This is a genomic window from Thermithiobacillus plumbiphilus (assembly GCF_038070005.1).
In the GTDB taxonomy this organism is placed as follows: domain Bacteria; phylum Pseudomonadota; class Gammaproteobacteria; order Acidithiobacillales; family Thermithiobacillaceae; genus JBBPCO01.
In genome coordinates this window covers 1-55,360 of record NZ_JBBPCO010000005.1, presented here as the reverse complement: position 1 = coordinate 55,360, position 55,360 = coordinate 1, and the positions used below count along the sequence as shown (strand labels likewise).

Genomic DNA, 55,360 nt, shown 5'->3' with positions numbered 1-55,360 from the left:
TCAACCAAAATTTCCATGTAGTTGACGTCTGCCGTCTCACCCTTTTCCGCGCGCCCGATCATGGCAATCGCTGATTTGGTCTGCGGAAACTGCTTCAGCGTATTCTCTATGCGCTCGGAAATGCGGATGGATTCATCCAGACTGGTGGACGGAATGCTGGTCACCCGGAACATGATGCTGCCTTCCTGCAGGGTCGGCATGAACTCCTTGCCAAGGAAGGGAAAGATCCCGATCGACATGACGAGCAGCACCAGGGCACCCCCGATCATGGATTTTTTATGATCCAGGGCCCAATCGAGCAGGGGCAGGTAGGCCTTTTTCGCCCATCGCACCACAAAGGTATCCTTCTCCTCCTTGGGCTTGAGAATCAGGGCCGCCAGCACCGGGATCAGGGTCATGGTCAGAAAAAGCGAGCCGAGCATGGCGAAACTGATGGTGAAGGCCATTGGCTTGAAAAGCTTGCCTTCCAGTCCCGTGAGCGAAAACAGCGGCAGGAAGACCACGATGATGATCATGATGGCGAAAGCGATCGGATTCATCACCTCGCGTGCCGCTTCCAGGATCACGTGGGTCTTGTTGACCGTCTTGCCCACCTGATGCCCCAGCAGGCGAAAACTGTTTTCCACCATCACCACCGCGCCATCCACCATCATGCCGATCCCAATGGCAAGACCCGCCAACGACATCAGGTTGGCCGAGAGCCCGGTCTGCTGCATGAGAATGAAAGCGATCAGCATGGCCAGCGGCAGGGCAATGATCACCACAATGGCGGAGCGGATCTCCCCGAGGAACAGGAAGAGCACGATAGCGACCAGAATCGAGCCTTCGATCAAGGCCCGCTCGGCGGTGCCGACCGCCTTTTCCACCAAGGCGGTGCGGTCGTACACCGGGTTCACGGTAACCCCTGCTGGCAGGGCCTGCTTGACCTGGTCCAGCTTGGCCTTGACCGCATCCACCACGTTCTTGGCGTTTTCGCCCATGCGGGCGAGCGCCATGCCGAGCACGACTTCCTTGCCGTCCTTGGTGACAGCGCCAAAGCGCAGGGCCGGTGCCTCCGTCACCATTGCCACATCACGCACATAGACGGGCGTGCCCTCGCGCTCAGTGACCACGATGTTGCCGATGTCCTGTGAGTTGCTTACCAGACCCAGCCCACGCACCAGGTATTGTTCCTGCCCCAGGTTCACGTACTGGCCCCCGACCTGGCGGTTGTTGGCCATGATGGCTTCCATGACCCCCTTGTAGGTCAGGCCGTACTTGATGAGCTGCTGGGGATTGATCAGCACCTGAAACTGCTTTTCCTGGCCGCCCCAGGACATCACATCGTCCACACCCGGAGCGGTACGCAGCACCATGCGCACACTCCAGTCCTGCAGGGTGCGCAGATCCATCTGGGTAAGCTTCTTGTCAGCCGCTTCCACGGTATACCAGAACACCTGGCCCAGCCCCGAGGTGTTTGGGCCAAGTTCCGGCTCACCATAACCCTGCGGGATCCGGCCGCGCACTTCCTGCAATTTCTCGGACACCCGCTGGCGGGCGAAATAGATGTCCATGTTGTCCTTGAAATATACCGCCACATAGGACAGGCCGAAGAGCGAGACCGAGCGGATTTCCGCCACGCCCGGCAGACCGGCCATGGCGGACTCTACCGGGAAGGTCAGCAGCTTTTCCACATCCTCGGCGGCAAGCCCAGGGGATTCGGTGTAAATGTTGACCTGCACCGGCGTGACATCGGGGAAGGCGTCCACCGGTACTTCCCGCCAGGCCTTCACGCCCAGGCCGATAATGACCAGAAATCCCACCAGCACCAGCACCTTGTAGCGCAGGGAGAGATCGACAATTTTATTTAACATGTCATTTTTCCCTTCAATGCTCGTCGCCGATCTGTGACTTCAGCATGCGTGCTTTCAGTGCGTAGGCACCGCTGACGACCACCTGCTCACCTGCTTTGAGCCCGGACTGAATGGTGGTCTGGCCCCCGAACTTATCGCCGGTTTGTACCGCACGCGCCTCGAAGCCCTTGCCCTCGGCCACAAACACGCTTGGCTGGCCTTGCAGCAGCACCACGGCATCGTCGGGTACCTGGAGCACCTGCTTGCGGGCTGGCGTCTCGATGGCGACGCTGGCGAACATGTTCGGCCGCAGGCGGCCATCCGGATTCGCTACCTCCACCCGGGCCTTGACAGTGCGGGTTTCCGGATCCATGGCGGGGCTGAGGTAGCTGATCCGGCCTTTGAATGTCTCACCGGGATAGGCCGCGACCGTAACACTGGCGGGAGAGCCGGGCTCGAGTTTGCCGAGATCCTTTTCATATATATCCGTTTCTATCCACAGTGTGGACAGATCCGCCACGGTGAAGAGGGGCTGATCCGGTCCGGCGAGCTCGCCGATCACGGCCTTCTTCTCGATCACGGTGCCGGCGATGGGCGCTGTCACGGGTACCACCGAGGGCTCGCCATTGCTATTGGCGGTCACCCCATAGGTGTGCAGCCGTTCGCGCGCGGCGCGCAGGTTGGCCTGGGCCTGCTGCAGGTCGGCGCGGGCTTTGAGGTAATCCTTTTGCGCCACGATTTGTTGTTTGTAGAGCCGTTCGGCACGCTCGAAATTTGCCTGGGCAAGCGAGAGTTCACTTTGTGCCTGCTGGTAGGTCGCACGGGCCTGACCGGCCTCGACACTGTTGACGGTGGCGAGAACCTGCCCCTTTTTGACGCGATCACCGAGATTGGCAGTGACGCGCGTCAAGCGGCCAGGGATGAGCGGCGCTACATGCGCCAGCCGGTTCTGGTTGGGCTGGATGGTGGCTGTGGCGGTGATGTGTTCACTGACATCACGTTCTTGCACCAAGGCCGTGCGCAGGCCCGCCGTTTGAGCTTCATCCGCGCCGAGCTGGATGAGGTTTTCGGCCGGGTGGCCGGCCTGGTCGAGCGCTTTTTTCTCGGTTGGCTGCTCGGCCGAGGCCTTCTCGGGGCTTTCCTGTTTTTTCCCGCAAGCACTCAGGGTCAGGACCCCAAGCATGATCACCATGGCAAGGCGGCGGGAGACCGGTTTTGCGGTGGTTGAGGATGCTGAATTTCTGTTCATGGAATGATCCTGTTAGCTTATTTGGCTTGTACTGTTGCCGCGCCTGGGGCGGGCATGGATGACTGTTGAGCCTCGGGCCAGCCGGAGGCTCCCTGCAGCGCCATCTGGGTCAGGCGCAGATCAGTCTGGGCATCCAGAAGATCCCGCCGGCTGTCCAGTACCTGCCGGTTTACCAGCAGAAGCTGCAGGAGGCCGATCTCGCCCTCGCGATAAGCGATACGTGACAGGCGCTGGTTTTCTTCCAGTTTGGGCAGCACAGTGCTATTGAGCCGTTCCACGCGGGCCACCAGATTCTCCCATTGTTGCCACAGTGCCTGGATCTGGGCGCGGGCGTCACGATCCAGCGCCCGCGCGCTGATCTCGCGTTGGGTCAGCTCGGCCTGGGCGCGACCGATGCCGGTGGCATTGCGGCGGAACAGAGGAATGGGCACGCTGACATTGACGCCAAGCAGCGTGTCGTCTTGAAAGGCAGAGCCCTCCCGGCCATAGCGGAGACCTACCGTGACATCCGGTATCACGGCAGCGCGTTCCAGCCGCAGTAGCCCGCGTGCTTCTTCGAGCCGATGGGCGGCTGCCTGCAAGTCAGCGCGACTATTCAGGGAGCTCAGCACTTGGTTCAGGGAGTAGCGGGGCAAGGGAGCATCCAGCGTGCCCGTCACTTCCGGCAATGCTGCGGGTGGTAATTGCAGCAGAGCGGCCAGATCAGCCCGGGCCTGGACCAGCTGTCCCTGCAACAGGAGAACCTGATTGCGCGCCCGTTCTGCTTCGACCTGGGCGAGATTGGTGTCGAGCCGGGTATCCGCGCCGGCGGCGAAACGTTTCTGGACCGCATTCGCTGCGCCTTCAATGAGCTCCAGAGTCTGGCGCTCCATGCTGATGCGTGACTGGAGACTCAAGACCCGGAAGAAACGTTGCGCTACAGCCAGTCGCAACTGGCGTTGTGCGTTGCGGATATCTTCCTGGGTGGCCGTAAGATTCTCGCTGGCAATCCCGCGGCGCAGCCCCTGCTGACCGGCAGTCTCGAAAGTCTGCGCGATACCCACGCTCCAGTCGCGGGTAGTAACGCTCTGGGTGGGGTCCGGGATCTGGCGTCTGAAGACATCTCCAGAAATGGCGGGGTTATTCCAGAATAGCGCGCGGGCATCCCGTAACTGGCCCTGGGCTCCCAGCAGATTGGCCTGTGCAGCCTGGAGGTCGGGGTTGGCTGTTTCCGCCCGCTGCCAGGCCTGTTCCAGGGTCAGGGGCTCTGCGCGTGCAAAAACGGAAAAAAGGACAAGAGGGATCATCATGGCCAGGCGATAGACCCAGCCGGACGCCAAAGATATGGCGCCGCTACAAGCAATGCGGAATTTCACGTTGACTCCTTCGCCAAGGCGTACGGAATCGGCCTAAACAGGCCTACGTACGCCGGATTCAATCCACAGGGTGGGACTTAAATCCGGGCGAGGAGTCGGGGAGGGCGAAGCTGCGTGCCGGGAGCTGGCAGGGGGAAGGTGGACAGCGGTTCAGTAAAGGCTTCGCTGGGGTGGGGCGCCAGGACAAGGGAAAACCCCTGACTGACTTCACCCTGGAAATGGGTCAGAAGGTGGCAACCATGATTGCAGGGTGTCGCATGGGCCTGGGCGGCTGCTTCCGCTCCCAGATCAATGGAATCCGGGATGTTTATCGATGCGGTGATGCGCTGTGATTCGTGCATCATGTCTTCAAGGATCGCGCGGTCAAAAGCCCAGCCGCTCGTGCTGATCAGGAAAGCGATCAGCAGGAAGACAACATGAGTCCGGGCGGGTATGCGCATTTTTTTATTTTAACTCGAAGTCTTCTGGCTTGTACAGACGCCGATCTGGGCAGCCTGGGACTGCGGGCTGGTGGCCAACGCTTTCTTGAGTCATGCCTTCAAGGCCAGAATACGCCGGGCGCCGTTGAGCACGATCAGGCCGATCAGGGCGCCGATGATGAGATCCGGATAGCGCGAGCCGGTCCAGGCCACCAGAATGCCGGCGATGATGACGCCGATATTGGCCAGCACGTCATTGGCGGTGAAGATCCAGCTCGCCTTCATGTGCACCTCGCCCTTGCGGTGACGCGCGATCAGCATCAGCACGCCGATGTTGGCGATCAGCGCCAGGGAGGCCATGCCGATCATCAGCAGTGATTCGGGTTCGCTGCCTAAGACAAAGCGGCGCGCCACTTCAACCAGCACCCCAAGAGCCAGAACGAGCTGGATCAGGCCCGACAGATGCGCGGCCCGCAATTTCAGTTGCTTGCTGCGCCCCACGGCGTACAGCGAGAGGCCATAGACGGAGGCATCGGCAAAGTTATCGAGGGAATCGGAAATCAGGCCGGCGGAATGCGCGAAAAGCCCCACAGTGATTTCAATCGCGAACATGAGCGCATTGATGCCCAGCAGCACGCGCAGGGTGCGGGCTTCCTGCGCCGCTCCTGCACCCGCGCCCAGGTCTTCCATGATCATTTCCACGCCGGGTGCGGCGGCTTCTGTGTGCTGCAGGGATGCGCCCAGATTGAGGGTCGCGAGTTTCGCGGCAATCGGCTCGGCCGCACCCTCGTGGATGACCTGCAACTGCCGCTTCGACAGGTCAAAGGACAGCCCCTGAACCCCGGGGGTTCCGTCCAGCGCCAGGCGGATCATGCGCTCTTCGGAGGGGCAGTCCATTTTGGGGATGGCAAAGGTGCTGATCGACAGGTCCTGCGCATGGGGAGGATTCGAGCTGCCCGAGCTGTCTTGCATGGCGGAACCTCCTGTCCAGATAATGATGGATTCCGAGCTATTGAAAGCCCTATAGTGACTATAGGGTCAAGACCCATGGCCTGATACCAAAGCCGGAGAGAATGGATGCGCATTGGTGAATTGGCACAAATGACGGGCGTCGGTGTCCCCACCCTTCGCTTTTACGAACAGCAGGATCTGCTGGCATCGCCGGGCCGGCAGGAAAACGGCTACCGCACTTACACCAAGCGGCATGTCGAACAGATCCTTTTTATCCGCCGCTGCCGGACGCTGGGCCTGTCGCTCGAAGAGATCCGCAGGCTGCAAAGCTATCAGGATGAGCCATATCGCTCCTGTGCGGCCATCAATGCCATGCTTGATGCACACATCCAGCAGGTTCGCTCGCAGATGTTGGCCTTGCAGGTCCTTGAAGCGCAGCTCGTTGGACTGCGAGCCCGTTGCGACGACAAGCGTCAGGCTGCGGATTGCGGAATCCTTTCAGGAATCAATGACGGAATGGCTGGCAGGGCGGGCTCGTGAATATTCAGAATATCAGGGATATATTGGAGAACCACCAGGTCGGGATCTACTTCGGCGCGATCGTGGGGGCAATCCTCATTGCGCTGCTCCTGCCCGGCACGACTGCGCTTTTGAGCGGCATCAATCCCGCGCTGGCCTTGATGCTGTTCGTGACCTTCCTGCAGGTCCCCATCGCAGAGCTCGGTCGGGCTTTCACGCGGGTCCGCTTTTTCGCCGCGCTGTTCACGGTGAATTTCATCATCCTGCCGCTTCTGGTGGCGAGTCTGGTGCAGTTCCTGCCGGCGGATCCCATGATCCGCTTCGGCGTGTTGCTCGTTCTGCTCGCGCCGTGCATCGACTATGTGGTGACCTTCTCCCATCTGGGACGCGCCGATGCCCGCCTGCTGCTGGCGGCGACACCTGTCCTGCTGATCCTGCAGCTCCTCCTTCTGCCGGTCTATCTTGGCTTGTTCCTGGGGGATGCGGCCGCCCAGATCATACAGATTGGGCCCTTTGTGCATGCATTCTTGTGGTTGATTGCTGTTCCGCTCGTGCTCGCCGCCCTGATCCAGCTCTGGGCGGCAGGGAGCCGGATCGGGAAGCGGATGTCCACGGCGCTCGGCCTGCTGCCAGTGCCGGCGACGGCCCTGGTGCTGTTCCTGGTCATCGCTTCGGTGCTGCCACAACTGGGGACCGCCGTTGATGCGGTCCTGAAAGTGGCGCCCATCTACATTGCATTTGCGGTGCTCGCGCCCTTGGCCGGCTGGTTTGTCGCCCGCATTTTCCGGCTGGATGCGCCGGCTGGTCGATCGATTGCGTTCAGCGCCGCGACCCGGAACTCGCTCGTGGTCCTGCCGCTTGCCTTTGCTGTACCGGGGGCGATCCCGGTTCTGCCCGCCATCATCGTCACCCAGACCCTGGTGGAGCTGACCAGCGAGCTGGTTTATATACGGCTGCTCGCCAAGCTTGGCGGCGCCGAGCCGGCCTTGCAGGTTCCCTGAGATGAGCATCGCCTGCTGGCTGATCACCCCGTCAGTGACCTGCCCCAGTCTCTCCAGCTCTTGATCTCATGCTGATTCATCTCCATCCGTTCCGATCCCAAGCCGCCGCTCACAACACCAGCGGTCATTGCTAACTTGTTCTTAAACATATGAAATACAAGTCTGGACAATGCCCGTTTCACCTTGTAAGATCCGCTCCGTCATTGGGGAGTAGCCGCCCTTCCTCGGAAGGGGCCTGCATCAACACACTTGACCTCTGGTCATGGTGCGGGCAGCTCCTGGCCTGGCAAGACCTTTGACCACACAGCCTCCGCTTGGGCCGGAGAGGCCGTGTGGTCATTGGTGCGTCGTCCGGCCCGGAGAATCTCATGTCTGCACTTCTCGTTTCCACCGGAATCGTCGCGCTCGCTGAAATGGGCGACAAAACCCAGCTCCTGTCCCTGCTGCTCGCGGCACGCTTCCGCCGCCCCATTCCCATCATTCTCGGCATTCTCGTTGCCACCCTGGCCAATCACTTCCTGGCTGGCGCCCTTGGTGCCTGGCTTACCTCTCTGGTCGGCAAGGACGCGCTGCGCTGGATACTTGGCCTGTCGTTCATTGCCATGGCCATCTGGACCCTGATTCCGGACAAGCTCGATGGCATCGAGGATCCCGCCAAGCTGCGCTTTGGTGTATTCGGCACGACCTTGATGGTCTTTTTCCTGGCTGAAATGGGCGACAAGACGCAGATCGCCACGGTCGCCCTGGCCGCGCAATATCCGTCCCTGATTGCCGTGGTGGCCGGGACCACCCTGGGCATGATGCTTGCCAACGTGCCAGCGGTATTTCTCGGCGACAGGATGGCCAAAAAGGCGCCCCTGCGTCTGATCCGCACCATCACCGCCATTATCTTCGCCACGCTGGGCGTCCTCGCGCTCCTGAATCTTGGCGGCAGATTCTAGTGATAAGCCGAGCGCCGAGATCATTGTAACGGCGGGCTGACTTCAGCTGCCACGAGGACAAGCGCCTGATCCGTTAGATACAGGGCTCGGCGAGCCGAGCAAGCGGCGTTCCGGGCTATACTAAAGCGATCGCTCTAGCCAGGTACAGGAAAACCTTCACCCATGCCCAGACTGAAACTGCACTGGCAGATCCTGATCGCCATGCTGCTCGCCTTTGCCGCCGGCGGGCTGGGCGGCCCCGACGCCGGGCTCCTGGGCATCCGCTTCCTGGATGTCTATGACTTTGTCGGCATGCTGTTTCTGAATGCGCTGAAAATGCTCATCGTGCCGCTGATCGTGGCCTCGCTCATCACCGGGGTGGCGAGCATCGGCTCGGGCGAGGCGCTTGGGCGCCTGGGTATCAAAACCATCATCTATTATCTGAGCACCACCATGCTGGCCGTGCTGCTGGGTCTGGCGCTGGCCAGGTTGATCGAGCCGGGTCTGGCCAATGGTCAGCCGGTCGGGACCCTGCTGGGTCTGGGCGCCAACACGGGCGGGCTGTCCGAGCAATTGCGGGACCAGGATACGGGAGATCTCGCCGATATCTTTCTGCGCATGATCCCGACCAATGTGGTCAGTGCCGCGGCCGAGGGCGAGATGCTCGGCCTGATCTTCTTCAGTCTGCTGTTTGGCTACTTCACCACCTGCGTGCCGGAGCCCTCGCGCCAGAGCCTGCTGACCTTCTGGCAGGCGGTGTTCGAGGTGATGATGCGCATGACCGACTGGGTGCTGCGCTTTGCCCCGATCGGGGTCTTTGCCCTGGTGGCCAAAGTCGCGGCGAGCACCGGCCTGGCCGCCATCCAGCCACTGCTGTGGTTTTTTCTGACCGTGCTGCTGGGGCTTGCGCTGCATATGTTTGTGGTGCTGCCGATGCTGTTGTTGCTCATCGGTCGCGTCAGCCCGCGCCGCCACTTCCGGGCCGTGCTGCCGGCCCTGCTCACCGCCTTTTCCACCGCCTCATCCTCGGCCACTTTGCCGCTGACCATGGAATGCGTCGAGAAGAACGCCGGTGTGTCGAATCGCACCAGCAGCTTCGTGCTGCCCTTGGGGGCCACGGTCAACATGGATGGCACCGCGCTCTATGAATGCGTGGCGGTACTCTTCATCGCCCAGGCTTATGGCATCAGTCTGGACTGGGCCAGTCAGCTCACCGTCGTGGTGCTGGCCCTGGCTACCTCCATTGGTGTTGCCGGCATTCCGGCCGCGAGCCTGGTGGCCATCGTCATCATTCTCGGCGCGGTGGGACTGCCGGCCGAGGGCATCGGGCTCATCCTCGCGGTGGATCGCATCCTGGACATGGCGCGCACCAGCGTCAACGTGTTTAGCGATACCACGGGTGCGGTGATCATCGGGCGGCTACAGGGCGAGACCGGCATTCTTGAGGACCGGCCAGCGGCGCGGTCTGCCTGAGCCCTGAGGGCAGATCCTGGGACTTTGGTCTCTGGCCCGGTTTCGCACTCTTGCTGACTTTTCCACTCTATTCCAGATAGGGCTTACATAACGCTTCATGCTCAAGGAGGTCTCATGCAAGCGATCTCGGTGTGGGAGGGGACGGGCAAGCGCAGTGATTTTCCGGTCCTGCAGGGAGAACTGCAGGTGGATGTGGCGATTGTTGGCGGCGGCATCACCGGCGTCAGTGCAGCCATGCTGCTGGCGCAGGCCGGCAAGCGCGTGGCGCTGCTGGAGGCGGGGCGCATCGGTTCGGGCACGACCGGCCATTCCACCGGCAACCTCTATGGCGTCGTGGGGCAGGGGCTTTCAAAGATTGCCAGCAAGTGGGATGAGGACACCATGCGGACCGTGGCCCGCTCGCGCATGGCGGCCGTCGAGCTCATCGAGAAAACTGTCCAGACCCATGGGATAGATTGTGGCTTTGCCCGGCGGCCCTGGCATCTGTACACCACGCCCGAGACGACGCAGGAAAACCCGATGCTCGAGGCCGAATACGAGGCCGCGCGAAAGGCGGGGCTTACGGCCACGCTGGTTTCGGATCTGCCCCTGCCGGTCCCGGTGGACCGGGTGTTAAGGGTGGATGATCAGGCGCAGTTTCACCCGCTGAATTATGTGCGGGGGCTGGCGGCGAGCATTGCTTCGGCGGACTGTCGGATCCTTGAAAACAGCCGGGTACTGGAAATCGACCACGGCAGCGGGAGCTTGCGGACTGCGAACGGCCAGGTGAAGGCGGAGCAGATCGTGCTCGCTACCCATAGCCCCTTGGGCATCGATGTGACTCAGGCAGAAATGAAGGTCTACCGCGAATACGGCGTGGCCGTGAAGTTGCAGGATGACAAATATCCGGAAGGGATTTTCTGGGCGGCCGGTTCGGGTTATTCCACCCGTTCCTGGCAGGATGGCGAGGATAAATATCTGATTCTGGTAGGTGGCAAGCATGTCACCGGCCATGAGACCGAGACCGAACACTACTACGACGAACTCACGAACTACCTGCACGCCCACTATGGCGTTAGCGAGATGGCCTACCGCTGGTCGGCCCAGCAGTATCGCCCGGCGGACCTGCTGCCCTATATCGGGCCCAGCCTCGGGGCAGGCAATGTCTATGTCGCCACCGGATTTGCCGCTGATGGCCTCACCTTCGGTACGCTCGCCGCGGTGTTGATCAGTGAGGAGATCATGGGTCGCAAGACGCCCTGGGCGGAGCTCTACAAGGCCCGGCGCTTCACACCGGTCAAGTCGGCGCGCGAGTTTTTATCTGAAAACCTCAGTGTCTCCAGACATCTGATTCAGGATCGCCTGAAACAGGGCGAGCCGGGCGGACTCGCGGCGCTGGCAGTGGACGAGGGCGCGTTGCTGGAGCTGGATGGGGAGAATGTGGCGGCCTACCGGGACCAGCAGGGGACGCTCCATGCCCTGTCGCCGGTCTGCCCGCACATGAAGTGCCTGGTCCACTGGAATGCCGCGGAACGGAGCTGGGATTGCCCCTGCCATGGCAGCCGCTTCAATTTCCGTGGGGAAGTGCTGGAGGGACCGGCGCTGTCACCGCTGGCGCCCAAGTCGGTCTGAAGACTGCCAAACGGACTCTAAACTGCTCTGATACCCATAATGGGGGAACATCGGGATGATCCTTCAGGATCAGCGCCGCGCGGAATTGCCGGTGATACCCGCCAGTTGCATCGCCAGTTTCCCCAGGCTTGGCCAGACCGGCAGATGATCCTGACCCTTGATGCTGGCGTCGAGCCTGGCGCAAAGCTTCAGGTCGGCCACGAGACTGTCTGATGGCAGCTTGCGCGCGGCGCGCAGCAGCAATTCCTGCTGCTTGCCAAACACCTTGTGCTCCCGCCAGAGCTGGCCGGGATTGGTGTTGCGGTCCTGCAGGGCAATGATCACGCGCAAGTCGCGGGCGAGGGCCCAGAGCACCAGGATGGGTTCCACCCCTTCCTGCTCCAGATGCGCGAGAATCCGCAGGGCCTGATGCGCCTTGCCGGCCAGAGCGGCCTCGCTCAGATCAAAGACGCTGAAACGGGCATTGTCTCCGACCACCGCCAGCACGTCATCCTCGCTGATCCTGCCTTCCTGTGCGAGCAGGCTGAGCTGGTTGATGGCCTGCATGCAGGCCAGCGGATTGCCTTCGCTGCGTTCGATCAACCAGGTCTGGCCCGCGGGGCTGAGATCAAGCCCCTTCTCCCGCAGGCGCGCGCGCACCCATTGCGGCCACTCGCTGGCTTCCGGGGGGTAAAACAGCACCAGGGTGCCGGCCGTTTCCAGGGCCTTGAACCAGGCACTCTTCTGAGCACTGGCATCGGGACGCTCGCCACTGACGAGCAGCAACACATCCGCAGGTGGCTCGGCGGCCCAGGCCTGCAGCGCCCGGCTGCCGGCATCACCAGGCTTTTGAGCGCCCATGCGCAGCAGCAGCAAGCGGCGCTCGGCAAAGAGCGACAGGCTCTGGCGCGCGTCCTGTAGCTGGCCCCAGTCAAAGCTGGGTTCCACCGTCCAGGTCTCGGTCTGGTCAAAGCCTGCACGGCTGGCCGTAGCGCGAAGTTGCTGCTCCGCTTCGATCAGAAAGAAGGGTTCGTCGCTGAAGAAGGCATAGAGCGGCGCGAGCTTGCCCTTGAGATGCTGCGTCAGTTGCTCGGGTTTCAGACGCATGGCGGGTGGATGCCTGCGGGTGTCACGGCTGCGGCTCGGGGTGATGTGTCTGATAGATGCTTACCGCCCGCAGGATCTGTTCGGCACCGGCACGATATAGCTCCTCGTGCAGTTCGCGGGACTGGATGTCGGAGGCCAGCACGTTGTTGTCGGTATAGGTGTAGTCGCGCTGCAATTCAAGCGTTTGCGGCGGAATCAGGGTCTTGCCATCGGCGGCGAGGAGCTGGTACCGGGTGTTCAGGACCAGCAGGAACTCCCGCGCCACGCCCTGGGTATCGATACTGGCGACGCGCTGTTCGATGCCGGTGCCGCTGACCACCAGCGTCGGCGCATCCTTGCCCGCTGCCTTGCCATCCACCAGACTGGTGCGCTCGCGCAGATCGCGCACGATCGGTGCGTCATTGCCCCCGGCAGCAGTCACATTGATGCCGGCGAGAATTTCCGGCAAGGGAGCGCCGCCGCGCAGGTGAAAACCGCAGCTCGCAAGCAGCAGGCAGGCCGCCAGGATCACGAGGCTGGTTCGCAGGCGGGCCAGGGCGTCAGGCAAAGCACTAATGGGTATCATGCGTTCAACTCGCGACGATGTTGACAAGCTTGCCGGGCACCAGGATCACCTTGCGCACGCTCACGCCCTCCAGAAAACGCTGGGCGCCGGGGCTGGCGAGGGCTGCCGCGCGAATGCTCGCCTCCTCAGCATCCGCGGGCACTTCGATGCGATCGCGCAGCTTGCCATTGACCTGCACTACCAGATTCAGGGTCTGGCGTTCCAGGGCCGCCGGGTCGGCCTCGGGCCAGGGCGCGAAGCTCAGCTCATTGCTTTGTCCCAGCGTGCGCCAGAGCGCCTCGCTGATGTGCGGGGTAAAGGGCGCGAGCAGTTGCACCATAGCCTTCAGGCCTTCGCCGACGACGGCGCGCAGGGCGGGATCGTCCTGGGCTTTTGAGAGCGCATTGGACAGCTCCATGATGGCGGCAATGGCCGGGTTGAAATGGTAACGCCCATCGAGATTGCTGCTGACCTTCTGGATGGTCTGGTGCACCAGCCGGCGCAGGTTGGCGGCCTCGGTCGTCAACGCGGCTGGCAGGGGCGGAATCTCGCCGCCAAAGTCATGCACCTGGCGCCAGACGCGCTTCAGGAAGCGGTGCGCGCCCTCGACCGCCTCGTCCGACCACTCCAGGGACTGTTCCGGGGGCGCGGCAAAGAGAATGAACAGCCGCGCGGTATCGGCGCCGTATCTGTCGATCAGGGCCTGGGGGTCGACCGTGTTGCCCTTGGACTTGGACATCTTGGCGCCGTCTTTCAGCACCATGCCCTGGGTCAGCAGCTTGGCGAAGGGCTCGTCATGCGGGGCATCACTGGGCAGCAGGCCGGCATCACGCATCAGCTTGTTGAAGAACCGCGCATACAGAAGATGCAGCACGGCATGCTCGACCCCGCCGACGTACTGATCCACCGGCAGCCAGTAGGCGGCACGCTCATCGAGCATCTTTTGATCCTGATCGGGGCAGGCGAAGCGGGCGTAATACCAGGAGCTCTCGACGAAGGTATCCATGGTGTCGGTCTCGCGCCGCGCCGTCGCGCCGCAGGATGGGCAGTCCACCTGATAAAAGCTGGAATCATCATGCAGCGGTGAGCGTGGACCGTTGAGCACCACGTCCTCGGGCAACATCACTGGCAACTGATCCTCGGGTACGGGTACCGCGCCACAGGCCTTGCAATGGATCATCGGGATCGGCGTGCCCCAGTAACGCTGGCGCGAGATGCCCCAGTCGCGCAGGCGGAAGTTGACCGTCTTGCGGCCGCGGTCCTGCGCCTCCAGGGTCGCCGTGATGCGCTGCTTGGCCTCCTCCGAGGGCAGACCCTCAAACTCACCCGAATTGACCAGGATGCCCGGGCCGGTGTAGGCAGCATCCTGCGGCAGCTGTGCACCGTCTGCGGGCTGAATCACGGGCTTTATCGGCAGGGCATACTTCTGCGCGAACTCATAGTCGCGCTGGTCATGAGCCGGCACGCTCATTACCGCGCCCTCGCCGTATCCCATGAGCACGAAATTGGCCACCCAGACCGGCAGTTCCTCGCCCGTGAGCGGGTGCAGGGCCCTGAGCCCGGTATCCACGCCCTGTTTCTCCTGGGTCTCGATGGCGGCTTCCGCCACCTGGGTGTGGCGGCTGGCGTCGATGAAGGCGGCCAGGGCCGGATTGCTTTCGGCGGCCGCGAGTGCGAGTGGATGCTCCGGCGCCAGGGCCAGATAGGTCACGCCCATGAGGGTGTCGGGCCGGGTGGTGAAAACCTTGATGACGCTGGCCTGATCGCGCAGGGCAAAGCGCACCTCGGCGCCCTCGCTGCGCCCGATCCAGTTGCGCTGCATGGTCAGCACCTGCTCGGGCCAGCCATCCTTGAGCGTATCGAGGTCGGCGAGCAACTCCTCGGCGTAGTCGGTGATCTTCATGAACCACTGGGTGATCTCGCGCCGCTCCACGACAGCGCCCGAGCGCCAGCCGCGGCCGTCCACCACCTGCTCGTTGGCGAGCACGGTCTGATCCACCGGATCCCAGTTGACCGCCGCCTTCTTCTGGTAAACGAGACCCTTCTTGAAGAGCTGCACGAACAGCCACTGCTCCCAGCGATAATATTCGGGCTTGCAAGTGGCGATCTCGCGCGACCAGTCATAGGACAGGCCCAGACGCTTCAATTGGCCGCGCATATGGTCGATATTGCTGTAGGTCCAGGCCGCCGGCGCCACGCCGTGCTTCAAGGCCGCGTTCTCGGCCGGCAGGCCAAAGGCATCCCAGCCCATGGGTTGCAGGACGTTCCTGCCCTTCATGCGCTGGTAACGGGCAATCACGTCCCCGATGCTATAATTACGCACGTGCCCCATGTGCAACTGGCCCGAGGGGTAGGGGAACATCGCAAGGCAGTAGAACTTTTCCCGGCTCGGGTCTTCGACGGCGCGGTAGAGCGCCTTTTCTGCCCAGGCTGCCTGGACTTCGCTTTCAATTCGTTCCGGCTGGTAGTCCGGGCTGCTGTGCGGGTCGTTGTTCATGGTCATTGCACGGGATCTTCGATGAAATTTTAAGCCGACAAGGTTGCCACAGGGGTGGATTGTGTGCAATCTATGCAGTGGAACATGGCGTGGTAGCCGGCGCGTCCGTGCATTGGGCACTGTGGTGCGCCGGGTACCCTGAAAGGTTGGATAATGCCTGAATTGCCCGAAATCGAACTCCTGGCGGAAAAGCTCCGTCAGGGCTGTCTGAACAAACCGCTGGAATCGATCGCCTATCATCCGGGCAAGCGCGCGGATGCACTCGATGACGGTCCGGAAAGCCTCTCTGTCCTCAAGGGCGCGGTGCTCAGCGATGTCGCCCGCTACGGCCCCTTTCTCTTCCTGGAGTGGGGTGAGCGCATTCTCAGCCTGCATCTGGCCGGGGAGGCGCAGGTGACCCTGCAACGCGGCAAGCTGGATCTGCCCGGTGGCAATTACCTGCTGCTGCGCTGGCAAACCGGTCAGCAGCTGCTTGTCGCCGCGCCCAATCTGTCCTCCCGGGTGCGTTTGCTCGACGAGTCGGCGAGCGTCGATTACCTCCTGAAGCTCGGACCCGACCCGCTCCTGGATGCCCACTGTGCCGATCATCTGCGCACGGCCATGAGCCGGCGACGCACAGCCATCCGCAATCTGCTGCTCGATGAGAGTTTCGTGGCCGGGATCGGGCCGGTCTGGTGTGACGAAATCCTGTTCCAGTCGCGTGTGCGCCCGGACATCCCGGTGGCCGAACTGCGGCCCGCCGAGCGCGACCGCATCCTGAAAAACGTGCACCGCGTGCTGGAGCGCGCCATTCGTTGTCAGGCCAACCCTTCCCTGCTGCCCAAGACCTTTCTGACCCGGCGCAAGCAGGAAGACGGTCTCTGCCCGGTCTGTGCCACGGCGTTGACGGAAATGCCGGTCGGCGGGAAGACCGCCATCTGCTGCGCCAGATGTCAGGCAGGTCGGACCGAGGCCCTGGCAGAGGAAACATCCGAGTCACAGTCTGAGGGATTGGCCGAGGCAAAACCTGATCTGATGCTGGCGGAAATCGCGCAGGATGGGCAGGAGCACGGCCCGGATTCTCCTGCGTCCACCCCGGATCAGGAGACTGATGCCCCGGGTGAACCGCCCAGATCCGCCGCGCCCTATTAGGGCGAATCGAAAAAGACCCCGGCTTGCACCGGGGCCAAATCACCATTGAAGCATTGGCACTGCAATCCTCTCAACGCGACAGCCCGGCATCGGTTGACCGGTATCATCAGCCAGCCGGTAGCTGGGCTGTCTTCGCCCTGAATCCGTACGCCATCCCGGCCCGCGTCCACCGTCGTCAGTCCAATCCTCGTCCCTTTGCACCCTCTTGCACCGTGCCGGCGCTGGAAGGCGCCAAATAAGCTGTCAGCCTTCTGCTGTCCAATCCCGCGCCATTGTCGCGCACATGAAAACATGGTCCGCCTTTCGCAATCACTGCTGCAGGCTGTGCTCCTGACGGCGGTGTCCTTTATTCGTCCGACAGTCTTTCTGCTGATTTCCAGGAACTCTGGCTGGATTAATGTACGTTCCACAAAAAAGCCACAAAAAAGTTCCCAGCCAAGGTCGAAAGGCTGACAAGAACGTCCACACCCAAGATAAAAATGCATGCAATCACGCGAGGGAGGATCAGATGGGATTGAGCAGACGGCTGTTCCTGAAGTATAGCGTATCCGGTGCTGCGGTGCTTGGCACGGGCGGCCTGTCGGCCTTGTTGAGCGCCTGTTCCAGCGACAGTACACCGCCGGTTTCCGGCACATCGACACCGGCTTCGGCGACCTCGCCAACCGGTGTGCTGAGTTATGAGGGCATCGATCCGCGTGTGGCGGAGAATTTCACAACGCCCTTGCGCAAGCCCGGCACGGAAGGCCTATTTGGCATCTTGGACCTGGGCGCGGGTCCGCTGACGCTCTCTGCCGACTCGGGCAAGATGGCGATCTTTGGTGACCGCAGTGTTCCGGTCAGGCTCTACAACAGCCAAAGCGGCGGCAGGAACTATCAGAATCCGGTGCTGAAGATCAGCAAGGATCTGAGCTGCGATGTGACCTTCCGCAACAATCTGGACCAGCCCACCACGGTACACTGGCATGGCCTGTTGGTGCCCGGCAGTGTCGATGGCAGTCCCCTGAATCCGGTAGCACCGGGCGCGAGCTATTCTTACAAGTTCTCGGTGAATAACCGCGGCGGTACCTACTGGTACCATCCGCATCCGCACATGCACACCGCCGAGCAGACCTTCGCCGGTCTGAGCAGTTTTTTCATCGTGGAAGATGCGCATGATCTGGCCCTGCGCCAGGCCATGAACCTGACCCTGGGCGATACGGAACTGCCTCTGCTGATCCAGGACAGACGCTGCAATGAAGAGGGCGAACTGGACTACAGCCCGGATGACATGGAAAAGATGATGGGCTACTTCGGCAATGTAATGCTCGTCAATTTCACGCCCAATCCGGCACTGGACGTGGATACCCGTTTTTATCGCTTCCGTGTTCTCAATGGCTCTTCCATCCGCACTTACAAATTGGCATTCGAGAACAATGGCAATCCGCTGAAATTCCATGTGGTCGGTACGGATGGCGGCTTGCTCGACAAGCCCTACGAGGTCCCGGACGTCTATCTGGCGGCGGCGGAGCGGGTGGATATCGTGCTGGACCTGCGTTCCGCCAGGCCGGGTGACGTGATCCTGCTCAAGAGCCTGGCCTTCGATCCCAAGGATACGCATATGCCCAGTCCGGCTTTCGGCACGTCCTTGAAGCCAGGCGAGGCTTTCACGCTCATGAAACTGGTGGTCAGGAATCTGGTGGATGCCGGTGGCGCGCTGCCGGCCACGCTGTCATCCCTGCCTGCTCTGCCCAGCGCCTCGGACAAAATCCGCACCCTGCAGCCGGCACGCAATGCCAGTGGCGACTGGGTGATGAAGATCGACGGCGTGGACACCCTCTATGACATGAATGACTTCCCCATAGTAGTCAAGAAGAATGCGGTGGAGTTCTGGGACTTCAAGATCGGGAGTGCAGGCATGCCACATCCCATCCACCTGCATGGCTTCCTGTTCCGGGTGCTGAGCCGGACGGGAACACCGCCCGAGGTGGCAGCACAATCCGTTGATGCCAGTGGCCGGATGGTCACCGATCTGGGCTTCAAGGACACGGTGCTGGTCTGGCCCGGTGAGACCGTGCGCGTCGCCATCGATTTCCATCATTGCTTCGGTGCTGAAGAACACTACATGGTGCACTGCCATGTGCTGGAGCACGAGGACATGGGCCTGATGACCAATGTGAAAGTGATTGCCTAGAAATGGCGCCAGGTTCTCATTATTGACCGTGGAAAAATCAAGCCCCCGATCAGGATGCCTGAGCGAGGGCTTGACGGTTCCAGCTAGTTGATGACTCAGGCCGCGTTCTTGGTGCTCTTGAGCATCGGGCGCATGCCGCCGCGCACCTGACGGGCGATGAAGTCGGCCCGGCCGGGTTCGCGCTGGTTGAGTTCGGCGGCGCACTGGGACGGCTCATAGGCGAGCGCGCTCAGCATCACTTCGAGCTCACAGAGATCGACCTTGGGGTCGGTCCAGGTGTCGGGGCTCGGGTTCCACTGATCCTTCATCTTCCAGAACATGCGCGGGTGCCAGAGGCGCAGCTTGACGCGCGGGTGCTGAAACAGTTCGACACAGCGTTTGTTCAGTGCAGCTTGATCCATGGGTGGTACTCTCCTCTCGATATAGCGGCGTGTCTCGGTCACGCCGGTCAGAAATCAGAAGCCGGCATAGACAGCGGCGTAGGGGCCCTTGATCTCCATGTCGGCCTGGGTGTCATCGATGTCCAGCTTGAGCTTGCGGTAGCGGTAACCGGCCTTGATGCCGATCAGCGGCAAGGGACTGTAGCTGAGGTTGGCATCGGCATTGATGTAACGATTACTTGAATAGCCCATGCCGGAGACATCGGCATCCAGCTTGAGCCCGGTCAGTGGCAGGCTCAGGCCGGCGGAAACGCCAAGGGTGGGAATCGGCGCGGTGATCTGCTTTGTCGTGGTTTCGCCAGTGATCTTGCGGGTTATGGCAAAGTTGGCGTCAAACACGTTCACGCCAGCGCCCACGCCCACGCGCGCCAGACCCGGCAGGGCAAAGCCGAAGCGGTAGTCTGCGGCATATTCCTTGATGTCGACGTCGCTGTGCACGGGGTCATTCACTGCAAAGTTGAGGCCGCGGAAAGAGAAGTTCTGGCTGACCGAGCCATCGCCACTGAAGCTGTAAGGGATGTAGCGAAAGGCGAAGGTGTTGCCGAGGGCACCGATCTTGAAACCGGCAACGACGGGATTGGACTTGTCCAGGCCGAGGTCGCGACGCAGGTCGACGGGGTCGCCGCCGCTGGCGACCGTACCGGAGATTTCGCCCTGTTCCACGCCCAGAATGGCCTGCAGATCGGCAGCCTGGGCCTGCAGGGCCGGCATGATCAGGGCCAGCCCCGCAATAATCTTGAAAACGCGCATGTCTTCCTCTTTACCGCTTGATTATGGAATTCCCAATAATAGCCATTTTCCGGAAAAAAGGTAGTCTGAATCGGGACATGAAAAAATCCGCGGATTGCCGCGGATTTTTTTCTTCATGCCAAAAGCTCAGATGGCGAAGGGGTAGGTCTCCGGTGCTTCCTCGCCGCGATCCCAGTGCACATTACGCTCCAGCGGGGTCAGGGCGCGGGTCTTGTCGACATGGATGACGGCATCGAACTGCTCGGCGAGATTCGCGTGAAAGTAGTGGCTCAGGCGCTCGGATTCCGGCAGGTAGATGACGCCGATGGCGCGCTCCAGGCGTGTTTCGTTGACCTGCTCCGCCAGTCTGCCGCCCCCGCGCAGGCTGAGCAGGAAGCGGGGAATCTCCACATGGTGGAAAAGCCATTCGTAGCTGCCGGTAAGACCGGGGCGGACGAACTTGCGTTCGGCGGGGGCATCCCAGTTGCTCGCAGCAGTCACCGTGCCATGGAAGGTCGTGAAGCCGACCGCCACTGCTGCATCGCCATAATGTTCCTTGACGAGCTGGCCGACATTGAACTCGCCGCGGCGGCTCATGTCGGTGGCGCGGGCGTCTCCCAGATGGGAATTGTGCTCCCAAACCACGATGCGGGCCGGTTCGCCGCCTTGCTGGCGCTCGATATGTCCGATCAGGGCCTGCAGGGTGTCGAACATGTGCTGATCGCGCAGGTTCCAGCTCGATACGTGGCCACGGAACATGGTGCGGTAATAGGCCTCGGCATTCTTGACCAGCCGGGCATTCTGCTCGGCGAAAAAGTGCTCGTCCTCGGCGGCCTGGTCGCCCTGGCCCTGCAACAGGATTCCCTGGCGCTGCATGTCCTGCAACTGCGCCAGCACGCCGCTTTCGCAGGATTCCGAGAGCCCGAAACTGGCGGCATAGCCATAGGCCTGGGTATCCTCGCCATAGTGATCGAAGCAGCTATAGCGATAGCGCGCCCGCGCGGCGGCCTCGGGATCCTGCTTGTCGAGGTAGTCGAGCACGGCGCGGATGGAAGTGTGCAGGCTGTAGAGGTCCAGGCCATAGAAGCCGGTCAGCTGGCTTGGCGCCTTACCCTGGTTGTGCACGCGCAGCCAGTCGGTGAATGCGAGCACTTCGGTGTTGCGCCACATCCAGGTCGGGAAGCGGCTGAAGCCGCCCAGCGCCTGATTGGCATCTGCGTCCGTACCCTGGCCCTTGACATAGCGGTTGACGCGATAGGCGTCCGGCCAGTCCGCTTCCACGGCCACGGCGTGAAAGCCCTTTTCGGTGATCAGGCGTTTGGTGATCTCGGCGCGCAGATGGTAAAACTCCTCAGTGCCGTGACTGGCCTCGCCCAGCAGCACCAGTCGCGCGTTACCCACCAGGTCCATCAGCGGATCGAAGTCCTCGGGCCTGTCCTGCAGCGGGTGCGCGGCCTTGCGGATATCGTCCCTGAGTGCCTCGCGTGCCATGAATCCTCCTGAAGCTGTCCCCCGGACTCAGCTGGATAGTGGCTGGCCGCCGAAACCGGCCTCTCCCAGCGCGCGCATGAGCAGTTGTGCTGAAAGGTGCGGCCCCATTTCCACTTCCGCCGTGCCGTCCTGAAGATTGACCTCGGCGTGCTCGACGCCCTGCACCTCGCGCAGGGCCTGCTCGGCGCGTTTTGCAGCGGATTCATCTGTCATGCCCATGATCTGCAGTTTGGTATACATATGCGCTCTCCGCATCAGGTATCGGCTCAAAGAGTTTGACGAAAGCAGGGACAGAAAGTTGCCGGCAAGAGGCAGAAGACCGGGCTACTTCCGCCGCCTGGATTCCGACGGGCATGGAAGCGGCCGGTCGGTCAGGCGCGTGATCGGCGTCGCCAGCCCTGCAACCCCAACCCGCTCAGGAGCAGGCCCATCAGCACCGCATCCAGGCTGCCGCCACCGCCGCCTGTGCCGCTGGCATTTGTGGTTACGCTACTGCCCCCCGTACCTCCGCTTGCGCCAGTGCCATTATTCTGGCCATCATTGATGGGGGCGGCGTCGCAGGGAATGCAGGGATCGCCCGTGCCCGGGCTGAGTGGCGTCTGTCCTGGTTGCGGCCCAGGAGCGGGCGCTGGTTGTGAAGTCTGGGGCAGGGCGCAGGTATAGATCCGGACATCATCGACGTACCAGCCCCAGCCGGCGATTTCCCTGTCCGAGCCCATGCGGAAGCGAAAGCGCACGGATTTGCCCGCCAGCGGGGACAGATCATAGCGGCTGTCAACATAACCATGGCTGATGCCTACGAAGGCCTGCCTGCCTTCAAGTGGATTGCCGCTGTCAGTGGCCAGGGCGCCACCATAGCTGTTGCCCGCATCATGCAGGGGGCTGGCATCCGTCCAGCTCGCGCCATTGTCGAGCGAGTATTCCAGCACCCCGCCGTCATAAAATCTCCCGCCGCCTCTATCGAAATCATAGGCCTGAGAAAAATGCAGGAAGGCCCCCGCTGGCACGGTGACGCTGCGCTGCATCTCGGCGGCGCTGTCGGAAACTCTGGCAGGACTCTCGTTGTTGAGAGAAGTCTTGCCGGAATGGGCAAATTCACCACTGATGCGCCAATCGTTGACCTGGCCGCTTACGGGTCTGAAGGCCCAGTTGGTAGCGGTTGCCATATCATCGAAGAATATGTCTGCCGCTTGCTGCGGGGCAGGGCAGGCGTCCACCTGGGGCAGGAATCCCGGCTGGGGTTCGCGGTCCATTTCGACCGCCAGGGTGGCCTTGCGCACTTCCTGGCAGTCGGCCTGGCCGATGCCCGAGCTGCTGCTTGAGCCAAGATTCAGGCAGCCCTGATACAGACCCTGATAAAGATCGTGGTAGTTGGAACCCGAGGTGAGCAGATGCGTCTGGACCTCGTAGTAGATCTTTGCGACCTTGTCGATGCCGAGCCCGGTGACGGTCTGACCGTTGAAGTTGCCGCCTTCGACCATCAGATAGGCGGCCTTGTTGTTGATGCCGCTGTTGACGTGGACCTCGCCCTGATCGCCGCCACCTGTGCCGTAGAGTGGACTGGTCATGCGGTCCGGCTGCTTATACACGGTGGGATCCTTCATGCTCCGCACGGCGCCTGTGCCAGGGACATCCTCGCCGAGCAGCCATTTGACTTCCGGTGTGTCCGTGCCGGCGCCATTGGTCTGGTCGATGAATTCACCCCAGATGTCCGAGAGGGACTCGTTGATCGAACCCGACTGATAGTAGGAGTTCAGGCCCGATGTGTACTGGGTGAAACCATGAGTCAGTTCATGTGCCACGAGATCGTCGGCCCTGGGCATGCCATCGGTGTAGACCATCTGCTCACCATTCCAGTAGGCATTCTGGATATCACCGATGCCGTAGTGAACACTCGAAACCAGCCGCTTGCCCTGGTTGTCGATGCTGTCGCGCCCATGGACCCTGGCGAAGAAGTTGTAGAAATCCGCGGTGTAGCGATGCGCATCGCGTGCGTCCTGATCACCCTTGCTGCAGGTCAGGTCCGACTCGTCGCAGACCAGATTGCCCGGCAGAACGTCACTATGATTGCTGGTGTAGGTGGCGCGATCCAGCATGGCCTCGCTCTGGTTGAAATGCAGGGCGATGCCGCCCGTGCGGGCATCCACCAGCACCATCTCGCGCACGGGTAGCGCTTCCTTTACCCCGACTTCGATCTGCCAGACCAGGCGAGTGGGCGTGGCGCTTTCGGGACCGATGAGCCTGGGATCGTAGATGGCGAGCTTTGCCGGCGAGACCTTCAGCAGGTCTCTTGATAGATGATGCCACTTGCTGACGGCCGCCATGGCAGTGGATTGCGCCTTGCCGGCATCAATGCCAGGCCTGGTCGGGATCTCCGGGCTGGGGGAAATCTCTCCGTTCATGGACAGCAGGCCGCGATTGCTGGTGTTGACCACCAGCTCGCCACCGATGACAGGGACGCCGCCAGCGACCTGCTGATACCGCGCTACTTCGCCGCCAAGCGGATGTTCCGAGCTGCGAATGAGTTGCAGCTCTTCGCGCGGGTTGCCAAGACCAAACAAGGGCCCATATTCCTGCAATGCGGCCATGCTGGCGGAGTCCGCCGCCCGGTCCACACCCGCCGTGGTCACCCGCCTTGCAAGGGGCAAGGGGGCGCCAGGATTGGCGCCGATGAAGCTGACCTGGCCGGAGCCCGCTATCTTTGCGACGCGCGCCTGATGCGTCTGCAATTTGGCAAACAGATCCGCACCATTTTCCGCTGAAGCCTGCTGGCTGGCCGCCACTGCTTGGGATTTGGGGGATGAATCGGAACTGGCGATATCGAAATAGCAGCCGCCGGTGAACACAGCGCTTCCGGCAAGTGACAACAGCAATCCTGATCGCAGGATCTTGCTCATGACGTCATCCTTGACTGGTTGAGACTTCCTGCCTTGATTGTTGTTCCCGGACCGGGAAATTGATCTGGGACTTTGGTCTTTGGCGGCCTTGTCGGGCTGGGCCAAAAGGCTGATTTCGGCAGATGGAAATGCTGGGATGGTGCTTTTCGCAGGGTGATACGGCAGGACTTAGCGGCGCTGTCCAGACAGGATCGGTGCCGCAACGAGCAGACCGGCGATTGCTCCTAGCAGGTGGGCCTGGGTGAGCACGGGGCCACCAGTGAGCGCGATGCTGCCCGCCAGCGGCCCCATCCATTGCTCGCGGACCAGCTTGAGCGCAAGACCTGCCAGCAGCACGGGCCCGAGCCAGTTGCCACGGCGCCATTGCGCCAGGGCACCGGCAACGAACAGGCCATGCAAACTGCCCGACAGGCCGACATACCACTGCACTTGCGGATACAGAACAAGCAGACCCAGGCTGATGCCCAGAAAGATCAGTACCAGGATCAGGAGCCACTGGCGCTGGCTGAAGCCCTCGCCAAAGATCTGCCAGATCAGGGCGAGCCCCAGCAGGTTCAGGGCAAGATGGCCAACACTCAAGTGGGTCAGATGTGCACTGAGCAGGCGCCAGACCTCGCCCTGCAGGATGGCTATGCGCTCATAGCGCAGATAAGGGGCCAGATCCGGCCATTGCGCCAGCAGGCAAAGCAGCGCCAGCGCAAGTGGCAGGCGCCAGTGCACGATCAGCGCGCGTGCAGGCACGAAAGCAGGGTTCCTGGATCAGGCCGGTGTGGCCGGCATGGCGGGGATAGGCAAAGTGCTGAATCCTGCTTCATGTTCACGCTAAATCCGGATACTGCCCGCGCTTGCGCCGGTATGTTCCAGAAACGCCTGGAGGGTATCCTGATAAGGCGGCAGGTCCGCCGCGCTGAGCCCCATTTTTGCCGCCTGGGCGGGGATCTGTCGCAGATAGAAGTAGTGGCGCAGGATCTCGGCCTGCTGCTCCAGGCCATATTGCGCCAGGGACTTGCCGGGCTTCAAGCGATAACCGTAGGGATCGCGGGAAAGCTGCTCCAAGCCTGCCCATATCCACACCCGCTGACCTTGCTGGTGCTGCCAGACATGGGCCATTTCGTGGATGAACAATCCCTGTAACGATCCTTGCGCGCATTCGGCGAAACATTCCCGATAAAGCGGGCTTTGCGGATGAAAGTACAAGTGTCCATTCGGCGCCATGGCAGTGGTGCGTGACTGCAGCCCAAGGGGGAAAAAACTGCGGCGCCGGACCTGCACGCGCGCGTAATCGATCCGGTCAGCAAAGATGCTGGCCGCGAGCCGTCTTTCAGCGGCGCTCAAGGGCCGGAAACCTGCCGCTTTTGGCATTCTTTCCTCATTGCAGGCAAAGATCGCAGCTTGGACCTTTTTCAGGGTACAGGATTCCGCTGTCCCGACGCATCCGGCCAAGGCGCGTACCTGCCTTTTTGCCCGCAGAAAAGGTATGATGACGAGTATTCACGCCATTTTGCATACGGGAAGCCGGATTCATGAAACAGCTTGGCAGCATCTTCGTCCGGGGCCTGCTGATCGCCCTGCCCATCTCGCTCACCTTGTACCTGACGGTCTGGGTGGTGGAGATGATGGATGGCCTGTTTCAGGGCGTGGTGGCCTTGCTGTTTGGCAAGTACATTCCCGGCCTGGGACTGCTGCTGACCCTCGGCGCCATCCTGATCGTTGGCGTGCTGGGCTCGCATGTGGTGACTCGCTCCTTTTTTGACTGGCTCAATGGTCTGCTGACCCGCATTCCCCTGCTGGAGTCCGTGTACAGCACCATTCAGGAGGCCGTGAGCTTTCTCATCGGTGGCAAGGAAAACGGCTTTCAGACGGTAGTGCTGGTGCGTCAGCCCGATGGCCTGGGTTATACGGTCGGGCTGCTGACCCGCCATAGCCTGCCCGAGCTGCCGACCATTGCCGGCGAGGACCGCGTGGCGGTCTACGTGCCGATGAGCTACCAGATCGGTGGCTTCACCTATCTGGTGCGCCGCGACCAGATCATCGAACTGCCCGAGATGACGCCGCAGCAGGCGCTGCGTTTTGCGCTGGTGGGTGGTCTGGGGCGGGGCGAGAAAACCAAGGCGGTCTGAACCCGGCGGGGTGGGACGTCTTAATTGGCTGGATCCTGGCCAACTTGCCAGCCTCCCTGTGGTCTCAATCCTCAAAGCCCCCAAACGGGAGAGAGTATGCGCAGCATGCTGTATTTCGTCTTTGCCATTCTCCTTGCCTTGCCTGCGCAGGCGGCGGTTCCCCAGCCGATGCCGTCACCTGGCCAGATTCCCGTCATCCAGCCGGTCGAGAATTTCGGCCAGATCCATCCGGAGCGTGTGCAGTTTCAGCATATCCAGTTGCCCCTGCAGGCAAGCAGTGGCCCTTCGGTCCTGGCTGCTCAGATCCTGCTCGATCGCGCCCGCTTCTCGCCCGGCGTGCTGGATGGCCATTGGGGCAAGAACACCACAAAGGCCCTTTTCTGGTTCCAGAAATCCCGCGATCTCCCGGCCACCGGAAAACTGGATCGTCCAACGCTTGAGCAGCTGGCTAGGGCAGCAGCGGCCCCTGTTGGTGCCCTGGTGCAGCCCTATGTCACCGCGCCCGAGGATGCGGCAGCGCGTTTCAAGCCTTTGCCTGCTGGCATCTATGAACGTGCCAATCTCTCCTGGTTGGGCTATGAGTCGGCGCTCGAGGCCTTGAGCGAGCGTTTTCACAGCACGTCTGCCGTGTTGCGCCAGCTCAATCCGCAGGTCGATTTCCAGGATATCCGGCCCGGCACGCGGATTTTCGCGCCGGCCGTCGATTGGGAAGGCGACAAGGCCCCCCACGATGTCCGGCGCATCGTCGTCTCGGCCACGGGGTTTTATACCCAGGGCCTGGATGCCCAGGGCCAGATCCTGTTTCATTATCCGTCCACCCTGGGGTCGGAATACGATCCCCTGCCGCTGGGCACCTGGCGGGCCGAGCGCATTGCCTTCAAGCCGAAATTCCACTACCAGCCCAGGCTCTTTCACGATGTCCCGGATTCCAATCCGGAGGCCATGTTGCCTCCTGGGCCGAACTCTCCGGTCGGGCTGGTGTGGATTGCGCTGAGCAAGCCGCACTATGGCATCCATGGCACTTCCGAGCCGCAAAGCATTGGCTATACCAGCTCGCATGGCTGCGTGCGCCTGACCAACTGGGATGCCTGGGAGCTGGCCCGGCATGTGGCACCAGGAACCCCTGTCGTCTTTCAACAGGGCCGTTGATTGGCTTGCGAAGGGGCCGTCCGGCACTGAGGCGAGAAGGGAGGAAGGTTCATTTTGCTGAGCCTCCCTGTCCAAGCTTCAGAAGGTCAGGACGGCCTGGGCGCTGACGCGTTCCGGCAACGCTGGTGCATTGCCGCCTTGAGGCGCGCTGACGTCGCGGATTTCATAGTTGAGCATGACGCGTGCCTGCGGGCTGAAGATGTACTGGCCTCCCAGCGTCCAAGTCGAGAAATCGCGCTCGCTGGCCCCCTGGTTGGTGAGCCGGTCCAGGGTGTCGTAACGCAGATTCAATTCCCAGTTCCGGGTGAGAGAGTAGGACCCCATGGCATACCAGCCTTCGGCCTCGCCCGTGGGTGCCAGCGTGGGAGTGCCGCCTTCGATCTGCGGGGTCAGGCCTGTCTCGATCATGCCCTCGGCGCGTACGTATTCGGCGCGAAAGCGCCATGGCGCCCGATTGTAGTGGACGCCCAGGCCCTGGCGCATGCGTCGGTAATCTTGCGCGTTATAGTCGCGCCGGCCCTCGCTGTGCCAGACGAAGGCGCTCAGTTCCTCGCGCAGGGCGGAGTTCAGCGCGCCCTTGAAGACATAGCTGGCCTGCAGGCGCCCGGTCAGATCCTTGTCGTCATTGTCGTCCGTACCGCCGAAACGACCGTTGCTGAGCATCAGCGCGTAGGTATATTCCATGGCGTCCTGGCGGAACACGTCGAAGGCCTGCACGCCGACATCGCGAAAGGCGTTGACGCCGCCGTCGAAGCGATTCACGCCGGTGTTGGGATCAAAGATGATCTTGTTTTCCTGCGCGAGCTGTGCGGCGATCAGGCTGAAATTGATGAAATCCGAAGCGAAAGGATTGCCCTCCAGCGCTTCATCCATGGTCGGCTGCTTGAACTGGCCGGCGCGCAGGCGCAGGCCGGGCAGTAGATTGAAGGTGACAGAGGCATCCACCAGCACGGCACTGTCCTGGCGGGTGATGGCATTGTTGCCGAATTCAGTGAGGAACAGGTAATTGACCCGGCCGTCGGCGATCGCCCCGCGCGCGCCCAGCCGGGCCCTTCGGATATTGAAGCTCGACTCCGACGACTGCCCATCCCCGGTGTTGACAAGCTGTTCATAGGTGCCCTGGGTGAAGCCAAAGAGCCGTAGCGGGGCGGCATTTGCCGGCTCCATGCCCTGAATGGCGATCCAGTTGGCGGCCAGCGCGTCATGGCCGAGGCCGGCGCAGAGCAGGAACGAGATGGCCAAGGCAGGCTGCTTGGTACAGAGCGGAGTAAGGATTCGTTCGATATTCATTATCAATGAATATGCCGTTATATGAATTGTAGCGGTAGCGTATCATGGATGCGTGCAAGCGGAAATGTCAGTGCAGCCTTGCCCCGTCGGGAACGCCGGGGATGTTCACGAACTCCTGCGGACCGGCGCCTCGGCTATACTGGAATCAGGAGGTGTCCCATGATCCGGTCATTCATGCTTGCCCTGCTATTCGCCCTTTCAGCACCAACCCTCGCCGCGCCAACCGCGGATGCGGCTCGGCCAGTCATCAATGTCGAGCAGCACGAGAACATCCGGGTGGCCTATGACGTCAAGGATGACGTCTGGGACGCCGGCATCGGCAAGGCGCTCTATTACGTACGCGGGCTGCTGGAGGCCTACAAGGACCAGGGCGTGGCCCCCCGGAATCTGCACATCAGCGTGGTGCTGCACGGGCCGGCGGCCTACTGGGTGCTCAATGACGCCGCCTATCAGCGTCATAAAAAGGACGAATTTGCCTACAATCCCAACGACAAGGTGATCAATGAGCTGCTGGCCCATGGGGTGAGTGTCGAGCTCTGCGGCGTGACCATGAAGAGCATGGGCTGGACGGAAAAGGACGTGTTGCCGGGGGTCAAGATCGTCCACGATGCCTATACCCGACTGATCGATCTGCAGCAGCGCGGCTACGCCTACATCCGCTTTTAGGACAGCTTCGCCTCGGTCAGATCCCCGGAGCAGACCATTTCTCCCAGTGGGCGGATGCCGGACAGTTGCGCGAAGCTCTGCGCGCGCACGGTCTCCACGAAGTCCTGCACATAGGCGAGATCCGCCTGTTCCTCATGGCTCGCGGCATATAACTGGCTCCAGAGTCCCTGGGGCCCGAGCCGGCGGGCCTGCACATAACCCTTCTCCACGTAGCCCGCCACCGCCCAGGCGGGCAGCGCGGCCAGCCCACGCCGGGAGGCGACCAGTTGCAGGATGGCGACAGTCAGTTCCGTCGTGCGCCGGCCCGCCGGCAGCACGCCGGCCGGATGCAGCAATCCCCGGAACAGATCGAGCCGCTCATCGGGCACGGGGTAGCTGATCAGGGTCTCGTCGCGAAAATCGGTGGCTTCCAGCCAGGGCTTTTCAGCCAGCCGGTGCCCCCGCGCCATGAGCCCCAGTACTTCGTAACGAAACAGCGGGTGAAAGCAGAGACCTGGGATTTGTGCGGCTTCGGAGCTGATGGCCAGGTCCGCGCTGTCATCCAGCAGGCGGGGCAGGGGATCACTGTGAAAGCCTGACACCAGATCCAGTTCCACCTCCGGCCAGTTCTCACGAAAGGCATCCATGGCCGGCATCAGCCAGTCAAAGCAGGTATGGCACTCGACCGCAATGCGCAGGCGCCCCGCCTGACCCTGGTTGAGCCGGGCCAGGTCGCGCTCGGCGCTGCGCACCAGGGGCAGCACCTCCCTGGCCAGATCCAGCAGCCGCTGGCCGGCCGCCGAAAGGCGCAAGGGGCTGCTCTTGCGCTGGAACAGGCGCAGGCCGTACTCGTCCTCGATGGACTTGATCTGATGCGAGAGCGCCGACTGGGTGAGATGGACGCGCTCGGCCGCCGCCGAGAGGCTGCCGGTCTCGGCCAGGGCGATCAGGGTGCGCAGGTGTCGTAATTCCAGGGGCATGGCGGCATCGGGCTTGGAAACCAGACATCATAAAGGATCAACTCCCCAGACCAAAATCCGGCGCTGGCTGGCAGGCCATTGGGCGGTGTCAGTCGGCGCGGGTCATGTTAAGCTTGGCGCATTTGTGGATCTGCCCTGCCACGCCACGCGAGAGTGGTTCATGCATGTTGCGTAATCTGCTGTCCCCCAATACCCCCGGAACGGTTCGCACGGATCTGCGCAGCACCTTCCAGCGTGCCATGCGCCTGTTGCGCATCGTCCGGGTGCTGGTCAAGCACGGCCTGGATGAATGGATCTTTTCGGTGCCGGTGCTGCGACCCTATCGTTTCGTGCTGGCGCTCAATCCCATCTACTGGGTGGAGCGACGCACGGAAGGCAGCATCGGGCAGCGCCTGCGCCTGGCCCTGATCGAACTGGGGCCGACCTTCGTCAAGCTGGGCCAGGTGCTCTCCACCCGTCGCGATCTCCTGCCCGACGAGATCACCCGCGAGCTGGCACTGCTGCAGGACAACGTGCCGCCCTTTTCGAGCGAAACCGCGCTGGTCATCCTGTCGCAATCGCTGCAGCATCCGCTGGAAGAGGTGTTCAGTGATTTTCAGAGCGAGCCCGCGGCAGCGGCCTCCATCGCCCAGGTGCACTTTGCCCATCTGCGCGACGGTCGCGAGGTGGCAGTCAAGATCCGCCGGCCCGGCATCGAAACCGTGATCGAGCAGGACCTCTCGATTCTCGCCTTCCTGGCCGATCTGTTGGAGCGTTACACCGCCGAAGGTCGGCGGCTGCGCACCCGTGCGGTGGTAAAGGAATATGCCAAGACGCTGCTTGGCGAGCTGGATCTCCTGCGCGAGGCGGCCAATGCCAGCCAGCTGCGGCGCAACTTCGCCGAGTTTCCCGAGCTGCTCTATGTGCCGCAGATTTACTGGGAGTACTGCAGCCAGTCGGTGCTGGTGATGGAGCGCATCCACGGTATTCCGGTCAGCCATTATGAGGAACTGGCAGAAGCCGGCATCGATTTCGACCAGCTTTCGCGCCGGGCTGCCGAGATATTCTTCCGTCAGGTGTTTTCCGATGCCTTTTTCCATGCCGACATGCATCCGGGCAACATCTTCATCGATCCGATTAATGGTCGTTTCATTGCCGTGGACTTCGGCATCATGGGGACGCTGGACAAGGCGAGCCAGCACTATCTGGCGGAAAACATGTCAGCCTTCTTTCAGCGGGATTACTATCGGCTGGCGCAGGCCCACATCGAGGCCGGCTGGGTGCCGCCGGACACCAACGTGCAGGATTTCGAAACGGCCTTGCGGGCCATCGCCGAGCCGATCTTCGAGCGCCCCTTGAACGAGATTTCCGTGGGCAACCTGCTGCTGCGCCTGTTTCAGACCACGCGCCAGTTCAACATGCAGACCCAGCCGCAGTTGTTGCTGCTGCAAAAGACCCTGGTCAATGTCGAGGGTATCGCCCGCAACTTCAATCCTCATCTGAACATCTGGGAGATTGGCGCGCCGCTGCTGTCCACCTGGATGAACCAGCAGCGCGGGCCGCTGGCCTGGTTGCAGGAATTTCGCGATGCAGCCCCCAAATGGGGCCTGAACCTGCCGCATATCCCCAATTTGCTGCATGCCGCCCTGGATCAGGCCGTACATGGACAGCTTCAGATCAGGCTCAAGTCGGATCAGCCAGATGCCTTGCGACTGGAGATCCGGGTCGGCCTGCATCGGGTATTCATGGGAGTCGTGGGCGTAGGCTTGATCATCGCGGCTTTCGTGGCCGCGCAACTCGGACCGCAGGAATTCGCCCGCTTTGGCGGGCTGCCCTGGCCTTCCTGGATTCTGGGGCTGTTTGGTGCCTATACCCTGTTTCGGGTCTGGCCCTCGCGGATGGTGCCGGAGGAATGATCAGGCACTGATGCCGTGCCCCTTGCTATCCGGGTCCTGGGCATCGTAAGGATCCCTGAGGTGGATGGCCATGCTGTGTCCCCAGGCCCGCACGTCCGGGACCTGTACTCCCACCCAGTAAACCCGCCCAAGGCTGTCGGCGCAATAGCCGCCCACCAGTTCCTGGTCGGTATCGAGCAGGATGTTCTCGGCATAATCCCGGGCTTCCTGCGGGTCGCGAAAGGTCTTCCAGACGACGATCCGTTCTTCTAGCGGATCTTCCGGGAGCTGGCGTTCCTGACCCAGGAAGGCCTGCACAGCCAGGTCTCGTTCACGGTCATGATAACGGTTCATTGGTGTTCCCTCTGTTTTGGGCTCATCTCGCTGAAAACCCCCGCATCGCCACTTCGAGGACGATGCGGGGGTACGCGTAGACCTCAATGCTCGGTCTTGGCCTTGGTGTCCCCGAAGGTTTTCTGGGTCTTGCCGGCCACTTCCTTGGCGGTACCCTTCACCTCGGTGCTGGTATCGCCGCTCAGGCGACCGGCTTCCTTCTGGACCTTGCCCATGGCTTCCTTGCCGCGTCCCTTGATCTGATCACGATTCATGGTTCACCTCTTGGTTTGCGGCGCCAAAAACGCGCCTACAAGCGTTAAGACCCTCCTGGGTGGCTGCAAGTTCGTGATCCGTATCGGACTTAAGGACGCCGCGTTGCCTCTTCGGCCTGTTCCTGATCCTGCCAGTGCTCGTCCTCCTCGCCATGATCCATGCCCAGTTCCCGCAGCTTGCGGGTCAGGGTGTTGCGCCCCCAGCCGAGCTTGCGCGCGGCTTCCTGCTTGTGCCCCTGGGTATATGCGAGCGCCACTTCCAGCAGGGTGCGTTCGAAGCGCGGACCGGCCTCTTCCAGCAGGTTTTCCTGGCCTTGGCGCAGCCGCATCCGCGCCCAGTCCGCCAGCACCAGGTCCCATTCCCGGTGGGTCTGGATGGCTATCGCGGGCTCCCCAGCCTTGTCGGCGCCGTGAATCTCGGGTGGCAGGTCATGTACCTGCACCACCTGGGCCGGTGCCATGACCGTCAGCCAGCGACAAACGTTCTCCAGTTGGCGCACGTTGCCCGGCCAGCCAAAGCCTGTCAGCGCCTCCTCGGCCGCGGCACTCAGGCGCTTGCGCTCCACTCCGAGCTCCTGGGCGCTTTTGGCGAGAAAATGCCGGGCGAGCTGTGGCACGTCCTCGCGTCGCTCGCGCAACGCGGGCAGCTGAATGCGGATGACGTTCAGACGGTGAAAGAGGTCTTCGCGGAAACGGCCTTCCTGCACCAGCCGCTCGAGATGCTGATGGGTGGCGGCAATCACCCGCACATTCACGCGGATGGGGGTGTGACCACCGACCCGATAGAACTCGCCATCGGCCAGCACCCGCAGCAGACGCGTCTGCAGGCCGGCCGGCATGTCGCCGATCTCGTCGAGAAAGAGCGTGCCGCCATTGGCCTGCTCGAAGCGGCCATGGCGCTGACTCACGGCACCGGTGAAGGCGCCACGTTCGTGGCCGAACAGTTCGGATTCCAGCAATTCCGCCGGTATGGCGGCGGTGTTGATGGCGATGAAGGGGGCATTGGCCCGTGGGCTGTGGCGGTGCAGGGCATGGGCGACGAGTTCCTTGCCGGTACCCGACTCGCCGTTGATGAGCACGTTGATATGTGAGCGCGACAGCCTGCCGATGGCCCGAAAGACCTCCTGCATGGCCGGCGCTTCCCCCAGGATCTCGCGGGGCGCGAAGCTCTCGGAGGGCTCTTCCTGGGCGGGAGACTGATGTTCCATGGCCCGCCGGGCCAGACTGATGGCCTCATCCACGTCGAAGGGCTTGGGCAGGTATTCGAAGGCCCCGCCCTGAAAGGCCGCCACCGCGCTGTCGAGATCCGAATGCGCGGTGGTGATGATGACGGGCAGATGCGGCCACTGTTTCTGGATGCGTTGCAGCAGATCGAGCCCGTTCATGCCCGGCATGCGCACGTCGCTGATGATGGCGGACGGCTGTTCGCGGTGGAGGCGCTCGATGATGCCAGCGGCACTGGCGAAGCTTTCCACCGGGATGCCCGCGCCTTCCAGGGCCTTTTCCAGTACCCATCGAATGGAATGATCATCATCTATGACCCAGACGGGCTTCATGCGCTCGGCTCCTCGGTTTGCATGGGCAGGATGACACTGAAGCGCGTCAGGCCCGGTTCGGATTTCAGTTCCACCGTGCCCTTGTGGCCCGCCACCAGTGATTGCACGATGGATAGCCCCAGGCCCATGCCGTCGGGGCGGCCGGTGACCAGTGGCAGGAAGATGCGCGACTGCATTTCAATCGGAATGCCGGGCCCGTTGTCCTCGACTTCGGCGCAGACCGCCAGCCGGTGGCGGCGTGCGCCGATGGTGAACTGCCGTACCACGCGGGTGCGCAGGAAAATGCGGCCTTCCTGTCCCAGGGCCTGCACCGCGTTGCGCACCAGGTTCAGGAATACCTGAATGAGCTGTTCGGCATCTGCCGGAAACTCGGGGATGCTCGGGTCATAATCGAAGCGCAGATCGATGCCGGTCGGCAACTCCGGCTGCACCAGCCGGCGCACGTATTCGAGCACGTGATGAATATTGCAGGGCGCCAGTCGCGGCCGGTCCTGGGCACCCTGCAGGCGCGTCAGCAGCCGGCTGAGGCGGTCTGCCTCCTTGATGATGATATGGGTGTACTCCTTGAGGTTGGCGTCTTCCAGGTGGCGCTCCAGCAATTGCGCCGCGCCCCGCAGACCGCCCAGCGGGTTCTTGATCTCGTGTGCCAGCCCCCGGACCACTTCCTGGGTGGCCACATGCTGGGTCAACAGCATCTCTTCCTGCGAGACCCGCAGGTGCCAATCCTGGCGCACCAGCTCGATCAGGACGCGCGCGCCTGTGGAGGCCGTCGGCAGGGCAAGCGACAGTGGCGAGACATAGAGATCGACCAGGATCTCGCCCCAATGGGAAACGCGCAGGGACTGGCCGCGATGGGTGACCGGCGCCTGCGAATGCAGCACTTCCTGGAACTGTCCCCTGAGCACCGGGGATACCTCGATCAGGGATGAGAGTCTTTGCCCATGGCTATGGCGCAGGCTGGTCTTGAGCAGGTCCTCGGCAGCCAGATTGAGATAACAGATCCGCATTCGCTCGTCGACGACGAGGATGGCGGTGCTCAGGGCTTCCAGGACGGCTTCCACCGGGAAATCCGGCTGGCTTTCATTTGGAGTCGGGATGGTCATAGCCTGAGATTAGCAATATCCATGCCCGGAAAAGGCGTCCGTGCGCCCTGCGTAATGACCAGAAATCCCGCATTCCGGACGGGCCATGCACCATTATGGTGCGTGTTACTGCCCGGAACTGGTGGGTGTCGGTGTCGGTCGGGACTCGAGCTCTTGCATCTGGCGTTCCAGCAGCAACACGCGCTCCTGGGCCAGTCGCACGCGTGCCTCCAGCGCGCTCACCCGCTCCAGATAACGCACATAGTTGCGTTCATTGCCGTAACGCACGGCGCGCCCGGTTTCGTAGGCCTGCAGGGCATTGATCAGGCTCAGGCGGGCAGTATCCAGCTCGCGCTGCACTTGCTCCCGCGCCTTGGTCCTGGATGCCTGCTCGGGGTCCGGAGTCTCGGCCTGTGCCGGACTGCTCGGCGCGGTCGCGCCTTCGGTATTGGTTTTGGGAGCGACCACGTTTGCCCCGGCATCGCCCTGAATGCGTTGTACCTGCCGCGCACCCGCTGGCGGCTTGCCGCCATAGTGCACGCTGCCCTGGCTGTCCAGCCAGCGATAGACGGTGTCCGCCACGGCGGGGGTGGGCAGGGTGACCAGGATAAGCGGAATCAGGAATCGGCGCATGGGGTCCTCCGGAGCTTTTTCTAATGATAGCCTGAATCCTGTGCTGGCGGGGTGACAGACGAAAAAAGGCCCCGTTGCCGGGGCCCTTTGCATCTGAAGGAATCCCTCAGAGGCTGTAGTACATGCGCATTTCCACCGGGTGCGTGGTCATGTTCACTTCCTGCACCTCGGCACGCTTCAGTTCGATGAAGGCGTCGAGCATGCTGTCGGTGAAGACGCCGCCCTTGGTCAGGAAGGCGCGGTCGGCGTCCAGGGCGTCGAGGGCCTCGGACAGCGAGCCGCAGACCTGCGGGATGGACTTCTTCTCCTCGGCCGGCAGGTCGTAGAGATCCTTGTCCATGGCTTCGCCCGGGTGGATCTTGTTCTGGATGCCGTCGAGACCGGCCATCATCATGGCGGTAAAGGCCAGGTAAGGATTGGCGGTGGAGTCCGGGAAGCGGACCTCGATGCGCCGGGCCTTGGGATTGGTCACATAGGGAATGCGGATCGAGGCGGAACGGTTACGGGCCGAGTAGGCCAGCATCACCGGGGCCTCGAAGCCCGGCACCAGGCGCTTGTAGCTGTTGGTGGACGGGTTGGTGAGGGCATTCAGGGCCTTGGCGTGCTTGATCACGCCGCCGATGTAGTAGAGTGCGATTTCGGACAGGCCGCCATAGCCGTCGCCGGAGAACAGATTCTTGCCGTCCTTGGCCAGAGACATGTGCACGTGCATGCCGGATCCATTGTCGCCGACGATGGGCTTGGGCATGAAGGTGGCGGTGTGGCCGTAGGCATGGGCCACGTTGTGCACCACGTACTTGAGGATCTGCACCTCGTCGGCCTTGCGGGTGAGGGTACCGAAGGACACGCCGATCTCGTTCTGATTGGCGGTGGCCACTTCGTGGTGGTGTACCTCGACCTTCAGGCCCATCTCTTCCAGGGCTAGGCACATGGCACTGCGGATATCCTGGCTGGAATCGACCGGCGGCACGGGGAAATAGCCGCCCTTGACCGTCGGACGGTGGGCCATGTTGCCGTTTTCATATTCCTTGCCGGAGTTCCAGGCGGCTTCCTGGGAGTCGATCTTGTAGGAGCAGCCGGACATGCCGATCTCCCAGGTCACGGAATCGAAGATGAAGAATTCGTTTTCCGGGCCGAAGTAGGCGGTGTCGGCGATGCCGGTGCTCTTGAGGTAAGCCTCGGCGCGCTTGGCAATCGAGCGTGGATCGCGGTCATAGCCTTCGCCGGTGGCGGGCTCGATGATGTCGCAGCGCACGATCAGGGTGCTTTCATCCATGAAGGGGTCCAGGACCGCGCTGCTCGGGTCCAGGCGCAGGATCATGTCGGACTCGTTGATGTGCTTCCAGCCGGCAATCGAGGACCCGTCAAAGGCCTTGCCTTCTTCGAAGGCTGCCTCATCCAGTGCGTGGGCGGGCATGGAGACATGCTGTTCCTTGCCCTTGGTATCGGTAAAGCGCAGATCGACGAACTTGACTTCGTTGTCCTCGATCATCTTGAAAACGTTTTTAACGGCATCAGCCATTGCTAGCTCCTGTCAGGACGGGTTCCACGGTTACGCGAGCACAAAAGCAGAATTTGTGCCAAGGCGCGATCTTTGTCAAATGTCTTGTATCAGTGCGATCCTGCCTGCTTTCGGTGCAGATCGCGTGCACACATCTGGTGCATTTCAGACCATGTTGCACCATGAAAGTGCATTCACGCGGTTTCGCTGCGCCAGAGGATCTGCACGTCTTGGGCGATCCCGCTTGCCAGCAAGGTATCGCGGATCTCGGTGGCCAGCAGCTGCAATTCGTCGAGTGAACCACGCGCCGGCAGAAAATAACAGAGTTCCAGCAGCAGCCTGCCGGATTGATAATGCAGCAGCAGGTTCTCCGGTTGGGGAAGCCGATGCTCGGCCAGCGCGCGCTGCAGTCGAAGCTCTACCTCGCTGCGCGGTGGCAGCAAGGGGGCATCCGTCTCATCATTCTCGGGATCGATATGGATGGTGGCCTCGCTCAGATCCGGCACCGCCTCCAGTAGCGTCCGCCGGACCCGTTCGGCGATCTGGTGGCCTTCCGACACGCTCAGTCGGGGCGCGACCTCGATATGCACCTCGGCGAGTGCCTGCGGCCCCATGCGCCGGGTCTTCAGCAGGTGCAGGTCGGTCACGCCTTCCACGCCGGTGATGAGCTTGCGGATGCGCGCCAGCTGCTCCGGGCCCAGGCCGCGATCTACCAGCTCCTGCAGGGCCTCCCAGGCCGTCATGGCGCCGATGCGCAGCACCATGAGCCCCACCAGGATGGCCACGGTGGCATCCAGATAGGGCATGCCCATCAGGGTGCCTGCAATGCCGATGAATACCACGATGCTGGAGATGGCATCGGAACGGTGATCCCAAGCATTGGCCTTGAGCGCTGGCGAGTGGGTCAGCCGTGCCGCGCGGATGGTGTAATGATACATGCCTTCCTTGATGAAAATGCCCAGCAGTGCTGCGAACAGGGTGTAGCTCTCGGGCGTGCTGAGCTCGCCATGATAAAGCCGCTGGACATTGTGCAGCGCCAGCCAGATGCCGTTGATGGCCAGCAGCAGGCCGATGCCGAAGGCCGCCAGGGTCTCGAAGCGCTCATGGCCGTAAGGGTGTTCCTCGTCCGGGGCCTGACGGCTGAAGTACATGGCGATCATCAGCCCGAAATCATTCAGGAGATCCGCGAGCGAGTGAAAGGCGTCGGCGATCAGTGCCTGGGACTGCCCGAGCAGGCCGATGACCAGCTTGATGGCGACCAGCAGCACGTTCCAGGCCGCGCCAACGATGGTCACCCGCTGATTGATGCGCCCGCGTGTCTCGCGATCCAGCCTGGCTGTCTGCTTCATGGTTGCCCTTGATGGGGAAGAGCAGACATGATAACGAAAACCGGGCGCATTGCTAAGCCATTTGTCGGAAGTGGATTGACTGCTGGTGATATCGCGCCACACTTCTTGATGAGCAGCCATTCCGGCTAGGGAGGGAACCACGATGACAGTCCCCGATACTGCAAATCAGGAGCTTTCCAAGGCAATTGATGCAATGGCCATTTTCGAGCGCGCGGCGACCCGGGCGCAGGAAGCCGGCCATGCTTACGCGGGTGATCTGAGCCCGGTCGAGGCATTTGCCCTGTTCAGGGCAGTGCCCGGTGCCCGCCTGATCGATGTGCGGACCCTGCCCGAGGTCGAATTCGTCGGCATGGTGCATGACAGCCTGCATATCCCCTGGCAGATCTACCCCGAGATGCAGATCAATCCAGCCTTTGCCGATGAAGTTCTGGCGCGGGCCAGTTCCGATGATGTGCTCATGTTCCTGTGCCGCAGTGGCGCGCGTTCGGTGGCAGCCGCGACTTTCATGACGGCCCGGGGATGCTCGCGCTGTTACAATGTGCTGGAAGGCTTCGAGGGCGGCAAGGATGCCCAGGGCCGGCGAGGCTTCAAGGAAGGCTGGAAGGTGGCCGGCCTGCCCTGGGTCAATCTCTGAGCGTCCTGAACAAGGGCCATGGCCTGCTGAATATCAGGCCATGGTCGGTGGTCAGGCCGACACGCATCCCCTAAGCTGGACTCCTGTTTGCGGGCTTCCCGCCTTCCTGTTTTCTGGTTGCAGATGCTGTGCGCAGTCGGTACCGGTGAGCAGCATCTCCTATGACCTACATTTTGTTCATTTTGTCATAATCCTCAATGCTTGCTGTCTCTTGCTGGCCGGGTCAGCAAACATCCTGAAAGGTCTCTGCTCATTCCCAAGAGCATCTCGCATGCCCATGGCTTCTGACCACGCTGGCATCCGGCGATTGAGAGGGAAATATGTCTTACTATCAGACAACGGTCATGACCGCCCGACACCTGTTGCAGAATGGGGGTGTTCGGCTGGCCTTGCGGTATCTCAACAGCAGGACGCCTCACCGCTTTACCGCCATATTCCGTTTCGAGGAAGGCACCCTGCGCAACCTGCACCTGATCGACCGGCTGGATCCAAAGGTGGAACGCTGCCCGGATCTGCCGGTGCTGGAATCCTACTGTCTTTTTGTGCGTGACAGCGGTTGTATCTTCCTGACCGAGGATGCGCTGCACGATACGCGCGTCGCGGGTCATCCCAAGCAACGTGTGGTGCAGTCATACTGCGGCGTACCGCTATTTGATGGGGATGATCTGTTCGGAACGATCTGTCACTTTGACTATCGCTCGATTCCGTTCAGCAAGGAGGATGTCTGGGTGCTGGAGGAGGTTGCCCCGATGTTGATCCGGGCAATTCGAGCCGGTGAGTGGGTACCGGACAGAGCTGCTTTTACGGAGGGGGGTGGTCTGATGGACAGGGGTACGGTCTAGGCCGGCTGTTTCGGGCCTGTGTGTCCTGATCTGAGTCGCGCAGTCCTGTCTGGCGCGGTTTGCGGGCAGGGGCTCCAAATGAAAAAAGCCCGGCGAACCGGGCTTTTGTTGCGAGCTGCTTAATCCAGAGCCTGGATGTTGGCTGCCTGCTTGCCTTTGGGGCCAGTGACCACGTCAAAGGACACCTTCTGGTTTTCGCGCAGGGTCTTGAAACCGCTGCCGGAAATCGCAGAGAAATGCGCGAACACGTCTTCGCCACCATTATCGGGGGTGATGAAGCCGAAGCCCTTGGATTCGTTGAACCACTTTACAATGCCAGTTGCCATGATAAATATTCCTGAATATTGACTGAAGAATTGGGCAGAGCCCGCGTTACACGAGAATCAAGACGATGAGATGAGAAGTTGAAGTACCGACTGGACACAGGGTAACTGCGAACGATCAAACCCAAGACTTGAAAATCCCTGCCAGTATATGCCCACCAAGCCGAAAGCGCAAGGCCTTGATCAAAAACTCCTGAGCCTGTCAAGCCATGGCGGAAAACGCATTCTAGACCCGGCTCTGGCCCTTTGCGTGTGACCTAAGTCTGAGTCTGGGGGGGCTTTTTCATCCAGGCCAGATGCTGATTAACCAGTGCGTATCCGTCTTGCCATATATATGGGCATTCGAATATATTCGGGCCATGGAAGCCACTACATTTTATAGCCTGCTTGCCGATGATACACGCCTGCGCATCCTGCACCTGCTGCTCGATGGCGAGTCGCTTTGTGTCTGCGAACTGACGGCGGTGCTCGGCTTATCCCAGCCAAAGATCTCCCGCCACCTGGCGGCATTGCGCATCGCGGGCGTTCTGCTGGATCAGCGGCGCGGCACCTGGGCCTATTACCGTTTGCACCCTGAACTGCCTGGCTGGGCGCTGGACGTGCTCAAGGCAGGCTTTGCGCACTGGGGCGAGTTGTCGCCGTTCTTGACGGATAAACAGCGCGCCCGCGCCCTGCGGCTGGAAGACCCCTGCGCTCGGGGCGCATAAGCGGCGCAACCCGGCTGTCTCTAAAAAGGAAAATCATGCTGACCGCCATGCTCGTCTTTCTCTTTACCCTGATTCTGGTGATCTGGCAGCCGCGAGGCCTGGGCATTGGCTGGGGGGCGTTGATCGGTGCGGTCCTGGCGCTTGCAGTCGGGGTGGTGAGCCTGCCCGATATCCCGGTGGTCTGGCAGATCGTCTGGAATGCCACCTTTACCTTCGTGGCGCTGATCATCATTTCCATCATTCTCGATGAAGCGGGATTCTTTCACTGGGCGGCGCTGCACATCGCGCGCTGGGGTGGGGGACACGGGCGGCGGCTGTTCCCGCTGGTGATCCTGCTCGGGGCCGGGGTATCAGCCTTCTTTGCCAACGACGGCGCCGCTCTGATCCTGACCCCGATCGTCATGGAGATGCTGCTGGCGCTGGGCTTTGGCCCGGGGGCGACCTTTGCCTTCGTGATGGCGACCGGCTTCGTGGCCGACAGTACCAGCCTGCCTTTCGTGATCTCCAATCTGGTGAATATCGTCTCGGCGGATTATTTCAATATTCCCTTCGATCAGTATGCCCGGGTCATGGTGCCGGTGGACATTGCCGCCATTGTGGCGACCATGGCGGTGCTTGGCCTGTATTTCCGCCGTGATCTGCCGGCGCAGTACGCGCTTGCAAATCTTGCCCATCCCGCCAGCGTGATCCGCGATCCGCTGGTGTTCCGCTGGAGCTTTCCGATACTGGGATTGCTGCTCTTTGCCTATTTCTTCAGTGGACCGCTTGGCGTGCCGGTATCCCTGGTGGCGGGTCTGGGCGCGCTTTTCCTGCTGGCCCTGGCCGGACGCTGGTGGCGGAGCGGTCAGGCAGGCGTCATTCCAGTGCGCAAGGTGCTGCGCGAGGCGCCCTGGCAGGTGGTGCTGTTCAGTCTGGGCATGTATCTGGTGGTCTATGGCCTGAAGAATCAGGGACTGACGACAGAGCTGGCCCGCGTCCTGGAGGCGCTTGGGGGGCAGGGCATGCTCGCTGCAACCCTGGGCACGGGCTTCCTCTTTGCCGGTCTGTCCTCGGTGATGAACAACATGCCCACGGTGCTGATCGGTTCCCTGGCCATCCACGACGCGCAAGGGCTGTCTGAAGGCGTGCGCCAGGCCATGATCTATGCCAATGTCATCGGCTGCGATCTCGGGCCCAAGATCACGCCCATCGGCAGTCTTGCCACCCTTTTGTGGCTGCATGTGCTCGATCGCAAGGGTTTTCACATTGGCTGGGGGCGCTACATGGCCATGGGTCTGGTGCTGGTGCCGCCTGTGCTGCTCCTGGTTTTGCTGGCGCTCGTGGCCTGGCTGCCGCGCGTTTTTTAAGCAAGGCGTTGACCAATCCCATGAAAAGCTCGCAAGCGGTGGTGGATGCAACGGGGCCTTGCTTCGGGAGGTGCAAATTTTGAAGCAGAAGTTTTCCTGGCTGCTCGGCCTGGCCTGCTGGCCGGGGCTGGTGTTTGCGGCAGTGGTACCAGAGATCCCGGTTGGCGCCGAGGCCGTTGCTGCGGCTGCCACGACGCCGGCACCGAAGGCGGCAGAACCCGCTCTGCCACGCTGGGAGCTCGGCCTGGGCACGGCGGTATTGAATACGCCGGATTACCGGGGGGCCGATCAGGGGCAAACCTATGTGCTGCCCTTGCCTTATGTCATCTATCGCGGTGAGGTCTTGCGCGTGAGCCGCGGTGGTGTCAAGGGCACGCTGTTCCGCTCGCAGCGCCTGCATCTGGACATGAGCCTGAATGCCTCCACGCCGGTGGAAAGCGAAGGGAATGAAGCCCGTCGAGGCATGCCGGATCTCGATCCGAGCTTCGAGCTCGGGCCCTCCCTGCAGGTGGTATTGCGCAAGACCTCCGGCCCATTGCCAGGCATGAGCCTGCGCCTGCCGGTACGCGGCGTGCTGGCGGTGGCCAGGGATTTTGGCCGGGCCGAATACGTCGGCTGGGTGGCGGCACCTGATCTCAGCCTGAACTGGCAGGGAGAGGGGCGCAGGCCATGGCGGGCGGGCATGACACTCGGGCCGCTGTTCGGCGATCGCAGCTATCACGATTATTACTATTCGGTGGATCCGGCCTTTGCCACTGCGGATCGCCCCGCCTATCAGGCCCGTGCAGGCTACAGCGGCATGCGCCTGGCCGGCGCGGTGACCAGACGCTTGGACAAGATCTGGGCTGGGGCCTTTTTCCGCTATGATGATCTGTCCGGGGTGGTCTTCGAGGACAGTCCGCTGCTGCGGGAAAAACACGCCCTGATGACGGGTTTCGGCATTGCCTGGGTATTCGCCGAGTCACGCGCGAAGGCGAGAACACCGGCCAGTGAACCGGAGCCCTGAGCAAGTCTCAGGCACTGATTGGCAGGTAGGCCGGGTTCTCGGCAGCAGGCGTGGCTGGCTTCTCCCACAAGGTCCAGTGCAGGTAGAGGAGGCTTTCCGGGGCGCGCAACAGGCGCATGATTTCGGTCTCACTCAGCGCTTCGGGGCCTTCGTCGCGCACGCGGACCTCCAGTGTTGCCAGGGGCTGGCGCGGCTCAAGGCCGCTTGGTGAATCGAGCCGCAGCATGGCCACGTGCAGGGCGTTGAGGCTGGGATTGATCAGGACCTCGCGCAGGGCCTCGGATGCGGTTTCCGGCAAGCCAGCGTAGTGCTGTCGATTGAGCGTGCGCAGTAGCTTCAGGGCATAGGGCGGACAGCTTTCCTCGGGCGTCAGAAAGATTCCCAGGGCGCCGAGCCCGCGGCCCAGGCGCGCACTGCTGCCCATGACAGCCAGTGGCGCCGCCAGTACCAGCCCCAGCAACACCGGCGAGAGCCACAGGAAAAAGACCGGGTCCAGGCGCCAGGCCAGCAGGCCCCAGCCAATCCCGAGCAGGGATTCGAAACGAAAGTACCGGAAGGCCTCCGCCCAGCCGAGCCGCCGGTCCTGGCGACGCTGCGAGCCCCAGCGCGTGTCCTTGCCCGACAGGGTGGCCAGCACGAAGCGGCTGTGCGCCACCATCAGCACCGGCGCCATCAGCGCCCCCCAGAGCGTTTCAATCAGCACGCCAAGGCCCAGCGCCGCAGTCCCGCCAAAGCGGCGCAATTCCATTGGCTCGCGCAGAAGCAGCAGGGGGCCGAAAAGCTTGGGCAGCAGCAGGAGGATCAGAGTATAGGTGAAGATGCCGCTCGGCAGTGCCGCGACGCTCTCCTCGATGGGATCGCCGATGGCGGCGGCGAAGGTGCCGAGCAGCAGCAGCATGGCCCAGAGCGGCGCGCTCAGATAAGCGAGGATGCCATTGAGAAAATGCACCCGGCTCATGGGATGCAGGCCCTCGGCCAGCAGCAGTTTGGCGTGCTGGAGATTGCCCCGGCACCAGCGCCGGTCGCGCGCGAGATGATCGGGCAGGGTCGGCGGGGTCTCCTCGTAACTGCCGCGGATTTCGGGCGCCAGCCAGACCTGCCAGCCGGCGCGGCGCAGCAGCGCGGCTTCGACAAAGTCGTGGCTGAGGATGGGGCCACCCAGGGGCACCCTGCCCGGCAGTTGTGGCAGGCCGCAATGCGCCATGAACGCGGCGGTGCGGATGATGGCGTTGTGGCCCCAGTAATTGCTGTCGCCGAGCTGCCAGAAATGCAGTCCGGCGGCGAACACCGGCCCGTGCAGTCGCTGGGTGAACTGCTGGGCGCGGGCAAAGAAGGTCTGGCGGTTGACCGCCATGGGAATGGTCTGGATCAGCCCGACCTTCGGATTGCGCGCCATCAGTTGCACCAGCTGCACGATGGTCTCACCGCTCATCAGGCTGTCGGCATCCAGCACCAGCAGAAAAGGATAACGCTTGCCCCAGCGGCGACAGAATTCCGCGACATTGCCGGCCTTGCCTTCGTGATTGATGGTCCGGCGGCGATAGAAGATGCGCCCGAAGGCGTTGAGCTCGCGACAGGTCTCGGCCCAGACCATTTCCTCGGCCACCGCGCTTTCGGGCTTGCGGGAGTCGCTCAGGACATGGAAATCGAAATCATCCAGTCGTCCGGTGGCGCTCAGCATCAGGTACATGGCGCGGATACTGGCAAATACCTGACTGGGATCTTCATGATAGACCGGCATGAGAATGGCGGTGCGCCCGGGATTGCTCACCGTATGTCCGGCATCACCGGCCAGCAGGGTATAACGATCTCCCCGGCGCAGCAGGCTGACGAAACCCGATGCGGCAACCCAGAAGCCAGCCGAGATCCAGGCCAGCAGAACGCCGAACAGCACCAGATAACCCAGCCGCAACATGCCGGGCAGGGTATCCGGCAGGTACTCCGCCACCAGCATGGTGCTGAGCCAAGTGGGTGCGAGAATCAGCCCGGCCAGCATTAGCCGCCGATGTCCGGCTACCGTGCGCCAGTCGGCCGGGCTGGTGCTCATGATTGCGTCACCCAGCGCAGGGCCATCCCGCGGAGACGGGCCAGCAGCGCGCTCATCCATCCATCCGCTCCGCCCAGTGGCGAGCAACTCAGTTCCTGCACCGGCATGTGGCCAGGGGTTTCCGGCGCCTGTGCCACCAGTTGCCAGGGGGTATGGCCCGCTGCCAGATCCATGCCACCAGGCTCACCCTGCATCAGCCAGGCCTGCAGACGCCAGGCGGTATCCGCTTCCAGAGACGCCAGGTCGGCCTGCCGCTCGGTCATTTCCGTGCGCAGGCTGTCCAAGACCCGGGACATGACCGCCTGCGGCTCGATCTCGCCCGCTGCACTTGCCCGTTCCAGCACGCGGATGATCCAGTCCTGCTTCACGTCCTCGGAAAGCGGTAGATAGTCAAGGTACTGACGCACACGTTCGATGGCCTGCTGCCAGAAAGGGGAATCCGGCAGAAGCACGGCCTGGTCGCCATATGGCGCCAGCAGCCAGCGTCTGGCGGATAAAGGCTGGTCAAGCAAGTTTGTGCGGTTCATGATTCGAGATAGCTCCAGGTTTCGGTTAGCGTTTCACTGCCCTTTCTCAGAAAGGCGCGCAGTTCCAGCGGCCCTGCTCCCTGGGGCTGCACCTGAAAGCTCAGGCGCCAGCCCCCCGTGGCGGGATTCTTTTCGATCTGTTGACGAATCACCCTGCCAGTCCTACCCACCCACACATCTGCATCCACCGGGCTGCCCGCCGCCAGGCCATCGAGCTTGCCGCCCTTGAAATCAATGACATAGCGCCTCGTGCCGGGCAGGTCCCCGGCGCCGCGCCGGGTCGCCAGCACGTATCCCCCCCGAGGCTTCTCCGCGGGCCGGTAGCCCCAATCAATCCGATAATCCAGATCCATGGCTTCGCCCTTCCCAGGTTTTTGTGCCGGCGTCCAGAAAGCGACTACGTTATCGTTGGTTTCGTCCGGTGTCGGGATCTCCACCAGGCGCACCTCACCCTGGCCCCAGTTGCCCAGCGGCGTGATCCAGGCGCTCGGGCGGCTTTGGTAATGGGCCTCGAAATCCTGATAGTGATCGATGTCCCGGTCGCGCTGCAGCAGGCCAAAACCCTTGGGATCCTGGAGCTGAAAGGCACTGACGCGCAGTTCCCGGGGGTTGCTCAGAGGGCGCCAGACATGCTCGCCGCTACCGTTTTGCAGGGCCAGGCCATCGGAATCATGGACTTCGGGCCGGAAATCATTGAATGGCCGCAAGCTGTTCTCGCCATGCAGGAACATGCTGGTCAGGGGCGCGATGCCGAGCACTTCCGGACTGCGCCGGAAAAACAGCCGGGCATGTACCGTCATCGCGGTGTTGTCGCCGGGCTTGATGTCAAAGCGGTAGGCGCCGGTGACACTCGGCCCGTCCAGCAGGGCATAGAGCCGCATGGCAGTCGCGCCGGGCTTGGGCTTTTCCAGCCAGAAGCTGCGGAAAACCGGGAACTCCTCGCCCCGGGGCTGGGCCGTATCGATGGCGAGTCCGCGCGCCGACAGCCCGTAATGTTCATTGCGTCCCAGCGATCGGAAGTAGCTCGCCCCCAGGAATACTGCCACTTCATCGAGGTAGTCGGGGCGGTTCAAGGGATAGTGCAACCGGAATCCGGCGTAGCCGAGACTGCCGGGCATGGGTTCGGTGAAGTGATTCTTGCCGTAATCAAAGCGCTTCACGGAAAATGGCACGAGGTGCTCGCGGCCGTTTTCCAGGACGTGGATCTCGACACTGCGCGGAAAGAATGCGCCGGGATGGAAAAACTGCGCCTGGAAGGGCAGGCCTTCGCGTCGCCACAGGGCTTCAGATGGCCGGTAGCGAATGTCGCGATATTGATCGTAAGTGAGCAGCTTCAGGAAGGTCGGCACCTCGGGTGCTGCCTGATAGGGTTGCCGCGCCAGCTTTTCGGCCCGCGCAACGAGTGTCTGGAAGTCGAAACTGGCCGCAGCACCAGCAGAAAGTGGCAGCAGGCCGGAAATCAGATACAGGATCAAGGACAGTTGGCGGCCGGCGGAACCGCCCGACCGCGCTGTCTCTTTCGCCCGCCTGGCAGGCATTGCGCGCATGTTTCTCGTTATCCGTCGAGATTCTGAGAGCCGCCAGGGGTCTTGGCTGCCTTGGCCAGTTTGGCTTCGGCCTGCGGCATGACCACCTGCCGACTGCTGCTTCCGACCAGCAGATAGACCCAGACACGCTCGCGCAGACGCATCTTCCGGGGGGCAAGCCGCGGGATGCCAGGACGGCGAAACCGCAGACTACGCGTGGCAAGGCTCATGAACATCAGGGCACCGAGCAATTCCGGCAAGGGCATTCCATGCAACATACTACCTCCTGTGTGGTTCGGATCCGGCGCTGGCCAGTCCGACCGTTTTTGTATGACGCTTAGAGCTGCACTGCGATCAGGATGAAGCAAGGGGCGTGCCAAGATTGGATGCCTGCGCCCAGGCCATTGAATTGACGGGTTTATTGCGCGGATGGCTGATTTGGGCGTGGTCCGGATAGCCTGAATCTGTCGCCTTTTGACGACGGGAGGGCATTTTAGGCCTGAAGAAACGTTGATGCCTGGCGGATATGTGCTAAATGCTGGCCTGAGCTGTCGCCATTCGGCGACAGCTATTCGGCCGTGTCCTTGAAGAGGGCGGCATCGAGCTGGTGTTTTTCCAGCAGTTTATAGAACTCGGTACGATTGCGCCGGGCCAGTTGCGCGGCCTGGGCGACATTGCCGTGGGTGGCCTGGAGGAGCTGCACCAGGTAATCGCGCTCGAAGGCCTTCTTGGCCTCGGCCAGGGGCAGGATGGGAGTGGGGCGGTCGCGCAGGGCCTGATGAACCAGGGGGGCAGCGATGATGGGGGAGGGCGACAACACCACCAGTTGCTCCACCGTGTTGTAGAGCTGGCGCACGTTGCCCGGCCAGGCGGCCTGGGACAGCAGCAACATGGCCTCGGGAGAGAAGCCTCGCACCTTCTTGCGGTTCTTGTCCGCCAGCAGGCGCAGGAAATGATTGGCCAGCAGCGGGATGTCCTCGCGCCGGGCGGACAGGGGCGGCAGCTCCAGCGGCACCACGTGCAGCCGATAATAAAGATCCTCACGGAAACGCCCGTTCTGGATCTCGATGGCAAGATCACGATGGGTGGCCGAGATGATGCGCACGTCCACGTCCACGGTCTGGGTCGAGCCCAGCGGGCGTACCTGGCGTTCCTGCAGCACGCGCAGGAGCTTGGCCTGCAGCGCGAGCGGCATGTCGCCGATCTCGTCGAGCAGCAGGGTGCCGCCCTGGGCGGCCTGGAACAGGCCCGGATAGTCGCTGGTGGCGCCGGTAAAGGCATTTTTGCGATAGCCAAACAGCTCGGATTCGAGCAGATTCTCCGGCATCGCCGCGCAATTGATGGCCATGAAGGGCTTGTCGCGGCGCAGGCTGGCCTTGTGGATGGCCTGGGCCAGCATCTCCTTGCCCGAGCCGGATTCGCCATGCAGAAACACGCTGGCATCGCTGTCGGCCACCAGCCGCGCCAGTGCCAGCAGATTTTCCATGGCCGCGCTGCGGCCAATGATGTCCGCCCGCCAGGAATCCTCCTGCGAGGCATTCGCCGGCTGCGGAACGCCGCCGAGCTGCATGGCCTGCTCCACCTGCTTGAGCAGCTCCCGGCCGTCGAAGGGCTTGGTTAGAAAGGCGAAGATGCCCTGGCGGGTGGCACTCACGGCCTCCGGAATCGAACCGTGGGCGGTCAGCATGATGACCGGCAGGGCCGGCAGGCTGGCATGAATGGCGTTGAACAGCTCCAGGCCATCCATGCCGTCCATGCGCAGATCGGTGATCACCAGTTGCACCGGATGCTGCCGCAACAAAGCCAGCGCCTCTTCGCCGCCGGTGGCGGTAATCACTTCATAGCCGGCCGCCCGCAGGCGCATCGACAGCAGGCTGAGCAGGTCGGTCTCGTCATCCACCAGCAGAATGCTGCCATTTGTGCTACGCATGGTTCCTCGCTGGTGTCATGCTGTCCTTAGCGCTTCTGGGTAAGGATCTCGTTGTCAAAGGCCTTGTCGATCTGCTGGGACATCATCAGCACCTTGCGAAAATCCTTCGGGTCGGCGTCATCCCGCATGGTCTGCAGGCGCAACTGCCCCAGCGAGTTGATCACCGCATGGCGCTCCAGCGCACAATCAAGATCCGTGCAGTCATTGCCATTGTAGATATCCACCAGGGCCTTCTCGACGATTTTGTCATCGAGCTGACCGGCCTGGGCGGCGGCCAGGGTGGCGCCGGGATCCTCGTTCACCAGCAGGATGGGATAGTCGAGCAGGTCTTGTAGTGCATTGAGCAGTTCGGCGTAGGTCATGGTGTCCTCTTTTTTGGAATCAGGTGGCGTGCTGCAGGCCGGCGTCGAGATCCTCGTGGCAGGCCTCGGCCACTCTCTGGAAATAGTACATCAGATCCAGGGGCAGGGTGACGCCATCGAGGAGGCGCAAAAGCTGGAAGTCCGCAGTCAGCAGGATGTCGATCAGCGACAATTGCCCGGCGTAGAAGCGCTTGCGGGCGAGCTGACTGCTTAGGGCCCTGAGCTGCCCGAGCTGTTCGAGCTGGCGATAGCCGTCATAACGGTCATTGGACAGGGCCTCGGGAATCTGGCCAAAGTGCCGCTCGCATTCCGCCTTGTAGAGCGCCAGCGCCTCCACGTCCCCGCCGATCTCGGCAAAGCCGGGCCGCACCGGGGCAATGAGCCGTTCCAGCAGCGGTGCCAGGCGCGCATGCCAATCCAGAAAGGCCTGCCACTCGGCAGCATCCACCAGGCCATCGAGCAGGGCCGGCTCGGGATGGCGCCGTTCCAGCTCCAGCAGCAAGGTCAGGCTTTGATTGTCGCGGCTGCCGTCCGGCCATTCAAGGATCGGCAGCACCCGATCATAGCCAAGATCCAGCGGTGTCCCGAAATCGGTGTAGGCGAGCGGGCGGCTCTCATAAGCCAGCCCCTTGGCCCCGAGCGCCAGGCGCAGGCGCATGCAGTCCGGCGAGGACCAGTGATGATAGAGCGTGATCCCGCTCATTGCCCGGCCAGGGCGAGCACGATCTGCCACTCCGCGGGCGTGACCGGCATGATCGACAGGCGATTGCCGCGCCGCACCACCGGATTGGATTCCAGCCCCGGCGTCTGGCGCAGTTCGTCCAGGCTCACCGTGCGCGGAAAGGCCCGCACATAGCGTACTTCCACCAGATCCCAGCGCGGATTGGCGGGGTCGGAACAGGGATCATAATGGCTGTTCCCGGGATCGAACTGGGTGGGGTCGGGGTAGGCGCTGCGCGATACCTCGGCCAGCCCCACCACCCCCGGCAGCGCGCAGTTGGAATGATAGAAGAGCACGCCATCTCCAGGCTGCATGGCGCGCATGAAATTGCGGGCCTGATAGTTGCGCACGCCGTCCCAGGGCTCGATCTGCCCCGGCCGCATAGCGAGATCCTGCAGGGAAAACTCGTTCGGCTCGCTTTTCATCAGCCAGTACTGCTTCGTCATGGATGCTGCCTAGTCCAGCCGGATGGTCGTACCAAGCTTCTGGCTCATGGCGCGCTCCAGCACCCGCTCCAGCACCTCGCCGCTGCGATCATCACGCCAGCTCTGGCTTTCCGCGTCAAAGCTGAAGTGCGCCGGACCCAGGGGGCTTGCCAGCCAGATCTGACGCGCCGGAGACTGCTTGTTGATGATGATCTTGCTGCCATCCTCGAAGCCCGCCTGCAGCACGCCGTTGATCAGATCGAGCTCCATGTCCTCGGCGCCCTCGGCATTCTCCATCTTGTCCATGATGGCCTGAATGGCGTTTTCCGCGATCAGGTCGAAGTTGTTTTCGCTCATGCCTGGATTCTCCCTGTGTGGCCGGACCCCTTGTGAGCGGATCGCCGGCCACTTCATAATGATGGTGTGGACCACGCGACGGCACGCGCGGTCCTTTCCCTGAATAATGCCGGTCGCGCCCGGTATGGGCAAGTCTCAGGTGGACAGCATGACGGAAAATGCAGTGCAGCAGGATCTCAGCCCCGAAGCAATTGCAGCGCGCTGCCAGGAGCTCTATCAGGACCCGAGGATTCAGGGCAAGGGCTGGATGCCAAGACTCTTCTGGCGGCCCAATCCCGTCGAGCCCAGGGACTATTTCGGCAGCCTGCGGGTGGATCCCTGGGAACTGGAGGTGCTGTTCGCCACCATCCTCGGCGAGCCCTCGCATTGCCAGGCCGCGCTCGAACAGCAGCGCCCTGGTCGGGCGGGCTTCATCATCCGCTCGATTCGCCATGGCGAACTGCCCCTCATGACCTTCCGGGCGCCCTGAGTCGCCATGTCGCCCACGCCGCGCGTGCTCGGCTGGCGGGAGTGGGTGAGCCTGCCGGAACTCGGCATCCCCGCCCTCAAGGCCAAGGTCGATACCGGCGCCAAGACCTCCGCCCTGCACGCCTTCAGGATCGAGCGCTTTCAGCGCCGCTCCAGCCCCTGGCTGCGCTTCTGGCTGCATCCCCTGCAGGAAAACAATCTGCTGGTGGTGCGTTGCGAGGCGGAACAGGTCGATGAACGCTGGGTCAGCGACTCCGGCGGTCATCATACCCTGCGCCCGGTGATCCTGACCCCGGTCTTTCTCATGGGCGACGCCTGGCCCATCGAAATCACCCTCACCAATCGCGAAACCATGCGCTTTCGCATGCTGCTGGGCCGCAGTGCCCTGCAGGGCCGCTTTTTGGTGGACCCTGAACAATCCTTTCTCGCCGGAGCCCCTGAGCCGTGAAGATCGCCATCCTCTCGCGTAACCGCAAGCTCTATTCCACCCGCCGCCTGGTTGCCGCCGCCGAGGCGCGCGGCCACGAGGTGCATGTCATCAACCCCCTGCGCTGCTACATGAACATTACCTCGCGCAAGCCCCAGGTGATCCACGGCGGCAAGGTCCTGAGCGGCTTTGACGCCGTCATCCCGCGCATCGGCGCCTCCATCACCTTCTACGGCACCGCCGTGCTGCGCCAGTTCGAGATGATGGGTGTCTATTCGGCCAATGAATCCGTCGCCATCGCCCGCGCCCGCGACAAGCTGCGCTCCCTGCAATTGCTGGCCCGCGCCGGCGTCGCGCTGCCGATAACCGGCTATGCCAATTCGCCCAGCGATATCGATGACGTCATCCGCCAGGTCGGCGGCCCACCGCTGGTCATCAAGCTGCTGACCGGCTCGCAGGGAATCGGCGTGGTGCTGGCCGAGACCCAGCAGGCCGCCGAGAGCGTGATCGACGCCTTCATGGATCTCAAGGCCAACATCCTCGTGCAGGAATTCATTCAGGAGGCCAAGGGTGCGGATATCCGCGCCTTCGTGCTCGGCGGCAAGGTGATCGCCGCCATGCGCCGCCAGGCCAAGCCCGGCGAATTCCGCTCCAACCTGCATCGCGGCGGACACGCCGAAATGATCCAGCTCAGCCCCGAGGAGCGTGCCCTGGCCGTGCGCGCCGCCCGCACCCTGGGCCTGAACATTGCCGGCGTGGACATGCTGCAATCCGCCAGCGGCCCGCTGGTGATCGAGGTCAACTCCACCCCCGGCCTGGAGGGCATCGAAACCAGCACCAATGTGGATGTTGCCGGGAAGATCATTGAGTTTATCGAAAAGCATGCAAAGCCGGGTAAGACTGCGACAAAGGGGACGGGGTAGGGGTGGGGCTGGGAAAGTGCAAGACGGTGATTATAGGACAGGGTGGGTGGCCCCGGCGTAATTGCCTTTTTTATTTGGCCGTATGACAATGTTTAGGAAGCCGCGGACTTGGTTGGCATGGCAGCTGGAGTTGTTGGATGCCGGCTTGGGGTAAAATAACGTGGCAATTAGGGCGCATAATGCAAACTTATGTTTAGGATCAGTGAATGGCCAAGGTACTAATTGATAACGCCACCATATCCAGTGTTCAGCGAGCATTGGGCAAAGCCCCACTCAAAGATCCTGCATTGCTGGATATTGAGCACGTTGCATTGGCCAGATTTTGTGAAGCCGTCCTTCTCAATGACGGTGTGGTTGTTCCAGACAACTACAAGGCTGAGCTAACCGCAAGCAGGAAAGCGTTTATTACCGGGGAAGCTTTTAGCTTCCAGCCATTAGGGGATGGTGAGGACGATTCAATACGTGAGGTTTGTTCTTCTCTTGCACCCGCTTGGAAAGAGGCGTTTCGCGCAGGGTCAGATCGGTCACTTTTTTCCGAGTACTTCTCCCAGATTGATGCATATAGCAACTTCATCTGGGAGTATGCCAGTTCAGAATTCTTCTTGGTCTTTCGAGCGCATGGAATAGAAAAAGACAGTCCTTTGATTGAAGCTGTTCTTGCCAGTCCTGCCGATGAGACGCTTGGGAAAGAGCTTAAGATTATCGGCACTGATGGCAAACCAGTGGCTTGGGAAAAATTGTCAGGGCACGTCCAAAGAATGCTTTCTGTAATGGGATGGTTGGGCCATCAATATATTTGGCATCAAGTCTTTTCAGCTCAACATGACTGCTCATATATGCCCCATCCATTGCGAGATTTCTTTGCATACGATTTTCTCAACAGAATTCAACTTGGTTCAAATAGCAAGGCCGCTTTCGCAGATGCCTTTGGTGATGGTCTGGGTAAATTCCAAGGAAAAGTTCGCGACTCACTCGCCGCTCTAGGTGCAGAGGGGGCTCCAGTGTGCATCAATCTTCCTGGCTTCCTTCCGCTTCTTGTCCGTGAAAGCGCGAGCCGAGATGATTTCATAACGGTTCTCCATCAGATACGAAGTGAAGCGGATGTAATTGAGCTTCGTCAGACGTTGGAGGCTATTCAAATCGGTATCGCTGAGGGTAATTACAAGCCTCTGGCTCAACTAAAGCGAGACATTGAAACAATCGGCAGAAATCTTCTCATCGAGAGAGGGCTGGAAGATCGATTTATTAAAATTACGCCGCCAACTACTTTGCTTGGCGTTAAGGTCGATGGTGATGATTCTTCGATAAAATTACGCATACCGTCAGTTCTGTATAAGCAGTTCTTCGTTGGGAGAACGTATCGTGCATTTGTGAAACGTGTAATGGAGGAGTTGGCTGTTCCTGCTCAATATGGCGCCATCAAAACAAAATTGAATGATTGGGCATGGATCAAGGAGGACAAGTTCCCAAAATTTTATTTAAAGAAAGACAAAACGCCATCGTTATTTCATAAACCCTTTCGTTCATCCGCTTTGTAATCCGATGTGGTAAACGTAACGTGGCGCTCAACCTCGCTCCATTCGGTCGCTGGACGCTGTGCAAAAATCGCGCAGCGCCGGTTAGGGAACCTCTGAACAAGAGCTGATTTTGGGTACATGACCCGGTGCTGGTCCATACCGGCCCAAAC

55 protein-coding genes, 1 pseudogene and 1 riboswitch (1 of these 57 cut by a window edge) are annotated in these 55,360 nt (G+C 61.8%); of the genes and pseudogenes, 21 read left to right on the top strand and 35 right to left on the bottom strand.

The window, feature by feature from the left end; genetic code table 11:
* The 5 genes from WOB96_RS06395 to WOB96_RS06375 all read right to left on the bottom strand — a co-directional run.
* On the bottom strand, window positions 1–1,853 hold the 5' portion of the coding sequence (locus WOB96_RS06395; protein ID WP_341370453.1) for an efflux RND transporter permease subunit. 1,246 nt of this gene lie to the left of the window's left edge; 1,853 of the gene's 3,099 nt are visible here — the first part of the coding sequence; the start codon lies at window positions 1,851–1,853; its stop codon lies off the left edge, out of view.
* A gap of 13 nt (window positions 1,854–1,866) precedes the next feature.
* The gene (locus WOB96_RS06390) at window positions 1,867–3,081 is read right to left on the bottom strand and encodes an efflux RND transporter periplasmic adaptor subunit (RefSeq protein WP_341370452.1); all 1,215 of its coding nucleotides are present in this window, start codon (window positions 3,079–3,081) and stop codon (window positions 1,867–1,869) included.
* 17 nt (window positions 3,082–3,098) lie between these two features.
* Window positions 3,099–4,436: a TolC family protein gene (locus WOB96_RS06385; protein ID WP_341370451.1), complete on the bottom strand. Its 1,338-nt coding sequence runs from the start codon at window positions 4,434–4,436 to the stop codon at window positions 3,099–3,101.
* 77 nt (window positions 4,437–4,513) lie between these two features.
* A complete protein-coding gene (locus WOB96_RS06380) occupies window positions 4,514–4,876 on the bottom strand; it encodes a hypothetical protein (RefSeq protein ID WP_341370450.1) in 363 nt (120 codons plus the stop codon).
* Window positions 4,877–4,966: 90 nt separating this feature from the next.
* Window positions 4,967–5,827: a cation efflux transmembrane domain-containing protein gene (locus WOB96_RS06375; protein WP_341370449.1), complete on the bottom strand. Its 861-nt coding sequence runs from the start codon at window positions 5,825–5,827 to the stop codon at window positions 4,967–4,969.
* 105 nt (window positions 5,828–5,932) lie between these two features.
* Between WOB96_RS06375 and cadR the strand changes: the two genes are divergently transcribed.
* The 5 genes from cadR (at window position 5,933) to WOB96_RS06350 (ending at window position 11,330) form a co-directional block, all read left to right on the top strand.
* Window positions 5,933–6,346: a Cd(II)/Pb(II)-responsive transcriptional regulator gene (gene cadR, locus WOB96_RS06370; RefSeq protein ID WP_341370448.1), complete on the top strand. Its 414-nt coding sequence runs from the start codon at window positions 5,933–5,935 to the stop codon at window positions 6,344–6,346.
* Entirely contained in the window at window positions 6,343–7,326 is a 984-nt protein-coding gene (locus WOB96_RS06365) for an arsenic resistance protein (RefSeq protein WP_341370447.1), read from the top strand. Before cadR ends, WOB96_RS06365 begins: the two co-directional genes overlap by 4 nt.
* Before the next feature lie 192 nt (window positions 7,327–7,518).
* Window positions 7,519–7,689: riboswitch (yybP-ykoY riboswitch) on the top strand.
* 5 nt (window positions 7,690–7,694) lie between these two features.
* Window positions 7,695–8,267: a TMEM165/GDT1 family protein gene (locus tag WOB96_RS06360; protein WP_341370446.1), complete on the top strand. Its 573-nt coding sequence runs from the start codon at window positions 7,695–7,697 to the stop codon at window positions 8,265–8,267.
* A 162-nt stretch (window positions 8,268–8,429) separates the two neighbouring features.
* Window positions 8,430–9,719, top strand: a complete 1,290-nt coding sequence (locus tag WOB96_RS06355) for a dicarboxylate/amino acid:cation symporter (RefSeq protein WP_341370445.1) — start codon at window positions 8,430–8,432, stop codon at window positions 9,717–9,719.
* Window positions 9,720–9,833: 114 nt separating this feature from the next.
* A complete protein-coding gene (locus WOB96_RS06350) occupies window positions 9,834–11,330 on the top strand; it encodes an FAD-dependent oxidoreductase (RefSeq protein WP_341370444.1) in 1,497 nt (498 codons plus the stop codon).
* Between the two features lie 69 nt (window positions 11,331–11,399).
* Here the strand turns inward: WOB96_RS06350 and holA are convergent, their stop codons facing one another.
* Genes holA through leuS form a run of 3 tightly spaced genes read right to left on the bottom strand, consistent with a single transcriptional unit; the run spans window position 11,400 to window position 15,457 of the window.
* On the bottom strand, window positions 11,400–12,416 hold the full coding sequence (gene holA / locus WOB96_RS06345) for a DNA polymerase III subunit delta (protein WP_341370443.1): 1,017 nt from the start codon (window positions 12,414–12,416) through the stop codon (window positions 11,400–11,402).
* Window positions 12,417–12,438: 22 nt separating this feature from the next.
* Window positions 12,439–12,981 (bottom strand): LPS-assembly lipoprotein LptE, encoded by a 543-nt coding sequence (locus WOB96_RS06340; protein ID WP_341370442.1) that lies wholly within the window; start codon window positions 12,979–12,981, stop codon window positions 12,439–12,441.
* 4 nt (window positions 12,982–12,985) lie between these two features.
* On the bottom strand, window positions 12,986–15,457 hold the full coding sequence (gene leuS, locus WOB96_RS06335) for a leucine--tRNA ligase (protein ID WP_341370441.1): 2,472 nt from the start codon (window positions 15,455–15,457) through the stop codon (window positions 12,986–12,988).
* Window positions 15,458–15,610: 153 nt separating this feature from the next.
* Between leuS and WOB96_RS06330 the strand changes: the two genes are divergently transcribed.
* The 3 genes and pseudogenes from WOB96_RS06330 (at window position 15,611) to WOB96_RS14460 (ending at window position 18,758) form a co-directional block, all read left to right on the top strand.
* Entirely contained in the window at window positions 15,611–16,588 is a 978-nt protein-coding gene (locus tag WOB96_RS06330) for a DNA-formamidopyrimidine glycosylase family protein (RefSeq protein ID WP_341370440.1), read from the top strand.
* A 397-nt stretch (window positions 16,589–16,985) separates the two neighbouring features.
* Window positions 16,986–17,726 (top strand): annotated as a pseudogene (locus tag WOB96_RS14465) (multicopper oxidase family protein); the annotation flags it as partial.
* A gap of 459 nt (window positions 17,727–18,185) precedes the next feature.
* Window positions 18,186–18,758 (top strand): multicopper oxidase domain-containing protein, encoded by a 573-nt coding sequence (locus tag WOB96_RS14460; protein WP_423229724.1) that lies wholly within the window; start codon window positions 18,186–18,188, stop codon window positions 18,756–18,758.
* A gap of 95 nt (window positions 18,759–18,853) precedes the next feature.
* On the opposite strand, the gene WOB96_RS06320 is transcribed toward WOB96_RS14460, so the two are convergent.
* The 8 genes from WOB96_RS06320 to WOB96_RS06285 all read right to left on the bottom strand — a co-directional run bounded on the left by WOB96_RS06320 (window position 18,854) and on the right by WOB96_RS06285 (window position 25,840).
* On the bottom strand, window positions 18,854–19,159 hold the full coding sequence (locus WOB96_RS06320) for a hypothetical protein (protein WP_341370438.1): 306 nt from the start codon (window positions 19,157–19,159) through the stop codon (window positions 18,854–18,856).
* A gap of 54 nt (window positions 19,160–19,213) precedes the next feature.
* On the bottom strand, window positions 19,214–19,948 hold the full coding sequence (locus tag WOB96_RS06315; protein WP_341370437.1) for a porin family protein: 735 nt from the start codon (window positions 19,946–19,948) through the stop codon (window positions 19,214–19,216).
* A 126-nt stretch (window positions 19,949–20,074) separates the two neighbouring features.
* The gene (locus WOB96_RS06310) at window positions 20,075–21,418 is read right to left on the bottom strand and encodes an erythromycin esterase family protein (protein WP_341370436.1); all 1,344 of its coding nucleotides are present in this window, start codon (window positions 21,416–21,418) and stop codon (window positions 20,075–20,077) included.
* A gap of 27 nt (window positions 21,419–21,445) precedes the next feature.
* Window positions 21,446–21,658: a heavy-metal-associated domain-containing protein gene (locus tag WOB96_RS06305; RefSeq protein WP_341370435.1), complete on the bottom strand. Its 213-nt coding sequence runs from the start codon at window positions 21,656–21,658 to the stop codon at window positions 21,446–21,448.
* Window positions 21,659–21,789: 131 nt separating this feature from the next.
* Window positions 21,790–24,315: a M4 family metallopeptidase gene (locus tag WOB96_RS06300; RefSeq protein WP_341370434.1), complete on the bottom strand. Its 2,526-nt coding sequence runs from the start codon at window positions 24,313–24,315 to the stop codon at window positions 21,790–21,792.
* Between the two features lie 168 nt (window positions 24,316–24,483).
* On the bottom strand, window positions 24,484–25,056 hold the full coding sequence (rrtA, locus tag WOB96_RS06295) for a rhombosortase (protein ID WP_341370433.1): 573 nt from the start codon (window positions 25,054–25,056) through the stop codon (window positions 24,484–24,486).
* 81 nt (window positions 25,057–25,137) lie between these two features.
* The gene (locus WOB96_RS06290; protein WP_341370432.1) at window positions 25,138–25,677 is read right to left on the bottom strand and encodes a hypothetical protein; all 540 of its coding nucleotides are present in this window, start codon (window positions 25,675–25,677) and stop codon (window positions 25,138–25,140) included.
* 7 nt (window positions 25,678–25,684) lie between these two features.
* Window positions 25,685–25,840, bottom strand: a complete 156-nt coding sequence (locus WOB96_RS06285; protein ID WP_341370431.1) for a hypothetical protein — start codon at window positions 25,838–25,840, stop codon at window positions 25,685–25,687.
* Here WOB96_RS06285 and WOB96_RS06280 point away from each other — a divergent pair.
* Together WOB96_RS06280 and WOB96_RS06275 are read left to right on the top strand one after the other, a co-directional pair.
* Complete coding sequence (locus WOB96_RS06280; RefSeq protein WP_341370430.1) at window positions 25,839–26,435, top strand: DUF502 domain-containing protein; 597 nt, start codon at window positions 25,839–25,841, stop codon at window positions 26,433–26,435. The genes WOB96_RS06285 and WOB96_RS06280 overlap by 2 nt on opposite strands.
* A 96-nt stretch (window positions 26,436–26,531) precedes the next feature.
* The gene (locus WOB96_RS06275; protein ID WP_341370429.1) at window positions 26,532–27,584 is read left to right on the top strand and encodes a L,D-transpeptidase family protein; all 1,053 of its coding nucleotides are present in this window, start codon (window positions 26,532–26,534) and stop codon (window positions 27,582–27,584) included.
* A gap of 78 nt (window positions 27,585–27,662) precedes the next feature.
* On the opposite strand, the gene WOB96_RS06270 is transcribed toward WOB96_RS06275, so the two are convergent.
* Window positions 27,663–28,826 (bottom strand): porin, encoded by a 1,164-nt coding sequence (locus WOB96_RS06270; RefSeq protein ID WP_341370428.1) that lies wholly within the window; start codon window positions 28,824–28,826, stop codon window positions 27,663–27,665.
* A gap of 207 nt (window positions 28,827–29,033) precedes the next feature.
* On the opposite strand from WOB96_RS06270, the gene WOB96_RS06265 reads away from it, so the two are divergent.
* Window positions 29,034–29,540, top strand: a complete 507-nt coding sequence (locus WOB96_RS06265; RefSeq protein ID WP_341370427.1) for a DsrE family protein — start codon at window positions 29,034–29,036, stop codon at window positions 29,538–29,540.
* On the opposite strand, the gene WOB96_RS06260 is transcribed toward WOB96_RS06265, so the two are convergent.
* The gene (locus tag WOB96_RS06260) at window positions 29,537–30,499 is read right to left on the bottom strand and encodes a LysR family transcriptional regulator (protein ID WP_341370426.1); all 963 of its coding nucleotides are present in this window, start codon (window positions 30,497–30,499) and stop codon (window positions 29,537–29,539) included. The genes WOB96_RS06265 and WOB96_RS06260 overlap by 4 nt on opposite strands.
* Before the next feature lie 164 nt (window positions 30,500–30,663).
* On the opposite strand from WOB96_RS06260, the gene ubiB reads away from it, so the two are divergent.
* Window positions 30,664–32,394, top strand: coding sequence for a 2-polyprenylphenol 6-hydroxylase (gene ubiB, locus WOB96_RS06255; protein WP_341370425.1), 1,731 nt, complete (start codon window positions 30,664–30,666; stop codon window positions 32,392–32,394).
* Here ubiB and WOB96_RS06250 read toward each other — a convergent pair whose 3' ends face one another.
* The 7 genes from WOB96_RS06250 to WOB96_RS06220 form a co-directional block, all read right to left on the bottom strand.
* Window positions 32,395–32,727 (bottom strand): hypothetical protein, encoded by a 333-nt coding sequence (locus WOB96_RS06250; RefSeq protein ID WP_341370424.1) that lies wholly within the window; start codon window positions 32,725–32,727, stop codon window positions 32,395–32,397. It abuts the gene before it with no gap.
* Between the two features lie 83 nt (window positions 32,728–32,810).
* Window positions 32,811–32,981 (bottom strand): CsbD family protein, encoded by a 171-nt coding sequence (locus WOB96_RS06245; RefSeq protein WP_341370423.1) that lies wholly within the window; start codon window positions 32,979–32,981, stop codon window positions 32,811–32,813.
* Window positions 32,982–33,070: 89 nt separating this feature from the next.
* Window positions 33,071–34,537 carry a nitrogen regulation protein NR(I) gene (gene ntrC, locus WOB96_RS06240; protein ID WP_341370422.1) on the bottom strand — a complete coding sequence of 489 codons (1,467 nt, stop codon included), beginning with the start codon at window positions 34,535–34,537 and terminating at the stop codon, window positions 33,071–33,073.
* Window positions 34,534–35,640 (bottom strand): nitrogen regulation protein NR(II), encoded by a 1,107-nt coding sequence (glnL, locus tag WOB96_RS06235; RefSeq protein ID WP_341370421.1) that lies wholly within the window; start codon window positions 35,638–35,640, stop codon window positions 34,534–34,536. The genes ntrC and glnL overlap by 4 nt, the downstream gene beginning before the upstream one ends.
* A gap of 105 nt (window positions 35,641–35,745) precedes the next feature.
* Complete coding sequence (locus WOB96_RS06230) at window positions 35,746–36,252, bottom strand: DUF4124 domain-containing protein (RefSeq protein ID WP_341370420.1); 507 nt, start codon at window positions 36,250–36,252, stop codon at window positions 35,746–35,748.
* Between the two features lie 106 nt (window positions 36,253–36,358).
* Window positions 36,359–37,774, bottom strand: coding sequence for a glutamate--ammonia ligase (glnA, locus tag WOB96_RS06225; protein ID WP_341370419.1), 1,416 nt, complete (start codon window positions 37,772–37,774; stop codon window positions 36,359–36,361).
* 173 nt (window positions 37,775–37,947) lie between these two features.
* On the bottom strand, window positions 37,948–39,102 hold the full coding sequence (locus WOB96_RS06220) for a cation diffusion facilitator family transporter (RefSeq protein WP_341370418.1): 1,155 nt from the start codon (window positions 39,100–39,102) through the stop codon (window positions 37,948–37,950).
* A gap of 193 nt (window positions 39,103–39,295) precedes the next feature.
* Here WOB96_RS06220 and WOB96_RS06215 point away from each other — a divergent pair, with 193 nt between their 5' ends.
* Entirely contained in the window at window positions 39,296–39,736 is a 441-nt protein-coding gene (locus WOB96_RS06215) for a rhodanese-like domain-containing protein (protein WP_341370417.1), read from the top strand.
* Window positions 39,737–40,056: 320 nt separating this feature from the next.
* Window positions 40,057–40,578 carry a GAF domain-containing protein gene (locus WOB96_RS06210; protein ID WP_341370416.1) on the top strand — a complete coding sequence of 174 codons (522 nt, stop codon included), beginning with the start codon at window positions 40,057–40,059 and terminating at the stop codon, window positions 40,576–40,578.
* 119 nt (window positions 40,579–40,697) lie between these two features.
* Here WOB96_RS06210 and WOB96_RS06205 read toward each other — a convergent pair whose 3' ends face one another.
* Window positions 40,698–40,904: a cold-shock protein gene (locus WOB96_RS06205; protein ID WP_341370415.1), complete on the bottom strand. Its 207-nt coding sequence runs from the start codon at window positions 40,902–40,904 to the stop codon at window positions 40,698–40,700.
* A 356-nt stretch (window positions 40,905–41,260) separates the two neighbouring features.
* Here WOB96_RS06205 and WOB96_RS06200 point away from each other — a divergent pair, with 356 nt between their 5' ends.
* From WOB96_RS06200 to WOB96_RS06190, 3 genes are all read left to right on the top strand, one after another.
* A complete protein-coding gene (locus tag WOB96_RS06200; protein WP_341370414.1) occupies window positions 41,261–41,608 on the top strand; it encodes an ArsR/SmtB family transcription factor in 348 nt (115 codons plus the stop codon).
* A 35-nt stretch (window positions 41,609–41,643) separates the two neighbouring features.
* A complete protein-coding gene (locus tag WOB96_RS06195; protein WP_341370413.1) occupies window positions 41,644–42,954 on the top strand; it encodes an arsenic transporter in 1,311 nt (436 codons plus the stop codon).
* A gap of 79 nt (window positions 42,955–43,033) precedes the next feature.
* Window positions 43,034–43,960, top strand: a complete 927-nt coding sequence (locus WOB96_RS06190) for a MipA/OmpV family protein (protein WP_341370412.1) — start codon at window positions 43,034–43,036, stop codon at window positions 43,958–43,960.
* 7 nt (window positions 43,961–43,967) lie between these two features.
* Here WOB96_RS06190 and mdoH read toward each other — a convergent pair whose 3' ends face one another.
* The 9 genes from mdoH to cyaY form a co-directional block, all read right to left on the bottom strand.
* Window positions 43,968–46,007, bottom strand: coding sequence for a glucans biosynthesis glucosyltransferase MdoH (mdoH, locus tag WOB96_RS06185; RefSeq protein ID WP_341370411.1), 2,040 nt, complete (start codon window positions 46,005–46,007; stop codon window positions 43,968–43,970).
* Entirely contained in the window at window positions 46,004–46,534 is a 531-nt protein-coding gene (locus tag WOB96_RS06180) for a hypothetical protein (protein WP_341370410.1), read from the bottom strand. Before WOB96_RS06180 ends, mdoH begins: the two co-directional genes overlap by 4 nt.
* Window positions 46,531–48,081, bottom strand: coding sequence for an OpgD/OpgG family glucan biosynthesis protein (locus WOB96_RS06175; protein ID WP_341370409.1), 1,551 nt, complete (start codon window positions 48,079–48,081; stop codon window positions 46,531–46,533). Before WOB96_RS06175 ends, WOB96_RS06180 begins: the two co-directional genes overlap by 4 nt.
* 8 nt (window positions 48,082–48,089) lie before the next feature.
* Window positions 48,090–48,338 carry a hypothetical protein gene (locus WOB96_RS06170; RefSeq protein ID WP_341370408.1) on the bottom strand — a complete coding sequence of 83 codons (249 nt, stop codon included), beginning with the start codon at window positions 48,336–48,338 and terminating at the stop codon, window positions 48,090–48,092.
* A 290-nt stretch (window positions 48,339–48,628) separates the two neighbouring features.
* The gene (locus WOB96_RS06165; RefSeq protein ID WP_341370407.1) at window positions 48,629–49,990 is read right to left on the bottom strand and encodes a sigma 54-interacting transcriptional regulator; all 1,362 of its coding nucleotides are present in this window, start codon (window positions 49,988–49,990) and stop codon (window positions 48,629–48,631) included.
* Window positions 49,991–50,016: 26 nt separating this feature from the next.
* Window positions 50,017–50,352: a hypothetical protein gene (locus WOB96_RS06160; protein ID WP_341370406.1), complete on the bottom strand. Its 336-nt coding sequence runs from the start codon at window positions 50,350–50,352 to the stop codon at window positions 50,017–50,019.
* A 19-nt stretch (window positions 50,353–50,371) separates the two neighbouring features.
* Window positions 50,372–51,055, bottom strand: coding sequence for a glutathione S-transferase N-terminal domain-containing protein (locus WOB96_RS06155; protein WP_341370405.1), 684 nt, complete (start codon window positions 51,053–51,055; stop codon window positions 50,372–50,374).
* Window positions 51,052–51,519, bottom strand: coding sequence for an EVE domain-containing protein (locus WOB96_RS06150; protein ID WP_341370404.1), 468 nt, complete (start codon window positions 51,517–51,519; stop codon window positions 51,052–51,054). The genes WOB96_RS06155 and WOB96_RS06150 overlap by 4 nt, the downstream gene beginning before the upstream one ends.
* Before the next feature lie 9 nt (window positions 51,520–51,528).
* Window positions 51,529–51,855 carry an iron donor protein CyaY gene (cyaY, locus tag WOB96_RS06145; RefSeq protein WP_341370403.1) on the bottom strand — a complete coding sequence of 109 codons (327 nt, stop codon included), beginning with the start codon at window positions 51,853–51,855 and terminating at the stop codon, window positions 51,529–51,531.
* A gap of 148 nt (window positions 51,856–52,003) precedes the next feature.
* Between cyaY and WOB96_RS06140 the strand changes: the two genes are divergently transcribed.
* From WOB96_RS06140 to WOB96_RS06125, 4 genes are all read left to right on the top strand, one after another.
* Complete coding sequence (locus WOB96_RS06140) at window positions 52,004–52,324, top strand: hypothetical protein (RefSeq protein WP_341370402.1); 321 nt, start codon at window positions 52,004–52,006, stop codon at window positions 52,322–52,324.
* 6 nt (window positions 52,325–52,330) lie between these two features.
* A complete protein-coding gene (locus WOB96_RS06135) occupies window positions 52,331–52,771 on the top strand; it encodes an ATP-dependent zinc protease family protein (protein ID WP_341370401.1) in 441 nt (146 codons plus the stop codon).
* A complete protein-coding gene (rimK, locus tag WOB96_RS06130; RefSeq protein WP_341370400.1) occupies window positions 52,768–53,673 on the top strand; it encodes a 30S ribosomal protein S6--L-glutamate ligase in 906 nt (301 codons plus the stop codon). Before WOB96_RS06135 ends, rimK begins: the two co-directional genes overlap by 4 nt.
* Window positions 53,674–53,879: 206 nt before the next feature.
* Complete coding sequence (locus tag WOB96_RS06125; RefSeq protein WP_341370399.1) at window positions 53,880–55,211, top strand: hypothetical protein; 1,332 nt, start codon at window positions 53,880–53,882, stop codon at window positions 55,209–55,211.
* Window positions 55,212–55,360: the final 149 nt, after the last annotated feature.

What these genes read in the sequence shown, in the direction of transcription:
- WOB96_RS06390 (WP_341370452.1), bottom strand. Translation starts at nt 3,081, where the DNA reads ATGAACAGAAATTCAGCATCCTCAACCACCGCAAAACCGGTCTCCCGC.
- WOB96_RS06380 (WP_341370450.1), bottom strand. Translation starts at nt 4,876, where the DNA reads ATGCGCATACCCGCCCGGACTCATGTTGTCTTCCTGCTGATCGCTTTC.
- WOB96_RS06375 (WP_341370449.1), bottom strand. Translation starts at nt 5,827, where the DNA reads ATGCAAGACAGCTCGGGCAGCTCGAATCCTCCCCATGCGCAGGACCTG.
- cadR (WP_341370448.1), top strand. Translation starts at nt 5,933, where the DNA reads ATGCGCATTGGTGAATTGGCACAAATGACGGGCGTCGGTGTCCCCACC.
- WOB96_RS06360 (WP_341370446.1), top strand. Translation starts at nt 7,695, where the DNA reads ATGTCTGCACTTCTCGTTTCCACCGGAATCGTCGCGCTCGCTGAAATG.
- WOB96_RS06355 (WP_341370445.1), top strand. Translation starts at nt 8,430, where the DNA reads ATGCCCAGACTGAAACTGCACTGGCAGATCCTGATCGCCATGCTGCTC.
- WOB96_RS06350 (WP_341370444.1), top strand. Translation starts at nt 9,834, where the DNA reads ATGCAAGCGATCTCGGTGTGGGAGGGGACGGGCAAGCGCAGTGATTTT.
- holA (WP_341370443.1), bottom strand. Translation starts at nt 12,416, where the DNA reads ATGCGTCTGAAACCCGAGCAACTGACGCAGCATCTCAAGGGCAAGCTC.
- WOB96_RS06340 (WP_341370442.1), bottom strand. Translation starts at nt 12,981, where the DNA reads ATGATACCCATTAGTGCTTTGCCTGACGCCCTGGCCCGCCTGCGAACC.
- leuS (WP_341370441.1), bottom strand. Translation starts at nt 15,457, where the DNA reads ATGAACAACGACCCGCACAGCAGCCCGGACTACCAGCCGGAACGAATT.
- WOB96_RS06330 (WP_341370440.1), top strand. Translation starts at nt 15,611, where the DNA reads ATGCCTGAATTGCCCGAAATCGAACTCCTGGCGGAAAAGCTCCGTCAG.
- WOB96_RS14460 (WP_423229724.1), top strand. Translation starts at nt 18,186, where the DNA reads ATGCCCAGTCCGGCTTTCGGCACGTCCTTGAAGCCAGGCGAGGCTTTC.
- WOB96_RS06320 (WP_341370438.1), bottom strand. Translation starts at nt 19,159, where the DNA reads ATGGATCAAGCTGCACTGAACAAACGCTGTGTCGAACTGTTTCAGCAC.
- WOB96_RS06315 (WP_341370437.1), bottom strand. Translation starts at nt 19,948, where the DNA reads ATGCGCGTTTTCAAGATTATTGCGGGGCTGGCCCTGATCATGCCGGCC.
- WOB96_RS06310 (WP_341370436.1), bottom strand. Translation starts at nt 21,418, where the DNA reads ATGGCACGCGAGGCACTCAGGGACGATATCCGCAAGGCCGCGCACCCG.
- WOB96_RS06305 (WP_341370435.1), bottom strand. Translation starts at nt 21,658, where the DNA reads ATGTATACCAAACTGCAGATCATGGGCATGACAGATGAATCCGCTGCA.
- WOB96_RS06300 (WP_341370434.1), bottom strand. Translation starts at nt 24,315, where the DNA reads ATGAGCAAGATCCTGCGATCAGGATTGCTGTTGTCACTTGCCGGAAGC.
- WOB96_RS06290 (WP_341370432.1), bottom strand. Translation starts at nt 25,677, where the DNA reads ATGCCAAAAGCGGCAGGTTTCCGGCCCTTGAGCGCCGCTGAAAGACGG.
- WOB96_RS06280 (WP_341370430.1), top strand. Translation starts at nt 25,839, where the DNA reads ATGAAACAGCTTGGCAGCATCTTCGTCCGGGGCCTGCTGATCGCCCTG.
- WOB96_RS06285 (WP_341370431.1), bottom strand. Translation starts at nt 25,840, where the DNA reads ATGAATCCGGCTTCCCGTATGCAAAATGGCGTGAATACTCGTCATCAT.
- WOB96_RS06275 (WP_341370429.1), top strand. Translation starts at nt 26,532, where the DNA reads ATGCGCAGCATGCTGTATTTCGTCTTTGCCATTCTCCTTGCCTTGCCT.
- WOB96_RS06265 (WP_341370427.1), top strand. Translation starts at nt 29,034, where the DNA reads ATGATCCGGTCATTCATGCTTGCCCTGCTATTCGCCCTTTCAGCACCA.
- WOB96_RS06260 (WP_341370426.1), bottom strand. Translation starts at nt 30,499, where the DNA reads ATGCCCCTGGAATTACGACACCTGCGCACCCTGATCGCCCTGGCCGAG.
- ubiB (WP_341370425.1), top strand. Translation starts at nt 30,664, where the DNA reads ATGTTGCGTAATCTGCTGTCCCCCAATACCCCCGGAACGGTTCGCACG.
- WOB96_RS06250 (WP_341370424.1), bottom strand. Translation starts at nt 32,727, where the DNA reads ATGAACCGTTATCATGACCGTGAACGAGACCTGGCTGTGCAGGCCTTC.
- WOB96_RS06245 (WP_341370423.1), bottom strand. Translation starts at nt 32,981, where the DNA reads ATGAATCGTGATCAGATCAAGGGACGCGGCAAGGAAGCCATGGGCAAG.
- ntrC (WP_341370422.1), bottom strand. Translation starts at nt 34,537, where the DNA reads ATGAAGCCCGTCTGGGTCATAGATGATGATCATTCCATTCGATGGGTA.
- glnL (WP_341370421.1), bottom strand. Translation starts at nt 35,640, where the DNA reads ATGACCATCCCGACTCCAAATGAAAGCCAGCCGGATTTCCCGGTGGAA.
- WOB96_RS06230 (WP_341370420.1), bottom strand. Translation starts at nt 36,252, where the DNA reads ATGCGCCGATTCCTGATTCCGCTTATCCTGGTCACCCTGCCCACCCCC.
- glnA (WP_341370419.1), bottom strand. Translation starts at nt 37,774, where the DNA reads ATGGCTGATGCCGTTAAAAACGTTTTCAAGATGATCGAGGACAACGAA.
- WOB96_RS06220 (WP_341370418.1), bottom strand. Translation starts at nt 39,102, where the DNA reads ATGAAGCAGACAGCCAGGCTGGATCGCGAGACACGCGGGCGCATCAAT.
- WOB96_RS06215 (WP_341370417.1), top strand. Translation starts at nt 39,296, where the DNA reads ATGGCCATTTTCGAGCGCGCGGCGACCCGGGCGCAGGAAGCCGGCCAT.
- WOB96_RS06210 (WP_341370416.1), top strand. Translation starts at nt 40,057, where the DNA reads ATGTCTTACTATCAGACAACGGTCATGACCGCCCGACACCTGTTGCAG.
- WOB96_RS06205 (WP_341370415.1), bottom strand. Translation starts at nt 40,904, where the DNA reads ATGGCAACTGGCATTGTAAAGTGGTTCAACGAATCCAAGGGCTTCGGC.
- WOB96_RS06200 (WP_341370414.1), top strand. Translation starts at nt 41,261, where the DNA reads ATGGAAGCCACTACATTTTATAGCCTGCTTGCCGATGATACACGCCTG.
- WOB96_RS06195 (WP_341370413.1), top strand. Translation starts at nt 41,644, where the DNA reads ATGCTGACCGCCATGCTCGTCTTTCTCTTTACCCTGATTCTGGTGATC.
- mdoH (WP_341370411.1), bottom strand. Translation starts at nt 46,007, where the DNA reads ATGAGCACCAGCCCGGCCGACTGGCGCACGGTAGCCGGACATCGGCGG.
- WOB96_RS06180 (WP_341370410.1), bottom strand. Translation starts at nt 46,534, where the DNA reads ATGAACCGCACAAACTTGCTTGACCAGCCTTTATCCGCCAGACGCTGG.
- WOB96_RS06175 (WP_341370409.1), bottom strand. Translation starts at nt 48,081, where the DNA reads ATGCGCGCAATGCCTGCCAGGCGGGCGAAAGAGACAGCGCGGTCGGGC.
- WOB96_RS06170 (WP_341370408.1), bottom strand. Translation starts at nt 48,338, where the DNA reads ATGTTGCATGGAATGCCCTTGCCGGAATTGCTCGGTGCCCTGATGTTC.
- WOB96_RS06165 (WP_341370407.1), bottom strand. Translation starts at nt 49,990, where the DNA reads ATGCGTAGCACAAATGGCAGCATTCTGCTGGTGGATGACGAGACCGAC.
- WOB96_RS06160 (WP_341370406.1), bottom strand. Translation starts at nt 50,352, where the DNA reads ATGACCTACGCCGAACTGCTCAATGCACTACAAGACCTGCTCGACTAT.
- WOB96_RS06155 (WP_341370405.1), bottom strand. Translation starts at nt 51,055, where the DNA reads ATGAGCGGGATCACGCTCTATCATCACTGGTCCTCGCCGGACTGCATG.
- WOB96_RS06150 (WP_341370404.1), bottom strand. Translation starts at nt 51,519, where the DNA reads ATGACGAAGCAGTACTGGCTGATGAAAAGCGAGCCGAACGAGTTTTCC.
- cyaY (WP_341370403.1), bottom strand. Translation starts at nt 51,855, where the DNA reads ATGAGCGAAAACAACTTCGACCTGATCGCGGAAAACGCCATTCAGGCC.
- WOB96_RS06140 (WP_341370402.1), top strand. Translation starts at nt 52,004, where the DNA reads ATGACGGAAAATGCAGTGCAGCAGGATCTCAGCCCCGAAGCAATTGCA.
- WOB96_RS06135 (WP_341370401.1), top strand. Translation starts at nt 52,331, where the DNA reads ATGTCGCCCACGCCGCGCGTGCTCGGCTGGCGGGAGTGGGTGAGCCTG.
- WOB96_RS06125 (WP_341370399.1), top strand. Translation starts at nt 53,880, where the DNA reads ATGGCCAAGGTACTAATTGATAACGCCACCATATCCAGTGTTCAGCGA.